The sequence below is a fragment of the Streptococcus parasanguinis genome (assembly GCF_016648855.1).
GTDB classification, from domain to species: domain Bacteria; phylum Bacillota; class Bacilli; order Lactobacillales; family Streptococcaceae; genus Streptococcus; species Streptococcus parasanguinis_L.
This window is the reverse complement of sequence record NZ_JACLQU010000019.1, coordinates 1-45072: the sequence shown is the minus strand read 5'-3', so window position 1 is coordinate 45072 and position 45072 is coordinate 1. Positions and strand designations below refer to the sequence as shown.

Below are 45072 nucleotides of genomic sequence, written 5' to 3'. Positions count from 1 at the left end.
CCTACTCAACTGTGCGGAGGTGGGACGACGAAATCGAATTCTAACGAATGACCGATTTCTGTCCCACTCTCTTTTTGTTTGCATTGAAAAAAGTGGCGAAATGGTATATGATAAACGTGTAAGGTTTCCCAAATAGGAGGTGTTCCAGATGGACTTTCGTTTAGATCAAAGTTTAGTAGCTCTTGGTATTGATACAGTTGTGGTCGGAATTGCTAGAAATGTGGATCCTCAAGCAGTTTTGCCCCCTTCTTTTCTTGAAAAGAAGAAAGAGCTTGAACAATGGGCGCTCCAGTGTCAGACAGAAGAAGTAGTGGCATCTCCTGTCATCAAAGGGTATACAGACCTCTTGCAAAAAGTAGGGCGTAGCATCAAGAAAAATCCCCCAACAGTCCTAGCTCTTATCCGAAACATCCAGCATCGAGGAGCTCTTCCTCAGATCAATAGCATCATCGATATCTATAATGTCGAATCTCTGAAGTCCTTTCTCGCAATTGGAGGACATGACCTAGATAAGATTGAGGGACCGATTGAATTTACAGTGAGTCAAAGAGACGATCTCTTCCTCCCTATCCTTTCTAGTGAAAAACATGTCGCACCGACAGATCCTGTCTACCGGGATCAAAAAGGAGTTCTGGCTTGGTTGGATGTACGCGATAGTGACCATTACAAATTTGAGGAGACTACGCAAAACGCCCTCTTTGTCATCCAAGGAAATACCGAGACGTCAGTCGAGATGCGTTTAGAAGCGCTAGAACGAATCCACAAGGACCTTGCTCTTTGCATGCCTCAGCTTCAATTTGAGAAATTTCTCGTCACACAAAATGGAGTGGAAAAGGTCGTGTAAACAGCGAAAATTATTTTCATGAAATTTTCAATTTGACAAAGTAGACCATTTGCGGTAAGATATTGTTCGGGCACCTCATTTTGAGGTCGGAGCTCCCTAAGGATTAGGGAGCTATTTTTGTTTTTTCTGCAAAGAGGAATGGCCTCTACAACATTAGAAGAAGAGGAAAGCACATGTCAACAAAATATATTTTTGTCACGGGTGGTGTCGTATCATCCATCGGGAAAGGGATTGTCGCAGCAAGTCTTGGTCGCTTGCTCAAAAATCGTGGATTGAAAGTGACCATCCAAAAATTTGACCCTTATATCAATATTGACCCAGGGACGATGAGTCCTTACCAACACGGGGAAGTATTTGTCACAGACGATGGAGCAGAGACAGACTTGGACCTTGGTCACTATGAACGCTTCATTGATATCAATCTGAATAAGTACTCAAATGTGACAACAGGGAAAATTTATAGCGAAGTCCTTCGCAAGGAACGTCGTGGAGAATACTTGGGTGCGACTGTACAGGTGATTCCTCATATTACAGATGCTTTGAAAGAAAAGATCAAACGAGCAGCGACAACGACGGATTCAGATGTCATCATCACAGAAGTCGGGGGAACAGTTGGAGACATTGAGTCCCTTCCATTCCTTGAAGCTCTTCGTCAAATGAAGGCAGATGTTGGTGCTGAAAACGTTATGTACATCCACACCACTCTTCTTCCTTACTTGAAAGCTGCGGGAGAAATGAAAACCAAGCCGACGCAACACTCTGTGAAAGAATTGCGTGGTCTTGGAATTCAACCAAATATGTTGGTCATCCGTACAGAAAAACCAGCTGGTCAAGGAATTAAGAACAAGTTGGCTCAATTCTGTGATGTGGCACCAGAAGCTGTCATCGAGTCACTTGATGTGGAACATTTGTACCAAATCCCATTGAACTTGCAAGCACAAAATATGGACCAAATCGTTTGTGACCATTTGAAATTGGATGTTCCTGCAGCAGATATGACAGAATGGTCTGCAATGGTCGACAAGGTCATGAACCTCAAGAAGCAGGTCAAGATTTCCTTGGTTGGAAAATACGTAGAATTGCAAGATGCCTACATTTCTGTCGTTGAGGCCTTGAAGCACTCAGGGTATGCCAATGATGCAGAGGTCAAGATTAATTGGGTCAATGCCAATGATGTGACAGCTGAAAATGTGGCAGAACTCCTTGGAGATGCGGATGGGATCATTGTCCCAGGTGGTTTTGGTCAACGGGGAACAGAAGGAAAAATTCAAGCCATCAAGTATGCGCGTGAACAAGACGTCCCAATGTTGGGTGTCTGCTTGGGTATGCAGTTAACCTGTATCGAATTTGCCCGTCACGTTTTAGGCTTGGAAGGGGCCAATTCATCCGAATTGGATCCAGAAACCAAGTATCCAATTATCGATATCATGCGGGACCAAATTGATGTGGAAGACATGGGAGGAACGCTCCGTCTCGGTCTTTACCCATCTAAACTCAAACGAGGATCAAAAGCAGCCGCTGCCTATGACAATCAAGAAGTGGTACAACGTCGCCACCGTCACCGTTATGAGTTTAACAATGCTTTCCGTGAACAGTTCGAAGAAGCAGGATTTGTCTTCTCAGGCGTTTCACCAGACAACCGTTTGGTCGAAATCGTTGAAATCCCAGAAAACAAATTCTTTGTTGCTTGCCAATACCACCCAGAATTGTCAAGCCGTCCAAACCGCCCAGAAGGACTTTACACAGCCTTTATCACAGCGGCAGTTGAAAACCACGATAGCAAATAAAAATCAAGGGATCAGGTCGAAAAACCTGATCCCTTTTTGTGAAAAAATGACAAACTCTGAAAAAACTTTGAAAAAATTCTTGACAAAAAAGTTGTTGATTGATATACTAGTAAAGTACTCAATCGCGGGGATGGCGGAATTGGCAGACGCGCAGGACTAAGGATCCTGTGACCGCTTTAGGTCGTGAGGGTTCAAGTCCCTCTCTCCGCATCGGATAATCAAGATAGCTTCGGCTATCTTTTTTTGTTTTCAAATATCTTTGTGGTAGAATAGGTGTGAGATGAGGTGAGAACATGAAGAAGAAGTATCTGGTTTTGGTCGATGGCCTCTTTGCACTATTGGGAAGTGCCATTAATTTTTTCGGTCCTATCCTGATTTTAGCGATGGGGATAGGCGCATACAAGGATACTTTTAGATATTTTATCGCCTTAAACATATGGAATGTTTTCATTTTTTTAGTGGCGATTGCTTCTAAGTATCTGCTCAGAGATGAAAAAAGAATCAAAAAATGGATTCTTTATCTTTTTCTGATAGCGGGCAGTATTCTCTTTCTTGCCTCAATCCTTGCTGTGTGTGAGAATATTCCCTTTCTTGAGGGATTGGTAAATGGACTTCTTGGGAAAATGTTTACCGACAGTCAGTTATTTGCTGCTTATTTCTATTCTCAATGGGTTGTAGCAGTACTCCTTGTGATTTGCGGGATCGCCTTTCTCCTTTCGCTAAAAAATTTTAAAGAAGAGAATTGAGAGTGGGACAGAAATCGGTAATTCGTTAGAATTCGATTTCGTCGTCCCACCTCCGCACAGTTGAGTAGGGCTGTAAAAGCTGATGAAATCAGCGTAGTAGAGCCCACTCAACCACTGCGTCTTGCTAGACAATCCAAAAATAATTAAGAGGCTAGGACTTTTGTCCCAGCCTCTTTTCCTTATTTGCTAGGGTGAAAGCCTTAGGAGATAGGAGATTCCGCCCTAATTATCATAAGAAAGTGCTTAAAGACACAGGAAAAGCTAGCAATTTCATCTAAAAAGTGATAAAATAAACAATGTAAGTGGGATCAATCCCACAAAAATTTATAGGAGGCCTATGACAAATGGCAATCGTTTCAGCAGAAAAATTTGTCCAAGCAGCTCGTGACAACGGTTATGCAGTTGGTGGATTTAACACAAACAACCTTGAGTGGACTCAAGCTATCTTGCGTGCAGCAGAAGCTAAGAAAGCTCCAGTACTTATCCAAACTTCTATGGGTGCTGCTAAATACATGGGTGGTTACAAAGTATGTAAAGCCCTTATTGAAAACCTTGTAGAATCAATGGGTATCACTGTACCAGTTGCTATTCACCTTGACCATGGTCACTACGACGATGCTCTTGAATGTATCGAAGCTGGTTACACTTCAATCATGTTTGACGGTTCACACCTTCCAGTTGAAGAAAACCTTAAATTGGCGAAAGATGTCGTTGAAAAAGCTCATGCTAAAGGTATCTCAGTAGAAGCTGAAGTTGGTACTATCGGTGGTGAAGAAGACGGTATCATCGGTGACGGTGAATTGGCACCAATCGAAGATGCTAAAGCAATGGTTGCTACAGGAATCGACTTCTTGGCTGCAGGTATCGGTAACATCCACGGTCCTTACCCAGCAAACTGGAAAGGTCTTCACCTTGACCACTTGCAAAAATTGACTGAAGCTGTTCCAGGATTCCCAATCGTATTGCACGGTGGATCAGGTATCCCTGACGATCAAATCCAAGCAGCTATCAAACTTGGTGTTGCAAAAGTTAACGTTAACACTGAATGCCAAATCGCATTTGCAAATGCTACTCGTCAATTCGTACGTGAATACGATGCAAACGAAGCAGAATACGACAAGAAGAAACTCTTCGACCCACGTAAATTCTTGAAACCAGGTTTCGAAGCAATTACTGCAGCTGTTGAAGAACGTATCGACGTATTCGGTTCAGAAGGCAAAGCTTAATTAAAAACAGGAAAGCAAGGTCCCATGTGGATCTTGTTTTTTTGTATGGGAAAGGTTGCTTCCAGAGGTTAATTTTTGTACAATATGGCTATGAAAAAATTCAAACTGTGGAGCTGGATCGTTTGTGGCTTTCTCCTGCTCTTTTTAGGTGCTACATTTGTTTTTCATCAATTCAGTTTACGAAATGAAAGTAAGCTTCTCACACCCATTGGTAAACAAGTTACAGTCAATGGACATCGAATGAATGTCTCTGTTAAAGGAGAAGGATCTGAAACAATCGTTTTTCTTTCCGGTGCAGGTATCGCCTCTCCTATTTTAGACTTTAAGAATCTATCAGATTCCCTATCCAAAAAATACAAAGTTGTTGTCGTGGAGCGAGCAGGATATGGTTTTAGTGAAGATAGTGATCGTTCAAGAGATGTGATGGAGGTCCTTTCTGAGACCCGTCAAGCTTTGGCGCAAGCTCATGTTTCAGGTCCTTATGTGATTATTTCGCATTCTATGGCTAGTTTAGAGAGTCTTGCTTGGCAAGAGAAATATCCAAATGAAGTGAAGGCTTTGATTGGTCTGGATTGGGCCTTGCCAGCGAGTTATGAAGATTTAAAGGATAATCAGGCCTTGCTTACTGTGGCCTATTGGAGCAGTAAGATTGGCTTATTACGCTATTTCCCTGAGTCCTTTTATATAAAAAATCCAACTCTGACTGAAACTGAACGACAACAATATAAATTACTAGCATATAAGCAGTTGATGTCACAAGCCATGCTTCATGAATCCCGTTTGGCAAAGGAAAATGCCAAGAAAGTTCCATCTAGCATTAATCCGAAAATTCCAGCCTTACTCCTGGTTTCTAACGGTGAAGGCACGACCTTTAGCCAATCAGAGTGGCAACGTTATGCAGAGAGATTTGCAAGCGACCAGTCTAATGTTCAAGTCGACTATATGGATGCGCCTCACGACCTCTATCATTATCAAAGCGATGCTATTGTTTCTCGTATTAAAGAATTTTTAGAGAATAATTGAGGGCTTAAAAATCCATTGAGACTGATGATAATAATTAAATGCTGAAGGATTAACAGTAGAATCGTTAATTTTCTCGATTAAAAAAATTCTTTTTCTTAACAATAAGCCTGCCCCTAAGGGCAGGTTTTTTGGTGTTTTAAGGAAACTATTAAACCAGAATTTCTGACTCAAAAGCATTATTTCAAGAGAGAAATTTCTAATTTCATAATCTATAAGCAAACGCTTGCATTCTTTTTTTTATTGGATTATAATAGGTTGGTATAAAGCCTTCTGTAATAATATTGAGTAAGTGTAGAAAGTAAGGATTTAGAATATTTGTAGTCAAAAATACAATGTTGCTTCTTACGATAGGGAGATAGATATGGCAATGATAGAAGTGCAACATCTTCGGAAAAATTTTGTGAAGACAGTTAAGGAGCCGGGGTTAAAGGGAGCCTTGCGCTCCTTTATTCATCCTGAAAAGCAGACCTTTGAAGCCGTCAAGGATTTAACTTTTGAAGTTCCAAAAGGGCAGATTCTAGGATTTATAGGGGCAAATGGTGCTGGGAAGTCAACCACCATCAAAATGCTGACAGGAATTTTGAAGCCCACATCTGGCTTTTGTCGGATTAACGGCAAGATTCCCCAGGATAATCGCCAAGATTATGTCAAGGATATTGGAGTCGTTTTCGGACAACGCACCCAGCTATGGTGGGATTTGGCTTTGCAAGAGACCTACACGGTTTTGAAAGAGATCTATGATGTACCGGACTTGCTTTTCCATAAGCGCATGGACTTTTTGAATGAAGTTTTGGATTTGAAGGAATTTATCAAGGATCCTGTGCGGACTCTTTCATTAGGTCAACGGATGCGGGCGGATATTGCGGCTTCCTTGCTTCACAATCCCAAAGTTCTCTTTTTAGATGAACCGACTATTGGTTTGGATGTGTCGGTCAAGGACAACATTCGTCGGGCCATTACCCAGATTAATCAGGAGGAAGAGACAACTATTCTCTTGACTACTCATGATTTGAGTGATATTGAGCAACTCTGTGATCGGATTTTTATGATTGATAAGGGGCAAGAGATTTTTGATGGAACGGTTAGCCAGCTCAAGGAGACCTTTGGAAAGATGAAGACTCTCTCCTTTGACCTGACGCCAGGTCAAAATCATCTCGTCTCTCATTATGAGGGCTTGCCTGATATGTCCATTGATAGACAAGGAAATACTCTCAATATTGAATTCGATAGTTCCCGCTACCAGTCGGCCGATATTATCAAGCAAACCTTATCTGATTTTGAGGTCCGTGATTTGAAGATGGTAGATACGGATATTGAAGATATTATCCGTCGCTTCTATCGAAAGGAGCTCTAAGATGGTCAAATTGTGGAGACGTTATAAACCCTTTATCAATGCAGGGATTCAGGAGTTGATTAGCTATCGAGTCAACTTTATTCTTTATCGGATTGGCGATGTCATGGGTGCTTTTGTGGCCTTTTATCTCTGGAAGGCTGTCTTTGATTCCTCCCAGGAGCCTTTGATTCAGGGCTTCAGTATGGCGGATATCACCCTCTACATCATCATGAGTTTTGTGACTAATCTTCTGACTAGGTCGGATTCTTCCTTTATGATTGGTGATGAGGTCAAGGATGGTTCCATTATCATGCGCTTGTTGCGACCAGTGCATTTTGCGGCTTCTTACCTCTTTACGGAGCTTGGTTCCAAGTGGTTGATTTTTATCTCTGTTGGACTGCCATTTTTAAGTGTCATTGTTTTGATGAAAATCTTATCTGGGCAAGGGATTGTAGAAGTGCTGGGACTAACTACCCTTTATCTTTTTAGCTTAACGCTGGCCTATCTGATTAACTTTTTCTTCAATATCTGCTTTGGATTTTCAGCCTTTGTATTTAAAAATCTTTGGGGTTCCAACCTACTTAAGACTTCCATAGTGGCCTTTATGTCTGGGAGTTTGATTCCCTTGGCTTTCTTTCCAAAGATCATTTCAGATATTCTGTCCTTCTTACCTTTCTCATCCTTAATTTACACTCCGGTCATGATTATTGTTGGGAAATACGATGCTAGTCAGATTCTTCAAGCACTTTTGCTTCAGCTTTTCTGGCTTATAGTGATGGTGGGCTTGTCTCAGTTGATTTGGAAACGAGTCCAGTCATTTATCACTATTCAGGGAGGTTAGTATGAAAAAATATCAACGCATGCATCTGATTTTTATCAGACAGTACATCAAGCAAATCATGGAATACAAGGTAGATTTTGTGGTTGGTGTGTTGGGAGTCTTTCTGACTCAAGGCCTGAACCTCTTGTTTCTCAATGTCATCTTTCAACACATTCCCTCCCTAGAAGGTTGGACTTTTCAAGAAATTGCCTTTATCTACGGATTTTCCTTAATTCCAAAGGGACTAGATCATCTCTTTTTTGACAATCTCTGGGCTTTAGGTCAACGACTAGTTCGAAAAGGGGAGTTTGACAAGTATCTGACTCGTCCTATCAATCCTCTCTTTCACATCCTCGTTGAGACCTTTCAGATTGATGCCTTGGGTGAACTTTTGGTCGGTGGAATTTTACTAGCGACAACGGCGACTAGCATTGCTTGGACTCTTCCAAAAATCCTGATTTTTCTAGTTTGTATTCCTTTTGCGACCTTGATTTATACTTCCTTGAAAATTGCTACAGCCAGCATCGCTTTTTGGACCAAGCAGTCAGGTGCCATGATTTACATTTTCTATATGTTTAATGATTTTGCCAAGTATCCTATTTCTATTTACAATTCGCTCCTTCGTTGGTTAATTAGCTTTATTGTACCTTTCGCCTTTACGGCCTACTATCCTGCCAGCTATTTCTTGCAGGACAAGGATGGACTCTTTAATATTGGTGGTTTGATTCTGATTTCCCTTGTTTTCTTTGTTATTTCCCTCAAACTTTGGGACAGGGGATTGGATGCCTACGAAAGTGCTGGTTCGTAAGAGGTCAAGTAAGACTAAAATCAAGAAAGGAACTTATGATGTTTGTAATTAAAGAAGTCAAGGGTGAAGATCAAAAAATGGCAGTTGTCGCTGAGATTTTAAGGGATTTGCCAGAATGGTTTGGAATACCAGAAAGCACGCAAGCCTACATTGAAGGAGCTAAGGATTTACGAGTTTGGGCTGCTTATCAAGAAAGTGATGTAGTAGGGTTTATAAGTTTATCATATTCGAGTGAAGATTGTGCTGAAATTGACTGTCTAGGCGTGAAAAAATCATTCCAAGGTCAAGGAATTGGAAGGGAATTAATTACGACTATAGAAAGAGAAGCAGTCAAACAAGTGGACTACCTACAGGTCAAAACAGTGGCAGAAGGTTCTAATAAGAACTACGATCGAACCAATGTCTTTTATCGTAGTGTTGGATTTAAAAAGTTAGAGATTTTTCCATCTTTATGGGATCCACAGAATCCATGTCAGATTCTGATTAAAAAGATCAACTAAAAGTGCTTGACATCCGCTATCAGAGTGCTATACTAAGAAGGTAATCGCCGATTTAGCTCAGTTGGTAGAGCAACGCACTCGTAACGCGTAGGTCACAGGTTCGATCCCTGCAATCGGCATAGGAAGAAACTGCTTTAAAGGAGCGAGACGACGAATGATGGTGATCACATATTCGTTCGGTCTCGCTCCTTTTTTGACCGCATAGGCGCCATTTTTGACCACTTAGTCAAAAGTCCTTGTCGCCGTTGGGGCTCTCTGCTATCATAGAATCATCAAAGGAAGAAACACTTCCGAATATTGAAAACGAGGTATATGATGATGAAAAAATTACTTGGACTTGGATTGATTCTTGCTGCTCTTGCGGTTGTCACAATGGGAATGGTTGGCTTTCCAAAGATCGATGTGAATATCTGGCCTATGTTCCCTGTTCTCTTATTTGCTTTCTTTACACTTGAAAATCTCTTGAAAAAAGATTACAAGGCAAGTGTTATCTGCGCCTTGATCGCATTTATGATCGCAAATGCGATTTACGATCTCCTGCCGGTTTCAAATGGTCTGGTCATCACAGCGGGTGTGCTCGCTTGCGTGGGTCTTAGTTTTCTTTTACCGGATAAAAATAGCGACAAATAAAGGAAGGCTGGTCACTTGATCAGCTTTTTACTTCTCAAAAATGACCTCTTGATGGGGAAAACGTGCCACTTACTGAAAAGCCCTTGTTTTGTTTTCAACAGCTGTTATAATGGTACTATCAAAACGTTGGGAAAGGAGTTTTATGAAAGTTAGAATCGAATTGGATCCATCTATGGACGAGCCTGAGATCTTGATTCGAGCTCCGCGCTTGACCCCGGAGTTGACCCAGCTGCAAGAGAGAATCCTCGAACAAAAGGTTGCTCCTTTGGCCTTTTACAAGGATCGAAGTGAGTATTTTCTGGATGTGGCATCGATCCTCTTTTTTGAGACGGACGGGGAGAAGATTTTTGGTCACACCAAGGACGAGGCCTATGAGGTTAAGCAGAAGCTCTATGAGTTGGAGGAGCTGCTTCCCATCGCCTTTTGTCGGATATCCAAATCCACCATTGTCAACGCAAAGCAGATCTATTCTCTAGAAAAGTCTTTTTCAGGAACCAGCACGGTCAATTTCTATCAGACCCATAAGCAGGTTCACGTATCCAGACGCTACTATCAACTCTTAAAAGAACGACTAAATGAAATGAGGTAATATCATGAGAAAAAAATTAATCGGAGTATTCTTAATCCTTTTAGCAGCCTTAATCCTCTTACAAGGCTATTTTGTAAAATGGGACATTAGCATCTGGACCTTAGCTTGGGTCACCTTGCTTGCAGTCCTATCCCTCTCAAGTTTCTTAAAACGCCATTTTGGTTGGGGCTTCATCTATGGACTTTTAGCCCTCTTTTGTCTCAATGGGCAATACCATTTCCTTCCGGTGTCCAATTCGGTTGTCATCCTTTCCTCAATTCTCGCTGTGATTGGGCTCAACATTTTGTTTAAACCCTCTAAGAAAACAAAAGCCCGCCTAGCTTCCTATTCTACTGGGTCCATGAGTAAGTCGGATGGCAATGACATTGATGTCACTTTTTCAACAGTGACAAAATATCTCAATGACCAACACTTTACCCGCGGAAGTGCAGATGTGAGTATGGGAGAAGCATCGGTTTATTTTGACAATTGCCGCATCGAGGGTCCATCTGCTCAGTTTGTTGTCGATGTTTCCCTTGGAAGTTTGAGTCTCTATGTACCAAGTGATTGGCGTGTCCATGTAAATGTGGATAATTCCCTCTCAGCGATCCAACATCAGGAAAATCCAAGTGCTCTGACAAGCAAGGATTTCTACATTACGGGCGATGTTTCCTTAGGAAATCTGGAAATTATCTATGTCGGAGCGAATTCGTTTTCTTAAGTCGGAAATGAAAAACTTTGGCCAAAAGCTTGCCAAGAGAGATTTTTTTTGGTAATATAGTACGGTATGTGGTGCTAGCACATCCGTTATATTAGATCTAATAGGAGGAAACACAGAAATGGCTAAAGTATGTTATTTCACAGGTCGTAAGACTGTATCAGGTAACAACCGTTCACACGCTATGAACCAAACAAAACGTGCCGTAAAACCAAACCTTCAAAAAGTAACTGTCCTTATCGATGGTAAACCTAAAAAAGTTTGGGCTTCAGCTCGTGCATTGAAATCTGGTAAAGTAGAACGCGTTTAATAAAGAATATAGAACCTCATAGAGGTTCTTTTCTTTTTCTCTAGAGACAGCTGTCACAGCGGGAGAAGAATAATCCCTACCCTTTTACAGCTGATCTCTTTTATGGTAAAATAGAATATAAAATACTTTTGAGGTAGAAATTATGACAGTAAAAATCAATACAAAGGACGGTCAAATTGAATTGACTGATGAGGTTATCGCAACTGTTGTAGGCGGTGCCGCTACTGAGATCTTCGGTGTGGTTGGAATGGCCAGCAAAAATGCGATCAAAGATAATTTCCAAGCCCTCCTAGGGAAAGAAAACTTCTCTAAAGGTGTTGTTGTCAAAACAACGGAAGCAGGAACTATCGCAGTTGATGTTTACACTGTTTTGAGCTATGGAACAAAGATTAGCGAAGTCTCAAAAAATATTCAAGAACGTGTGAAATTTAGTTTGGAAAATCAACTTGGAATCACTACGGATACTGTGAATGTCTATATTCAAAATATCAAGATTGTGGGAGAATAATCGTGGCTAATATTACTACAAGTTTATTTCAAGAAATGGTTCAAGCGGGGGCTACGCGCTTAAATAAACAAGCGGAATATGTAAACTCTTTGAACGTCTTTCCTGTACCAGACGGGGACACAGGAACCAATATGGGAATGACCATCGAAAATGGGGCCAAAGAAGTATCTGACCGTTCTGCATCAACTGTTGGAGAAGCGGCAGGGATCTTTGCTAAAGGCCTCTTGATGGGTGCGCGTGGGAACTCAGGAGTCATCACTTCTCAATTGTTCCGCGGATTTTCTCAAAGTGTCAAAGACAAAGAAGAATTGGATGGAGCAGCGCTTGCAGCAGCCTTCCAGTCTGGTGTAGAAGTTGCTTATAAAGCCGTTATGAAGCCGGTTGAAGGGACCATTTTGACGGTTTCTCGTGGAGCAGCTATCGGGGCCAAGAAAAAAGCAGAATCTACCAATGATGCAGTAGAAGTCATGCGTGCCGCTCTTGAAGGAGCTAAAACAGCTCTTGCGAAGACTCCAGATATGTTGCCAGTCTTGAAAGAAGTTGGCGTGGTAGACTCTGGTGGTCAAGGGTTGGTCTTCATCTATGAAGGATTCTTGTCAGCCTTGACAGGTGAATTCATCGCTTCTGAAGAGTTCCAAGCAACACCTGCAACCATGTCAGAAATGATCAATGCAGAACACCACAAGTCAGTTGCTGGCCATGTCGCAACTGAAGACATCAAGTTTGGTTACTGTACAGAAATCATGGTCGCTTTGAAACAAGGTCCAACCTATGTCAAAGACTTCGATTACGATGAATTCCGTAACTATTTGAACAACCTTGGGGATTCCCTATTGGTGGTGAATGACGATGAGATTGTCAAAGTTCACGTCCATACAGAAGATCCAGGTCTTGTCATGCAAGAAGGTCTTAAGTACGGAAGCTTGGTCAAGGTGAAAGTCGACAACATGCGCAACCAACACGAAGCGCAAGTTGAAAAAGAAGAGCGTCAAGCGAAGCCAGTTGAAGAAAAAGAATATGCCATCATCGCAGTAGTTGCTGGTGACGGATTGGCTGATATCTTTAAAGCGCAAGGAGTTGATTACATCATCTCTGGGGGTCAAACCATGAACCCATCAACAGAAGACTTTGTCAAAGCGGTTGAAGAGTTGAATGCGCGCAACATCATTATCTTGCCAAACAACAAAAATATCTTGATGGCGGCTCAATCTGCAGCAGAAGTGATTGATCAACCTGCAGCAGTTGTTGAGACCAAGACTATCCCTCAAGGATTGACTAGTCTTCTTGCCTTTGATGAAAGCAAATCGATCGAAGAAAACTACGAACGCATGAGCGCATCATTGGGTGATGTTGCGTCTGGTAGTGTAACGACAGCAGTTCGCGATACCACTATTGATGGGCTTGAAATCCATGAAAATGATAATCTTGGAATGGTCGATGGCAAAATCGTTGTTTCAAATCCAGATATGATGGAAACCTTGGAAGAAACATTCGCTCATATGTTGGATGAAGACAGTGAAATTGTGACCATCTATGTCGGTGAAGACGGCAGTGAGGAGTTGGCAAATGAATTGGCCCAAGCCCTTGCTGAGAAGTATGAGGATGTAGAAGTGGAAATCCACCAAGGTGGCCAACCCGTCTACCCATACTTGTTTAGTGTAGAATAATTGAACAGAAGGTTCCTTTCGGAACCTTTTTTTGTATATAGAAAAACGAGGAGATTCCTATGAAATCGGCGTGATTCAGAGGGATTGAGACTGAAGTGAACCGTCCACTGAGGCTTTATTCGTGAGAAAAAGGAGTTTCTGCAAAAAGTCTCAAATTCATCAGTTTTTTATTCAAATGGAAGAGCTTGAAAAGAGGGGGAAATGGTTTGAGCAGTGGAGTTTTTAGACAAGAAAGACGCGATATGTTATACTGGTATCAGTATGTGAAAGGAGAGTTATAAAAATGAAGAAATTTTTTGTAACCCTTGGGCTAGCCATTTTGGTATTGACTGGTTGTTCGCAATCCCAAACAAAGAAAACTACAACCGCTAGCTCATCTAGCAGTTCCACTGTTAAAAAAGAAGTAAAAAATGAAGAAAAAACCACAACCTTAGTAGGAGATATCAATGGAACAAAACACCGGGATATCATCAAGTCTAAGGGAGATAAGGTTGAAAACCTTCGCATCGAAGTGACGGCCGATCTGCCCCAACAACTTGGGACCATCGCAGCAGAAAAGTCACCTGAAGAGCTCACAGCAGCTATTCAAGCTTTGCTGGAGCAAAATGAAGACTATAAGAAACTAAAAACCGTTCCCGGTTTTAGTTTGGAATACACAGTCACACCAGAAAAGAAATTGCTCTCAACCAGTGTGATTGACCTCAACCAAATTGATGCCAAGTCTCTAGAAGAAATTTCTTACTTCAAAGATGCTGGTCTCAATGATTTGAAAAACATGAAGGCGGATGCCTTGGTGAAGGCCTTGAAATTGCATGGCATGAAAGAAGAAGGCCAGTAAGAAGAATAGAAAAAGTCGAGTGGAGTCACTTGGCTTTTTTTAGTGACTTTTGTCATGTGAGCCAGTGACAAAATCATCTAGTTGCCTCTTCTTCCTTTTCATATAATAAAGTCAGAAAGTAAGAGGTAAGGAAAAATGAAACAATGGTTCTATAAAGTGTTTACGTTAACAGTGGTGGGGATGGTCGTCTATTTGATCTTTTCAAAGGATGATAGTCTCTATTACCATTTTCCTTGGGAATTATTTGCTGGGATTGGCATCATGAGCTGGGCGGTTCAAGAAGGATTGAAAATGATCAAGGCTGTTAAAAAGGAGATGGAGCAATGAAAAAAACGGGAGTGATCTTAGTCGTTTTTGTCATCATTCCAGCTAGCCAAGCATGCTTGAAAGGAGAGTATCATGAGCGTCATTAGAGTAGAGAACTTGAACAAAAGTATCAAAGGAAAGGTGATCCTAGAAGATCTTTCTTTCACAGTGGAGAGAGGGGATTGTCTGGCCTTGATTGGACCAAACGGAGCTGGGAAAACAACCTTGATGAACTGTCTGCTGGGAGATATGAAGGCGACTTCTGGAACTATTGAAGTAGAGGGAAAAGCTCCTGGTCATCCTCAGTTAAAGGCTAGTGTCTCTTATCTCCCTCAAGAGAATGCCATCGTGCAAAAGCTAACCGTGCAGGAACTGATCAGTTTCTTTCGCTCCATTTATCCCAACCCTTTAACGGTCAATGACATCGATGATTTATTGCGTTTTACTCCAGAACAAAAGAAGCAATTAGCCAGTAAGCTGTCTGGTGGGCAAAAGCGTCTTTTATCCTTTGTGTTGACCTTGATTGGTCGTCCCAGTCTTCTGTTTCTGGATGAGCCAACGTCTGCCATGGATACGTCCACTCGCCAACGCTTTTGGGAGATCGTCGGGCATTTAAAGGAAGAGGGTGTGACCATTGTCTATTCTTCGCATTACATCGAGGAAGTAGAGCACACGGCTGATCGAATTTTGGTCTTGCACCAGGGCCATTTGCTTCGGGATACGACACCTCTCGCTATGAGAAGCGAAGAGGTAGAAAAACATTTTACCCTGCCTTTGCGCTACCAAGCTCTAGTGGCAGAGATGGAAGGCGTTGGTGAAGTGGTCATTAAACCCGATGCTCTTCAGGTTGTGACACGGGACGCCAATCGTTTGTGGATTCGATTGCAAGAAGAAGGATGTTCGATCCAAGAAATCGAAGTAACCAATCGAAGTTTATTGGATTCTATTTTTGAAAATACAAAGGAAGTAGGTAGAGAAGATGAAACGCATGAAAGCTCTCGGCGTGGTTGAGTGGCATTTGACCAGTCGCCAAGCCATTTATTACTTGTTATCAATTGGGATGCCTACGGCCTTTTATCTCTTCTTTTCAGGGATGTACCAGGACACGCCAGGGGCCCCCGCTCACTTTATGAGGGATTATCTCCTCTCCATGACGGCTTTTTCCATGATGTCTACGGCTATCTTTTCTTTTCCAACCGTTCTTGAAACCGATCGACTCAATAATTGGCAAAAAGTCTTGCGCCATACCCCCGTATCTATGGTAGAATATTATCTAATAAAGGTTGCGGGTCTCTTTGTCGATTTTCTCCTATCGATTGGAGTTGTCTTTACCGTGGGCCATGTGGTGCGGCATGTGAATATGTCCCTACAGGATTGGGTCTTGTCGGCCTTTATTCTCATCCTAGGAAGCCTAGCTTTTGTAGCGATCGGTCTGGTCTTGACCTTGCTTCCTTCTAGTCAATTGATGTCTGTTGTGGGGAATCTCCTTTACATGGGGCTCGCTGTCATGGGTGGACTATGGATGCCCATTAGCCTATTTCCAGAATGGATGCAAGCCATTGGCAAATGCTTACCAACCTATCAATTGATGGAACTGATCAAGATCTTTTTAAACAAGGGGCAGGTCAATGTTCTCGCTAGTGTCTATTTAACCTTGTTTACCCTGGTCTTGTTTGCCCTTGTTATCATCTATCGTCGTCATTCTGAGGTTCGTTCATGATTGAAAAACTCAAACATATTCACCATATGTTTTACGTAGGCTTAATCTTTATGGCCTTTCCCTTTGCTTCTATTTTCTTAGGGCAGATTCCCTGGTGGCATTTCTTTTTAGCCATCTTCTTTATGATAAGCTATCTAGGAATCCTCATTACTGAAAATAAGAAACTGACCTGGCTTTTTTGGATTTATCTTCTACTTTATATTGCAGGAAATACCTTTTTTGTTGGAACTAGCTTTTGTTGGTTTTACTATTATCTGAGCAATATTTTGCTCTATCGTTTAGGGATTCGCGATTTTCGCTCGCCCTTTCTTTGGACGGCTGTTGGATCACTACTGATCCTTTTTGGAGCCCTGTTATTTAATAGGGAGATGAGAGAAAATGATTGGCTTTTTGTACTGATCATCTGCTTGTTCATCGCGATTATGACCTATAGTATGGCCCGGGCTGAGATGATGGAAGAGTTGAAAGCTGACCATGCCAAGCAAAATGCCCAGATCAATCTTTTGCTGGCAGAAAACGAGCGCCATCGGATTGGCCGTGATCTGCATGACAGTCTAGGACACACCTTTGCCATGCTCAGTGTCAAGGCGGACCTAGCTGATCAATTCTTAGCATTGGGTCAGGTTGAGAAGGCGCAGGAGCAGGTGCAAGAGATTCAAGCCATCAGTCAAGAGTCCATGCACCAAGTCCGAGAGATTGTCGAGAACTTGAAGCAGCGAACCCTGGCAAGAGAGCTAGAAACCGTCAAGCAGATGCTGGAAGTAGCGCAAATCAAAGTGGAGATTCAAAACGAGCTCGATACTGCTAGCATCTCGCCAATCCTGGAATCTGCTCTGGCCATGGTATCTCTGGAATTAGCCACCAATATGATCAAACACGCCAAAGCGACGCAGGCCCTTCTCTCTTATCGCTCCACCGAGACAGGTGTGGAAATGGTCGCAGAAGATAATGGCATCGGCTTTGACAAAGTCTCTGACGAAGACCTGCACTCGATTCGCGAACGGATTGCCTTGTTGGGAGGAGAGCTGGAGATCAGTCATCAACACAAGCCGACCCGGATAGAAATACGGATCCCCTATCAAGAAAGGAAATAAGATGCGCTTATTAGTTGCTGAAGACCAAAGTATGTTGCGCGATGCGCTCTGCCAGCTCTTGCTCCTGCAAGAGGATGTGGAAGATGTCTTGCAGGCTGGCGATGGACAAGAGGCCATTCGTTTACTCGAAACACATCCAGTCGATATTGCGATTTTAGATATCGAAATGCCCATCAAAACAGGGTTAGAAGTGTTGGAATGGGCTAAAAGTCAACAACCCCAGATCAAGGTCGTCATCGTTACCACCTTTAAGCGGCCGGGCTATTTCGAGCGGGCCCTCAAGGCTGGAGTCGATGCCTATGTCTTAAAAGAACGCCGCATCACGGATTTGATGGCGACTCTTCATACAGTATTAGCAGGGCAAAAAGAATATTCGCCTGAATTAATGGAAGGGATCTTGACCCATCCCAATCCTCTAAGCCCTCAAGAAAAGGCAGTTTTAAAAGAAGTCGCAAAAGGGGCTTCTAACCAAGAAATTGCTGATCGCTTATTTCTCTCAAACGGAACCATCCGCAATTATATGTCAGCTATTTTGACCAAGTTGGATGCGGAAAACCGGACCGAGGCGGCAAAGATCGCACAAGAAAAGGGTTGGTTATAAGGAAGAAAAGTTTCTAGGATTTCCTAGAGACTTTTTTTCTGATAGACCTAGCATTTTTAGAAAAACTCTCATTCTTCGGATTTGGATAGAAAATTCAGAAAATTTACTATTTTTCCTTGAAATATTTTCTAAAAATGGTATGATAGTAGCATGCTAATTTGATATACAAAGTACTGGAAAGGAGAGACATGGAGAAAATTACCTTAGAAACTGCAAAAACCGGTTCAGAGCTCGTTCTTGAAACCCTGCGTGATTTGGGCATTGACACGATTTTTGGTTATCCTGGTGGAGCGGTTTTGCCTTTATACGATGCCATCTATAGCTTTGAGGGTATCCAGCATATCTTGGGTCGTCATGAACAAGGATGCTTGCATGAGGCTGAAGGCTACGCCAAATCAACTGGAAAGCTGGGTGTCGCAGTCGTCACTAGTGGACCGGGGGCTACAAATGCCATTACAGGGATTGCAGATGCCATGAGCGATAGCGTTCCCCTATTAGTCTTCACTGGTCAAGTCAATCGTGCTGGGATCGGGAAAGACGCCTTTCAAGAAGCGGATATCGTGGGAATTACCATGCCCATCACCAAGTACAACTATCAAGTACGTGAGACGGCAGATATTCCACGAATTATCACAGAAGCTGTCCATATTGCGACGACCGGCCGTCCTGGCCCTGTGGTAATTGACCTTCCAAAGGATGTGTCTGCTTTAGAGACAGATTTTATCTATGAACCAAGTGTGAAGCTTCCAAGCTACCAGCCTACCATTGAACCCAATGAATTGCAGATCAAAAAGATTTTGAAGCAATTGAGTAAGGCTAAAAAACCAGTTCTTCTTGCTGGTGGTGGGGTGAGTTACGCTGGAGCTGCAAAAGAGTTGATTGCTCTAGCAGAGCGCTATCAAATTCCGGTAGTGACCAGTCTGTTAGGCCAAGGAACGATTGCAACCAGTCATCCTCTTTTCCTAGGGATGGGAGGCATGCATGGATCCTTCGCGGCCAATATCGCTATGACAGAGACGGATTTCATGATCAGTGTTGGTTGTCGATTTGACGACCGTTTGACAGGGAATCCAAAGACTTTCGCTAAAAATGCTAAGGTTGCCCATATCGACATTGATCCTGCAGAGATTGGTAAGATCATTGCTGTCGACATTCCTGTGGTTGGCGATGCAAAGAAAGCCTTGCAACAGTTGCTAGCAGAGCCAACGGTTCATAATAACACTGAAAAGTGGATCGAAAAGGTGACCCAAGATAAGAACCGGGTTCGTTCTTACGATAAGAAGGAACGGGTTGTGCAACCACAAGCTGTGATTGAACGCATTGGAGAGTTGACCAAGGGAGACGCTATTGTCGTCACAGACGTTGGACAACACCAAATGTGGGCAGCTCAATACTATCCTTACCAAAATGAGCGCCAATTGGTAACATCTGGTGGTCTAGGAACGATGGGATTCGGTGTTCCTGCAGCTATCGGAGCGAAAATTGCCAATCCAGATAAAGAAGTTGTTCTCTTTGTCGGAGATGGTGGTTTCCAAATGACCAATCAAGAATTGGCAATCTTAAATATTTATAAGGTTCCGATCAAGGTCGTTATGCTCAACAACCACTCGCTTGGAATGGTCCGTCAATGGCAAGAAGCCTTCTATGATGGTCGGACGTCAGAGTCAGTCTTTGATAGCCTTCCAGATTTCCAATTGATGGCGCAAGCTTACGGGATCAAGAATTATAAATTTGATAATCCTGAAACTCTTGAGAAGGATTTGGAAGTCATCACAGAAGATGTACCAATGTTCATCGAAGTAGACATTTCTCGGAAAGAGCATGTCTTGCCGATGGTACCAGCTGGTAAGAGTAATCATGAGATGTTGGGGGTGAAGTTTAATGCGTAGAATGTTAACAGCCAAACTTCAAAACCGCTCAGGTGTTCTGAACCGCTTTACTGGAGTCTTGTCGAGACGTCAAGTCAATATCGAAAGCATCTCTGTTGGCGCAACAGAAAACCCTAATGTATCGCGGATTACCATTATCATTGATGTTGCTTCGCATGATGAAGTAGAGCAAATCATCAAACAGCTCAACCGCCAAGTGGATGTGATCCGTGTCCGGGATATCACTGATAAACCACACTTGGAGCGCGAAGTGATCCTGGTGAAAGTTTCTGCACCTGCTGAGAAGCGAGCAGAAATCTTGGCCATTATTCAACCTTTCCGTGCGACCGTGGTCGATGTAGCCCCAAGCTCTATCACCGTTCAAATGACGGGAAATGCAGAAAAGAGCGAAGCCCTCATTCGTGTTATTCGACCTTATGGGATTAAAAACATCGCCCGCACCGGTGCAACCGGATTTACTCGAGATTAATTCTCACCTTAACATTGTTAACCCCGCCTTAAAAAGGCAAATAATATAATAGAAAAGAGATTTTACTTATGGCAGTTCAAATGGAATACGAAAAAGACGTTAAAGTACCAGCACTTGATGGTAAAAAAATCGCCGTTATCGGTTATGGTTCACAAGGTCATGCACACGCACAAAACTTGCGTGATTCAGGTCATGATGTCATCATCGGTGTGCGTCCTGGTAAATCATTCGATAAAGCAAAAGAAGATGGATTTGAAGCTTACCCAGTTGCAGAAGCAACTAAATTGGCTGATATCATCATGATCTTGGCACCAGACGAAATCCAAAAAGATATCTACAAAGATGAAATCGCTCCAAACTTGAGCGCTGGTAAAGCTCTTGGTTTTGCCCATGGTTTCAATATCCACTTTGGTTACATCAAAGCTCCTGAAGACGTAGATGTCTTCATGGTTGCACCAAAAGGACCAGGTCACTTGGTACGTCGTACTTACACTGAAGGATTTGGTGTACCAGCACTTTACGCTGTCTACCAAGATGCTACTGGTAACGCGAAAGACATCGCAATGGACTGGGCAAAAGGTGTTGGTTCAGCACGTGTTGGTCTTCTTTCAACAACCTTCAAAGAAGAAACAGAAGAAGATTTGTTTGGTGAACAAGCCGTTCTTATGGGTGGTTTGACAAGCTTGATCGAAGCTGGATTTGAAGTTTTGACAGAAGCTGGTTATGCACCTGAATTGGCTTACTTCGAAGTCCTTCACGAAATGAAATTGATCGTTGACTTGATCTACGAAGGTGGCTTCAAGAAAATGCGTCAATCATGTTCAAATACTGCAGAATTTGGTGATTTCGTAACTGGTCCACGTGTTATCGGTCCAGAAGTAAAAGAAAACATGAAAGCTGCCCTTGCTGATATCCAATCAGGTAAATTTGCGCGTGAATTCGTTGAAGACCACGATGCTGGTTTCCCACGTTTGAAAGCCTTCCGCAAACAAGCTGAAGAACTTGAAATTGAAAAAGTTGGTGCTGAATTGCGTAAAGCAATGCCATTCGTTGGTCAAAACGACGATGACGCCTTCAAAATCTACAACTAATTGTCTGTAGAAGACTAAGCAAGTTGGGACACCCTAGCTTGCTTTTTTGATCAATACACAGCAACAGAGGTAAGAAATGATAACAGCAAAAGATGTGGCCAAGGCCCATAAAATATTAAGTGGAGTCGTTGTCAATACGCCCCTTGAATACGACCACTATTTATCTGAAAAATATGGGGCAAAGATTTATTTGAAAAAAGAAAACGCCCAACGTGTTCGTTCGTTCAAGATTCGTGGAGCGTATTTTGCAATTTCTCAACTCTCAAAAGAAGAGCGTGAGCGTGGGGTAGTGTGTGCTTCTGCGGGAAACCATGCGCAAGGAGTTGCTTATACTTGTAATGAAATGAAGATTCCAGCAACCATCTTCATGCCGATTACAACACCTCAACAAAAGATCGGCCAAGTCCGATTCTTTGGTGGGGACTATGTAACGATTAAGTTGGTCGGGGATACCTTTGACGCGTCAGCTAAGGCAGCTCAAGAATTTACTCTTGCAGAAAAACGGACCTTTATTGACCCGTTTGATGATCCACACGTACAGGCTGGCCAAGGAACAGTGGCCTATGAAATTCTTGAGGAAGCTCGAAAAGAATCGATTTCCTTTGATGCTGTCCTTGTTCCTGTAGGTGGAGGAGGCCTCATTTCAGGTGTTTCTACCTATATCAAAGAAACGGATCCTCGGATTGAAGTCATTGGGGTAGAGGCCGAAGGAGCGCGCTCCATGAAGGCTGCTTTTGAAGCAGGGGGCCCAGTCAAATTACCAGAAATTGATAAATTTGCAGATGGGATTGCCGTGCAAAAAGTGGGACAATTAACCTATGAAGTAACCCGTCAGCATGTGGAAACCCTGGTTGGGGTCGATGAAGGTTTGATTTCAGAGACTTTGATTGATCTTTATTCTAAGCAAGGAATTGTTGCTGAACCAGCGGGAGCTGCTAGTGTGGCATCTCTAGAGATCTTGCGCGAATACATCAAGGGTAAAACGATCTGTTGTATTATCTCAGGTGGGAATAATGATATTAACCGCATGCCTGAAATGGAAGAACGTGCCTTGATCTACGATGGAGTGAAACACTACTTTATCGTAAACTTCCCACAACGTCCAGGGGCCCTTCGCGAGTTTGTAAATGATATCTTAGGGCCAAATGATGATATCACACGTTTTGAATACATCAAGCGCGCTAGTAAGGGAACAGGCCCTGTCTTGATTGGGGTTACTTTAGCCAATAAACATGACTATGCAGGCTTGGTCAACCGTATCGAGCGTTTTGATCCGTCTTTCATTAACTTGAACGGCAATGAAACACTCTATAATATGCTCGTCTGAGTATCATACAGAAACAATCGACCATTTAAGCAATATATTTTTAAGGAATATATTGCTTTTTTATCAACACTTGTGATATGATATGCGTAAATTAAAAGGAGGAACTTTTTATGCCTGGATTTATTATCTTTGTTTTATTCTTGCTACTGGTTGCAGGATTCATTGTGATTAGCTCACTATATGTGGTCAAGCAACAATCCGTTGCCATCATCGAGCGCTTCGGACGATATCAAAAAATTAGCGATAGTGGTATTCATATGCGAGCGCCTTTTGGTATCGATAAAATTGCAGCACGAGTTCAATTGCGCGTCTTGCAGAGTGAGATCGTGGTTGAAACAAAAACTCAGGATAACGTATTCGTTACCATGAATGTGGCGACGCAATACCGAGTGAACGAAAGCAACGTAAAGGATGCCTACTACAAGTTGATGCGTCCAGAATCACAGATTAAATCATACATTGAAGATGCCTTGCGTTCTTCTGTCCCCAAGTTGACCTTGGATGAATTATTTGAGAAAAAAGATGAAATCGCCCTTGAAGTTCAAAAACAAGTGGCAGAAGAGATGTCAACCTATGGATATATCATTGTAAAAACCTTGATCACCAAAGTTGAGCCAGATGCCGAAGTGAAACAATCCATGAACGAGATTAATGCGGCGCAAAGAAAACGCGTGGCAGCACAGGAATTGGCAGAAGCAGACAAGATCAAGATCGTTACTGCTGCCGAAGCTGAGGCGGAAAAAGACCGCTTGCACGGGGTCGGTATTGCCGAGCAACGGAAGGCTATTGTCGATGGATTGGCAGACTCTATTAAAGAGTTAAAAGGAGCCAATGTAGACTTGACCGAAGAGCAAATCATGTCTATTCTGTTAACCAATCAGTACTTAGATACCTTAAATAATTTTGCAGATAAAGAAGGGAATAATACGATTTTCCTACCAGCCAACCCAGATGGGGTCGAAAACATTCGTACACAAATATTATCAGCCCTGAAAGCAAAGTAAACTATTTCTCATTTTTTAAAAAAGGTTCGTATTTTCAGCGATTTTAGTTGACAAAATGTGCAAAACAATTTATATTAGTATTGGAAATAATAATATAGGAGAAAGATCATGGCTAAATCGAACTTTGAAAAAGTAGAATCAGTTGTTGGATGGGTACGCGATAAGAAAATTACGGGATATCGTATCAGTAAAGAAACAAATGCCCGTGAAATGTCTATCATTGCCTTGGCTCAAGGACGTGCAAAAGTGAAGAACATCTCGTTTGAAACTGCACTCGGATTGATTGATTTTTATGACAAAAATCATCAAAAATTCGAAAATTAATTTGTTGTTCCAATTGAAAACCAGAGAGTTTGCTATCTGGTTTTTTTCGATGCCTCAAAAGCAGAAGCGGTACAAAAAAACAGCTTGCTTCCATACTGGTAAGCAAACTGTTTCAAGAGATTAATGTAAGAAGCGTTGAAGGAATTCCTTGGTCCGTTCTTCTTTTGGATTGCTAAAGATTTCTTTTGGATCTCCTTGCTCAGCGATGACACCCTTGTCCATGAAGATGACCCGGCTAGAGACATCGCGGGCAAATTCCATTTCGTGGGTGACGACAATCATGGTGAGTCCTTCTTTTGCCAGATCCTGCATGATTTTCAAGACTTCCCCAACCATTTCTGGGTCTAGGGCAGAAGTTGGTTCATCGAAGAGAATGGCATCAGGATCCATGGAAAGGGCCCGTGCGATGGCGACCCGTTGCTTTTGACCACCTGAAAGTTGTTTCGGACGGGCAGCCCAATATTGAGATCCCATACCGACTTTTTCAAGATTTTCTTTGGCAACTTTCTCTGCAGTCTCACGATCACGCTTGAGGACGGTCGTTTGTGCAACGATCGTATTTTCTAAGACGTTTAAATTTTCGAAGAGATTAAAGCTTTGGAAAACCATCCCCAATTTCTCGCGGTAGTGGGTAAGATCATACTCAGGATCAAGAACATTTTGCCCACGATAGAGAATCTCTCCAGCTGTAGGAGTCTCCAGAAGATTGATGGAGCGAAGGAAGGTTGATTTTCCGCTACCAGAGCTCCCGATGATGGAGATCACCTCTCCTTTTTCAACGGTGAGCGAAATATCTTTCAAGACTTCATTTTGACCGTAAGATTTTTTTAAATGTTGGATTTCAAGAATTTTTTCTGCCATTATTTCACCTCTTTGACTTGCATTTGATTTGCACCTGTAGTATAAGTATCAGAATCTAAGCGACGTTCGATGTAGCGAAGGATTCGTGTGATAGTAAAGGTGAGAACGAAGTAAATCACAGCGATGATCGTAAAGGTTGGGAAGTATTGGTAGTTTTGAGTTGCGACCGTATTTCCTGTAAAGTACAGTTCAACTACAGAGATAACATTCAAAACAGATGTATCCTTGATGTTAATAACAAATTCATTCCCTGTTGCTGGTAAGATATTGCGAACAACCTGTGGAAGGACGACCTTGCGCATGGTTTGTCCATGGGTCATTCCTAGAGCAGTCGCTGCTTCAAACTGACCTGGATCCACTGCTAAGATCCCACCACGAACAATCTCACTCATATATGCTCCGGTATTGATTGATACGATAAAGATGGCGGCCCAGGTACGATCCAAGGAAATGTTGAAGGCTTGGGCGGAACCGTAGAAAATGACCATTGATTGAACGATCATCGGAGTTCCACGGAAAATTTCAATATAGACATTGAGGAACCACCCAAAGGCAGTTTGGCATCCAGCAAGGAATTTATTTTTAGCCTTCGGAGCTGTCCGGAAGACACCGATTAACAAACCGATAATCAACCCAGCGATAGTTCCAGTCATAGAGATTAAGAGGGTCATTCCAGTTCCCCGTATGAACTGTGGGCCATTATCCTTTAAAATCTTCATCATTTGGCTAAAGAATGTCTGCTTATCATCACTAGCATCACTGGAAGCTGGTTGCTTCTTAATCATATCATCCATGAGTTTGACTTGGTCTTCAGACGAAATCTTAGCTAGTGCGGCATTGACTTGGTCAATTCTAGTGTCACCCTTCTTCATCCCGATAGCGATAGTTGCATCTTCTTCCCCAACTTCAAATCCTTTTTTGAATTGGATCATCTTAAATTTAGAATTAGCGGACTCGGCGGTTAAGGCTTCAGGACGTTCAGAAACATAGGCATCGATAACACCCGATTCTAAAGCTTGACGCATCTGGGCAAAATCACCCATTGCAGTTTCTTGCTTCACACCCTTGAGTTGGGAAATGAGAGAATAGAGGTAGACCCCTTGTTGAGAGGTGACTTTTGCATCTTTAAAGTCATCTAGACTAGTGGCGTTTGCATAGTTTCCATCATTACGAACGAGCATGACCGGTTCACTGGTATAGTAGCTCTTGGAGAAGGCGACCTCTTTTTTACGTTCAGCGGTTGGACTCATCCCAGCGATAATCATATCGATTTTACCAGAAGTGAGGGCTGGAATTAAACCGTTCCAAGATGTTTTTACGATCAGAGGTTTTTTACCTAACTCCTCAGCAACTTTTTTGGCGATTTGGACATCGTACCCATTGGCATATTGATTGGTACCGTCAATTTTAACAGCTCCATTTGCATCATCTTCTTGGGTCCAGTTGAAAGGAGCGTAGGCCGCTTCCATTCCGATTCGTAAATAGTCATCTGCATGAGCAACCTGTGTGATCCCCAGGCAAATGAAAAGCCCCGTTAAGAGAGCGAATAATGTTTTTTTCATGTTTTCTCCTCTTCCTTATTTTAACTTCTCCTATTGTACAGTAAAATAGGATACATTTCAAACATGGTCCTCTTTTTATTTAAAAAATGTTATAATAATACAAAGGAGCGTGATCAAATGAAAAAGTATTTGTATGTTTTTTTCGCCTTTTTGGCCTGCCTTTTTGTCAGTCAGAATGTCCATGCATCTAGTCCATCTTATGATGTACTTTACTATGGTGGAACCTTGACCTTGGACACCTGGGACGACGCCACCTATGAGGAAGAACTGGTTTATTATTTCAAAGATTCTTATAGAGGGCAGTATGTTAGCCTAGGAACTGCGGGGAACATGCCACAAGGCTTTGCAATTGAGATACCGCCAAAGGTTGAGGTGGAAGGTCGTGATCTTCAAAGAGAACCCGAGATTACGAATCTAGGTGATGGCTACCGAGTGAAAATTTATAACAGTGGTGTAGCGACAGATACTGTCAAAATTAAAGTTACATGGAAATTAAAAAATCTCCTCTATTCACACAAGGATATCTTGGAGTTGAACTGGAAACCGATCACAGATGGTGATCAGAAGGTGGATGAAGTTCAGTTTCGTGTCATCCCTAAGTTTGCACCAGCTAATGCCCAATCGGAACTGTATATCCATACAGCCTTTATGGGACCGGATGTGACTGTAAAGAAAGAAGATGGAATCTATTCTGCCACCTTCTATAACCTTGGCAAAGGAAAGGCTGTGGAGCTGTATGGATACTGGTTGAAGTCAGACCTAACTACCTTGTATGATTCTGGTCGAAATACAGGATTAACCAAATTGGATGAATTTCATAAGAACCAAGCTAAAATTGAACAGGAAAAATACTGGTCACGCATGTTTTGGAACTGGATCTTGCCAGCCTTCATTATTGCACTCTGGCTTCTTTCTCTCTTGGGTCGCAATCGGTTCAAAAAAATGATTTGGCCTGGTGTGACCTATCCGACCGATACTCGTCTTTATGAAATTCCACAGGATATTGCACCTCTTGTCATGAGCTCGGTTGTTTATTCAGCTGAATTAGACGAGGCCTCCCCGACTAATAAAGAGAAGGCGACTCCGCCGGTGTTTACATTTGAAAAAATGCTTCAAGCTACTTTGCTGGATCTGATGGACCGTGGAGTGATTGTCTACGAGCAACAAGGAAATGAAGTCGTTTTGACCAGGAAGTCTCATGGACATGTGGATGATTTTGAACGCTCCTTTATGAATATGGCTTTTGGGGATCAAGTTTCCTGTCCTGTTAACCGTCTCTTTGAAAATTATAAATTTAGTGATGATGTATACAAACATGCCAAAAAAGCAGATCAAGATGCCATTCGTTCACTAGGAAGTTGGGCTCAGGGTCGCTTTGATACGGCTGTCAACCAAGTGGCCAGAGATGTTCATCGCAAGGTGGAAGATCTCCATTTGCCAAGCTACTATCGCCCTTTAGAAGCAAAAGAAGAAGCGCAAGCTAGACGAAGTCTCTTCTTTGGTTGGGCTGCTTGGTTTATCGCCTTTGGAGCAGAAATCTTTGCTATCTTTGGGATGGGGTGGTTCTCTGTTCCTTGTTTGATAGGGATCCTCATACTTTGGTTTATGCCAGTGCGCTTCAATGGTGTCTTTAAAGCCTGCCTACGAGATGGTGTTGTCAATCTTGCGGGTGCTGAGCAACGCTATTACTGGGATAGTTTTGGTCGGATGTTGAAAGAAATTGCTCACCTTAATGATGCAGAGTTGCAGTCTCTGGTTCTGTGGAACCGCTTATTGGTCTATGCGGCCTTGTATGGTGTAGCTGATCAGGTCACTAAAGTCATGAAGCTTCGAAATATTCATCTAGAAAATCAAGCCTTAAACGCTTTCGTTTACACCCCATTCTATCATGATGTGACCCACTCAAGTCATGCCATGTCTACTTATGGATCGACAGCATCGACGGCTAGTCATTTCACGGTTTCTTCTGGTAGTGGAGGAGGCTTCTCTGGCGGAGGAGGCGGAGGAGGCTTTGGTGCCTTCTAAGTAGCACTAAGAATGGTCTTGGCCGCTCTTTCCTTTCTAGTACGGAGGGCCTGGTCCAGTCCATAGAATTATGATATAATAGAGCAAATATAAGTTTAGGAGAAAAAGATGTTTCTGATCGAATTAATCAAGGCGGTTCTTTTTGGGATTGTCGAGGGGATTACAGAATGGTTACCGATCTCAAGTACAGGTCACTTGATTCTGCTACAGGATTTTGTGCAGTTTAAAAATCAAGATCCAGCCTTTATGGAGATGTTCAATGTCGTGATCCAATTGGGTGCGATCCTAGCGGTTGTGGTGATTTATTTCGATAAATTATATCCCTTCAAACCTGGTAAATCTCCACTAGAAGTACGTCGGACTTGGCAATTATGGGCAAAAGTTGCGGTTGCAACCCTCCCACTTGTCTTTGTTTTTAAATTAGATGATTGGTTTGAGGCGCATTTCCACAATTCGATTTCCGTTGCGATTATGTTGATCACCTACGGGATTGCCTTTATCTATCTGGAAAGACGGGAACAAGTTGAGCCAGCAGTAACGGAATTGCATAAGCTACCTTATCGAACAGCTCTTTATATCGGACTCTTCCAAGTTTTATCGCTATTTCCAGGAACAAGCCGTTCAGGTGCTACGATTGTAGGTGGCTTGATCAATGGTGTTAGCCGCCCGGTGGTGACAGAATTTACCTTTTATTTGGGGATCCCAGCCATGTTTGGGGCTAGCCTCTTAAAGGTTGGGAAATTCGCTCTTGGCGGACATTCACTAGCATTGGGGCAACTCTTTATTCTACTGGTAGCGATGGGAGTGGCCTTTGTGGTCAGCATGTACGCCATCCGATTCTTGACAGATTATGTGAAAAATCATGATTTCACTGTCTTTGGGAAATACCGGATCGTTCTTGGTTCCATCTTGTTATTGTATGGACTCTTCCGTGTTATTTTCTAAGAGAACGGTTGAACTCGATCAAATTATTTTTCGAGGTTGGAGACTTTTGTCCCGACCTCTTTTCTATGCATCCTTTTTTTGAATTCTATCCAATTTTTTAGTATAATAGTAAGACTAGAAGTATGAGGTTATGCTATGAAGATGAAGCAAATTAGTGATTCAACAATTAAGATCACGATCCAACTAGAAGACTTAGAAGAACGTGGGATGGAAATTGCTGATTTCCTTGTCCCACAAGAAAAAACAGAAGAATTTTTCTACGCCATTTTGGATGAGCTCGAAATGCCTGAAAGCTTCCTGGATAGTGGGATGTTGAGTTTTCGTGTGACACCAAAACCAGATAAATTAGATGTTTTTGTTACCAAATCAAAAATTGACCAACAATTGGATTTTGAGGATTTATCAGATCTTCCTGATATGGAAGAGTTGTCGCGCATGACGCCAGATGAATTTATCAAAACCTTGGAAAAAACAATCTCTGATAAGACAAAAGGGGATGCAGAAGCTATCCACCATTTGGAACAAGAAGAGTTGCGGGACAATCAAGAACAAGATCCTACATCTGAAGCACCAGTAAGTCAGTATATTTATTACATTTTGCGTTTTTCAAATATCCAGCAAGCAGTTGCCTTTTCAAAAACGGTCAGCTTTCCAGTGGATACCTCTGAATTATACAAAATGGGATCTGATTATTATTTAACTGTCTTGATCGATACAGAGGATCAACCAAATCAATATCCAACCTGGTTACTTGCTATCATTCGGGAGTATGCGGATGATTCAGAAGTGACACGGGCCGTTCTGCAGGAACATGGTCATTTATTAATGGTGTCTGGTGCGATTGAGAATTTGAAGAAAGTTGCTAGCTTATGATGTCCTTTTCCTTGCAATTTGTTCTGGTGCTGATTGGAACTTTTATGATTGCCTTGGTATTGACGCCCTTGGTTCGCCTATTCTCCTTTAAGATTGATGCCGTAGATTATCCGAATGCGCGTCGGATCAATACCAAGCCCATGCCAAGCGCGGGTGGACTGTCTATTGTGATTGCTTTTTCAATTGCGACTCTTGTGTTTATTCCTATGCTGACATCCACTACCGCACCAATCAAAAGTTACTTGTCCTATACCTTGCCGGTCGTAGGAGCGGGATGGATTATCGCTCTTACAGGCTTGATCGATGATGTAAAAGAGTTGTCAGCCAAGAAAAAGATGATCGGTATCCTGCTGGCAGCGAGTCTAGTCTGGTTTTTGACAGATTTTCGGCTGAATGATTTCAAGATTCCATTTGGTGGTCCCTTACTTCATTTTGAACCATGGCTATCTTATCTTTTGACAGTGATTTGGATTGTTGCCATTACCAATGCGGTCAATCTGATTGATGGATTAGATGGCTTGGTGAGTGGGGTCTCTATTATTTCCCTAGTGACAATGGGGATTGTGTCCTATTTCTTTCTACCAGTACCCAATCTCTTTCTGACCATGACGATCTTTGTATTGGTTGCGTCCATCGCTGGTTTCTTTCCCTTTAACTACCATCCGGCCATTCTCTATTTGGGAGACACCGGAGCCTTGTTTATCGGATTTATGATTTCTGTCTTGTCCTTGCAAGGCTTGAAAAATGCAACGGCAGTTGCGGTAGTTACGCCCATGATTATCCTCGGAGTGCCGATTACAGATACCTTTTTAGCCATTATCCGTCGGACCCTGTCTGGTCAAAAATTTTATAAACCGGATCGCAATCACTTGCACCACCGACTTCTTTCTCTGGGCTTGACACATCGGGGAACTGTACTTGTGATCTATGGAATTTCGATGATTTTCTCCTTGATTTCTCTCTTGCTCAACATCTCGAGTCGCATTGGGGGCGTCCTACTAGTGATCGGGCTCTTGTTTGGAGTAGAGTTGTTAGCAGAATTGATTGGGGTATTGGGGCCACATCATAGTCCTTTGTTAAATGTTCTGCGCTATATAGGGAATTCTTCCTACCGGGAGGAAGTTCGTCAAAAACGAAAAGAAAAAACTAAATAAGAATAGTTCTAATCAAAAGAAAAGCCATTTAGGCTTTTTTTTGATATACTTGAAAGGTAAAAAAATACTTTGTGATGAAGGGATCTTTGCTTTGAGAACCTTCTAGACTTCAAAGTAAAAAGAAAGGGAATGCAATGTCGACATTAGAAATTAAAGACCTTCACGTTGAAATTGAAGGCAAAGAAATTTTAAAAGGTGTAAACCTGACCCTAAAAACTGGTGAGATCGCAGCCATCATGGGACCAAACGGAACAGGGAAATCTACTCTGTCAGCTGCCATTATGGGAAATCCGAATTATGAAGTAACCAAAGGGGAGATTCTGTTTGATGGTGTCAACATCTTGGAATTGGAAGTAGATGAACGTGCACGGATGGGCTTGTTCCTTGCCATGCAATACCCTTCAGAAATCCCAGGAATTACCAATGCAGAATTTTTACGTGCAGCCATGAATGCTGGTAAAGAAGAGGACGAGAAGATCTCTATTCGTGATTTCATCAAAAAATTGGATGAAAAGATGGAACTGCTCAACATGAAAGAAGAAATGGCAGAACGCTATTTGAACGAAGGGTTCTCAGGTGGTGAGAAAAAGCGCAATGAAATCCTTCAATTGTTGATGTTGGAGCCAACATTTGCCCTTTTGGACGAAATTGACTCTGGTTTGGATATCGATGCTCTTAAAGTCGTATCTAAAGGGGTTAATGCAATGCGAGGTGAAGGTTTTGGAGCTATGATCATCACCCACTACCAACGTCTGTTGAACTATATTACTCCTGACGTCGTTCATGTGATGATGGAAGGCCGTGTCGTGCTTTCAGGTGGACCGGAATTGGCTGCACGCTTGGAACGTGAAGGCTATGCTCAACTCGCAGAAGAACTCGGTTACGACTATAAAGAAGAACTATAACCTGATGACAAGTGATCTAATGTTGTCATAAAATCAAACAGATAGTATCTTTATTAGGAGAAAAAAATGAGTATTGAAAATATTACCCTCTTTTCGGAACTGCATGCTGAGCCAAGCTGGCTGCAAGATTTACGAAAAAAAGCTTTTGACAAGATCGATCAGTTGGAATTGCCAGCCATTGAACGCGTCAAATTCCACCGCTGGAATCTTGGGGATGGAACGATCACAGAAAGCGAGGCTTCTGCCAATGTTCCCGATTTTACAGCCCTCGATTCAAACTTAAAATTGGTCCAAGTTGGAACCCAAACTGTATTTGAACAGGTGCCACAAGCCTTGGCAGACCAAGGAGTCTTATTCACAGATTTCCATTCTGCCTTAGAAGAGATTCCACAGGTGGTGGAAGACTACTTCATGTCTTCAGTCAAATATGATGATGACAAGCTAGCAGCTTACCACACAGCTTATTTTAATAGTGGGGCTGTCCTTTATATTCCAGACAATGTCGAAATTTCAGAACCAATCGAAGGTATTTTCTACCAGGATAGTGATAGTGATGTACCTTTTAATAAACACATTTTGATTATTGCAGGCAAAAACAGCAAGTTTAGCTATTTGGAACGCCTAGAATCAAAAGGTGATGGCACAGCAAAAGCAACTGCTAATGTGACGGTTGAAGTGATCGCCCGCTCAGATGCTCAAGTGAAATTTGCCGCGATTGACCGCCTGGGTGAAAATGTCACAGCCTACATCAGTCGCCGTGGGAAACTAGGACAGGATGCCAGCATTGATTGGGCCATCGGTGTCATGAATGAAGGCAATGTTGTTGCAGACTTTGACAGTGACTTGGTTGGAAATGGAAGTCACGCTGATTTGAAGGTCGTTGCCTTATCAAGTGGTCGTCAGGTGCAAGGGATTGACACGCGCGTGACCAACTTTGGTTGTAACTCAATCGGAAATATCCTGCAACACGGTGTCATTCTTGAAAAAGGAACCTTGACCTTCAATGGAATCGGTCATATTATCAAGGGTGCTAAAGGAGCAGATGCCCAGCAAGAAAGTCGTGTCTTGATGTTATCGGATCAAGCGCGTTCAGATGCTAACCCAATCCTCTTGATTGATGAAAATGACGTTACAGCAGGTCATGCAGCATCGATCGGTCAAGTGGATCCAGAAGATATGTATTACCTCATGAGTCGTGGTCTGGATCAACACACGGCAGAACGCTTAGTGGTGCGTGGTTTCTTGGGATCTGTTATTGTTGAAATCCCAGTTAAAGAAGTACGTGATGAAATGATTGCCACCATCGAAGAAAAGTTATCTCAACGCTAAGGAGAAACAATGCTAGATAAAAATACGATTGCTCAAGATTTTCCCATTCTCGATCAATTCGTCCACGATGAGCCTTTGGTTTATCTAGATAATGCTGCGACGACGCAAAAACCTAAAAGTGTTCTCGAAGCAGTCAATCACTATTATTTGCAAGATAATGCCAATGTCCACCGTGGAGTTCATACCTTGGCTGAACGAGCGACAGCAGCTTATGAGGCAGCGCGTGAGAAAGTCAGAAAATTTATCAATGCTTCATCAACCAAGGAAGTGCTCTTTACAAGAGGGACAACGACGGGACTCAACTGGGTAGCACGCTATGCAGAAGAAGTCCTAAAAGAAGGGGACGAAGTCCTGATTTCCGTCATGGAACATCACTCCAACATCATCCCTTGGCAGCAAGCCTGCAAGAAAACAGGAGCAAAACTGGTCTATGTCTATTTAAAAGATGGCTTACTGGATATGCAGGACTTAAAGAGCAAGCTTAGTGAGAAGACAAAATTTGTCTCCATTACCCATGCTTCCAATGTCTTAGGGGTGGTCAATCCGATCAAGGAAATTGCTCAATTAGCTCATGAAGTTAGAGCGATGATGGTCGTAGATGGGGCTCAATCAACCCCTCATATGGCTATTGATGTACAAGACTTAGATGCGGATTTCTTTGCTTTTTCTGGCCATAAGATGGCTGCACCAACAGGGATTGGTGTCCTCTATGGGAAGGAAGAAATCTTAGAGCAAATGTCTCCGATCGAGTTTGGGGGCGAGATGATTGACTTTGTCTACGAGCAATCTGCCTCTTGGAAGGAATTGCCTTGGAAATTTGAAGCTGGAACACCTAATATGGCTGGTGCAATTGGTCTTGGTGCAGCGATCGATTACTTAGAGGGGTTGGGAATGGACCAAATAGAAGCGCATGAGCATGAATTGATTGCCTATGTGTTTCCAAAATTACAGGCTATCGAAGGTTTGACGATCTATGGTTCCCAAGACTTAGCCCAACGTTCTGGCGTCATTTCCTTTAATCTCGGAGATCTCCATCCGCATGATTTGGCAACAGCTCTAGATTACGAAGGGATTGCCGTTCGTGCAGGTCACCACTGTGCACAACCGCTCCTTCAATACCTGCAAGTCCCAGCGACAACGAGAGCAAGTTTTTATATTTACAACACTAAAGCGGACTGTGATAAATTAATTGAGGCATTGGTAAAAGCAAAGGAGTTTTTCAATGGCACTTTCTAAATTAGATTCGCTGTACATGGCGGTCGTAGCTGATCATTCAAAACACCCCCACCACCAAGGACAGATTGAAGATGTTGATCAGATCCAACTCAACAATCCAACTTGTGGAGATGTGATCCAGTTAAGTGTAAAATTTGATGAAAATGATAGGGTCCAAGATATTGCCTTTGTCAATTCAGGCTGTACCATTTCAACAGCTTCGGCTAGTATGATGACAGATGCTGTAATGGGAAAAACAAAAGAGAAAGTTGAAGAATTAGCACAGGTCTTTTCAGAAATGGTCCAAGGTCAATCAGATCCTCGTCAAGAGGAACTGGGTGACGCAGCCTTCTTATCAGGAGTCTCTAAATTCCCACAACGGATTAAATGTGCGACCCTCTCCTGGAATGCTCTTAAAAAAGCGATCGAACGTAGCAATTAATTAGAAGAAGAAACAGAGAAAGAAAGGAAATTATGGCTGAAGAAAGAGTCGAACCGAAACCAATTGATCTCGGTGAATATAAATTTGGATTTCACGATGACGTTCAACCTATTCTCTCTACCGGAAAAGGACTGAATGAAGCGGTTATTCGTGAATTGTCTGCAGCAAAAAATGAACCAGAATGGATGTTAGAATTCCGTTTGAAATCTTTTGAAACCTTCAAAAAGATGCCTATGCAAACCTGGGGTGCAGATCTATCAGAGATTGACTTTGATGATTTGATCTATTATCAAAAACCTTCAGATAAACCTGCCCGTTCATGGGATGAAGTTCCAGAGAAAATCAAGGAAACCTTTGAGAGAATCGGGATTCCAGAAGCCGAACGTGCCTACCTAGCGGGGGCTTCTGCCCAGTATGAATCAGAAGTGGTTTACCACAATATGAAAGAAGAGTTTGAAAAGTTGGGGATTATCTTCACCGATACGGATTCTGCCCTAAAAGAATATCCAGACCTTTTCAAACAGTATTTTGCGAAGTTAGTACCACCAACGGACAACAAATTGGCTGCCCTCAACTCAGCGGTCTGGTCTGGTGGGACCTTCATTTATGTACCAAAAGGCGTAAAAGTAGACGTCCCCCTTCAAACATACTTCCGTATCAACAACGAAAATACTGGTCAGTTTGAACGCACTTTGATTATCGTGGACGAGGGAGCAAGTGTTCACTATGTAGAAGGATGTACAGCACCGACTTACTCAAGCAATAGCCTCCATGCAGCGATTGTTGAGATCTTTGCCTTGGATGGTGCTTATATGCGCTACACGACTATCCAAAACTGGTCTGACAATGTCTATAACTTGGTCACCAAGCGGGCCAAAGCCCAAAAAGATGCTACAGTTGAGTGGATCGATGGAAACCTAGGTGCGAAGACAACCATGAAGTACCCATCTGTTTATCTAGATGGAGAAGGAGCGCGCGGGACCATGTTGTCCATTGCCTTTGCGAATGCAGGTCAACACCAAGATACAGGTGCCAAGATGATCCACAATGCACCTCACACTAGCTCGTCTATCGTATCTAAATCCATCGCGAAAGGTGGCGGAAAGGTAGACTACCGTGGACAAGTTACCTTTAACAAAAATTCCAAGAAATCAGTTTCTCACATCGAGTGTGACACCATTATCATGGATGATTTATCTGCATCAGATACGATTCCATTTAATGAAATCCACAACTCACAAGTTGCTTTGGAGCACGAAGCCAAGGTTTCAAAAATCTCAGAAGAACAACTGTATTATTTGATGAGTCGTGGTTTGTCTGAATCAGAAGCGACAGAAATGATTGTCATGGGATTTGTAGAGCCCTTTACAAAAGAACTTCCAATGGAATATGCCGTTGAGTTAAACCGACTCATTAGCTACGAAATGGAAGGATCTGTAGGATAATTCATTTTCATCAATCAAAAATCACAATGGATTTGACTCCATTGTGATTTTTTTGCTTATAATTTTTCGTTGACATAACGGACGAATTCATTCCACCAAACTTTTAAGAAGAAGCTTTTCTCAATGGTTCTTCCTGCTACCATATCGACCGTTGGCTCTTGATCTTCTAAGTAGCCACGTCCGATTTTATCTGGATCAGTGTAGTGTAATTTTCCAAGATTAGTGCCTGATTTGACAGGTGCTCGGAATGATTCTTGGTCACTCTTGAATTGAATTTTTGGTTCCGCTTGACTACCTTGTTTTTCGACGATATAGAAGTCTTTTTTTGCAACAGCTAAAACAGTATCTGACTTCCCATCCATGATAGTTGCCTTACTTTTTCCGTAGGGATCTCCTTCTTTGACGACAATGGAAGAAACAAAGGTCCGTACCACGTAGTTCATCAGAGAAGAAGTAGCCACAAAACGTGCATACGGATCACCGTCAACTGCCTCCACTCCTAGGACAACAGTGATCATATGGATGCCATTTTGCGTTGTTGATGCAGCAAAGGTGATGCCACCTTTGGTAGAGTTGCTGACCCGTAGGCCATCAACTCCAGAATGGTAATTCGGCATGCCTTCTAGCATCAGGTTGGGGTTTTCAATCTGCGTGTTTGAAAAAAGAGCAGTGGGTTTTGAAGTATATTTGGTCACTTCAGGAAAATCCTGGAGTAAGTGCTTGGCAATAACAGCAATATCATAAGCACTCAATTGATTTTCATCCTCTTTCCCTTCAGGATCTCCACTGATGGTTTGTGTATTTAAGCCTGTCGCGTTGATCAAGTGGGGAGATTTAATGCCCCAGGTAGACAATTTTTGCTTCATCATTTCAACGAAGCTTTTCTCAGAGCCACCCACTTTCTCAGCTAAGGCCAAGGCAGCAGTGCTAGAATTTCCAACTAAAAGAGCAGTCAATAACTGTTCAACTGTATATTGGTTTGCCTCCATAGGAAGAGTACCAGCACCTTCGATATCATTTAAGGCCAGAGCTTTCTCAGACAGTTTGATAGGATCTTTTAGAGAAAGTTTTTTTTCATGAATAGCTTCGAAAATCAGATAAGTGGTCAAGAGTGTAGATAGTCCCCCCACATCTCGCTTTTTCTCTGAATCCTTTTCATATAAAATTTTACCTGTATCAGCTTCAACAGCAATAGCACTTTGAGCAGGAAGTTCTAGCTCATCTGCCAGAACTACTTGATAAGGTAAACTGCATAACAGCAGGATGAAGGTTAAAAAAGAAAGAAAGAATTTTTTCACAGTTGTTTCCTCGTTGCTTAGTCCTCTCTATTGTATCATACAAATGATTAATGGAAAATCGTAAAATCATCAATTAGGCTAAAAAATCAGTCATAGCAAGGCTTTTGGATGGTGTTGAAGCGAATATTCAGAAAATTTAGTTTACTTTTTTTTTTAGTTGTGATATAATCTTAAACAAATCTAAAAAAACTATTGGAGAATTCCTATGAAAAAAGGTAAAGTATTCGCAGTTGCCGGAGTAACACTCCTTGCAGCTGGATTGTTGGCTGCATGTTCTGGTTCAAATACTAGTAAAGCAAGCTCAGGTGAAGACAAAAACTATGGTTATGTCTACACAGATGATCCTCAAACTTTGGACTACACTGTATCTTCTAAAGCTGCTACACATGATATCACTACAAATGTCGTAGATGGTTTGATGGCAAATGACAAGTATGGAAATCTTGTGCCATCACTTGCAGAAGATTGGTCTGTTTCAAAAGATGGTTTGACTTATACCTACAAGATTCGTAAGGGTGTTAAATGGTACGATGCAGATGGTGAAGAACATGGTGAAGTGACTGCCAAAGACTTCGTAACTGGTTTGAAACACGCTGCTGATAAAAAATCTGAAACCCTTTCACTTGTTCAAGGTTCTGTCAAAGGCTTGGATGATTATGTACAAGGAAAAACTACAGACTTTAGCCAAGTTGGTGTCAAAGCTGTTGATGATTACACACTTCAATATACATTGAACAAACCTGAAACCTTCTGGAACTCTAAAACAACAAACGGAATCTTGTTCCCAATTAGCACAGAGTTCTTGAAGAGTAAGGGAGATGATTTTGGTCAACCAAACGATGTGAAATCAATCCTTGCAAACGGACCTTTCCTTCTTAAATCAATCACTTCAAAATCATCTGTTGTATTTGAAAAGAATGACAACTACTGGGATAAGAAAAACGTTCACCTTAAAGAAGTGAAACTCACTTATTATGATGGATCAGACCAAGATTCATTGGCGCGTGGTTTCTCTGATGGTGCTTATACAGCTGCTCGTCTTTTCCCGGCAAGTTCAAACTTTGCAACTGTATCTAAAAAATACAAAGACAACATCTATAATACACCGGCTGGTTCAGGGGTAGCGGTTCTTGGTTTCAACATTGACCGTCAATCATACAAACACACTGCTAAGAAATCAGATGCTGAAAAGACTGCAACTAAGAAAGCAATCTTGAACAAAGATTTCCGTCAAGCTATCACTTTTGCCTTGAACCGTGAAAACTACTCAGCGCAAGTAAATAGTAAAGCATTTGCTAAACCAGCTATCCGTAATACCTACACAGCTCCAGCCTTTGTGCAAGTGAATGGAAAAGACTTTGGAGATGTGGTTGCAGATAAATTGAGTACATATGGTGATCAATGGAAAGGTGTCAACCTTGCAGATGGTCAAGACGGTCTTTACAACAAAGACAAAGCAAAAGCACAACTTGAAAAAGCAAAAGCTGAACTTCAAAAAGATGGCGTTCAATTCCCAATTCATATTGACGTACCAGTAGCACAAAACTCTACAAACTTTGTTTCACGGATGCAATCATTGAAACAAACAGTGGAAGATACTCTTGGTAAAGACAATGTTGTCCTTGACCTTCAAATGATGGACCAAGACGAGGTGTTGAACATCACATTGAATGTTCCATCAGCTGCAGATGCAGATTGGGATCTTCAAGGATTGGTCGGATGGAACCCAGACTACGATGATCCATCAACTTACCTTGATACTCTTCAACCATCATCAGAAGACCAAACAAAAGTCTACCTTGGTTTTGCAGGTGGTGTAGATAATGCTTCAGCCAAAGCAGTTGGCTTGGATGAGTATGCGAAACTTCTTGCAGATGCTAATAGCGAATCACTTGATGTAGCTAAACGTTACGAAAAATATGCTGCTGCTCAAGCTTGGTTGAGTGACAGTGCCTTGGTAATCCCAACAATGTCAAGCACAGGCGCAGCAACAGTTGTTTCTAAAGTGGTTCCATTCTCTGGCCCATCAGCTCAAACAGGTAACAAAGGATCAGCTTACTTCAAATATGTAGAAGTTCAGGATGAACCTGTTACTAAGAAACAATACGAACAAGCACGTGAAAAATGGCAAAAAGAAAAAGCTGAGTCAAACAAAAAAGCTCAACAAGATCTTGAAAAACACGTTAAATAATTAAATTATTGCTTTTCATTAGAACTTTCTCTTCTAGGGGAGAAAGTTCTTTTGGACATTAAAGGAATGAAATATGAAAAAATATGTTTTTATGCGTATTTTGCGTTCGTTAGTGTCGATCTTTCTCGTCACGACATTAACCTACATGATTATCTATACGCTAACACCGAGAAATCTCATCTTTAAAAATGACCCTAACTACAATAAAGTAGCGAAGACAAAAGATTCGAAGATCAACTACGAAAATACAGTCTATGATCGCATGGGTTATTTGGAATACATGGATTCAAAGAGCTTGCAACAAAAAGCAAGTAAAGAAGATTCTTCTGTAACAGTTGATGCGACTACTGCTAATGAAAAGATCTATAAAGAATACATTAACAAATTAGGTCATGGTTGGCAGTTGAAACGTTTCCCAGAAAGTAAGTCTTTCTATGCAGTGCGTGAAATTCCAGTTTTTGAACGTGTCGTCAGCTTCTATGCGAATTTGATTCAATTTGATCATCCAGGTTGGGTGAAAGATGCTTCAAATCCAAACCTCAAACGCTATATCCGCATTGAAAATGATCCGTCTATTGGATGGTCTGTAGTGGGTTCTGGAACGAAACATAAATATCTTTTGTACTTCAACGGTCAATTCCCATATGTACACCAAAACTTTGTGACCTTAAACCTAGGAAATTCATATCCAACATATTCAAATACCCCAGTTCTTCAAGTTATTACCCAAGGACAAGGAACGACTAAGAAGAGTGAAGTGAACTTCCCAACAGGTAAGAAAACATCATCAATTGATATCTACTCACGTACCTACAAATCACCAAGTAAGGCAGATTCACAAGATATCAGTCGATTTGGTAAAGGGGATGCGTATACAGCAACTTTGAGCAACTATGAGAATCCATCCATGATTGCATCTTCTTCAATCATTGGTTTGATTGGTATTGCAATTTCTTATTTGATTGCGATCCCATTAGGATCTTACATGGCTCTGTTCAAGAACTCATGGTTTGATAGCATCTCAACAGCTGCTTTGACATTTATGATGTCTCTCCCAACCATTGCTTCGGTCTACATTGTCCGTTTAGCAGGTTCATTCTTTGGGCTTCCAGACTCATTCCCAGTTCTTGGAGCACAGGATTGGCGTTCATATGTATTGCCGTCCCTGATTCTTGGTTTATTGAGTGCACCATTTAACGCCGTTTGGATTCGTCGTTACATGATTGATATCCATTCACAAGATTTCGTCCGTTTTGCTCGTTCAAAAGGATTATCAGAACGTGAGATTTCAAAAAAACACATCTTCAAAAATGCGATGGTTCCATTGGTATCTGGTATCCCGACATCTATTATTGGAGTTATCTCAGGTGCGACACTTACTGAAACAGTCTTCGCTTTCCCAGGTATGGGTAAAATGTTGATTGACTCTATTAAAGCATCAAACAACACCATGGTTATCGGACTTGTCTTCATCTTCACATCGCTTGGTATCTTTGCTGCCATGTTAGGTGATATCTTGATGACGGTACTTGACCCACGGATTAAATTAACGAATACGAAAGGAGGCAAATAATGGCTACAATCGATAAAAATAAATTTCAGTTTGTAAAACGCGATGACTTTGCCTCTGAAGTAATCGATGCTCCAGCATATTCATACTGGAAATCTGTATTCAGACAATTCTTTAAGAAAAGAACCACGATCATTATGCTTGCTGTTTTGATTGGGATTCTCTTGATGAGTTTTATCTACCCTATGTTTTCAAATTTTGATTACAATGATGTTAGTAAGGTCAATGACTTTACTGCTCGTTTGAATCCACCAAGTGGGAAAGCACTATTTGGTACAGATAACAACGGTAAATCCCTCTTTGATGGAGTTTGGTTTGGTGCTCGAAATTCTATTATCATTTCCTTTATCGCAACTGTTATTAACGTGGTGGTCGGAGTCATCGTTGGTGGAATTTGGGGAATCTCAAAATCCATCGACCGTATCATGATGGAAGTTTATAACGTTATTTCAAACATTCCATTTATGTTGATCGTTATCGTCTTGACTTACTCAATGGGATCTGGTTTCTGGAACTTGATTCTTGCCATGTCCTTAACAGGATGGATCGGAATTGCCTACATGATTCGTGTTCAAATCATGCGTTACCGTGATTTGGAGTACAACTTGGCCAGTCGAACATTAGGAACGCCAACTTTGAAAATTGTTACGAAAAATATTTTACCTCAATTGGTATCTGTAATCGTGACCCAAACATCACAAATGTTACCAAGTTTTATTTCTTACGAAGCTTTCCTTTCCTTCTTCGGACTTGGTCTTCCAATTACAGTTCCAAGTTTGGGACGGTTGATTTCTGACTATTCTCAAAACGTAACTACAAATGCCTACCTATTCTGGATTCCGCTTACCGTTTTGATTTTAGTATCCTTGTCATTCTTTATCGTCGGACAAAACTTGGCCGATGCCAGCGACCCACGTACACATAGATAGGAGGAGTAGATATGACATCAAATAACAATATTATTTTATCTGCTCAAGATATCGTAGTGGAATTTGACGTGCGCGATCGCGTATTGACAGCTATTCGTGGCGTATCGCTTGAGCTAGAAGAAGGTGAAGTTCTTGCCTTAGTTGGTGAGTCAGGTTCAGGGAAATCAGTTTTGACAAAAACGTTCACCGGAATGTTAGAAGATAACGGCCGTATTGCTCAAGGTTCGATTAAATACCGTGGTCAAGAATTGACAGATTTGAAATCGAATAAAGATTGGGAAAATATTCGTGGATCTAAGATCGCTACAATTTTCCAAGACCCAATGACAAGTTTGGACCCAATCAACACAATTGGTTCACAAATTACAGAAGTCATTATCAAACACCAAGGGAAAACAGCTAAAGAAGCCAAAGAAATGGCTTTGGACTATATGGAGAAAGTTGGAATTCCAGATGCTGAACGTCGTTTTGATGAGTATCCATTCCAATATTCAGGTGGGATGCGTCAACGGATCGTTATTGCCATCGCCTTGGCCTGCCGTCCAGATATTTTAATCTGTGACGAACCAACAACAGCCCTTGACGTAACCATTCAAGCGCAAATCATTGATTTGTTGAAATCCCTTCAAAAAGAATACCAATTTACAGTTATCTTTATCACCCACGACTTAGGTGTGGTTGCAAGTATTGCAGATAAAGTAGCCGTTATGTATGCTGGAGAAATTGTTGAGTTTGGTAAAGTAGAAGAAATTTTCTACGATCCAAAACATCCCTACACATGGAGCTTGCTTTCAAGCTTGCCTCAATTGTCAACCTCAGATGGTGATCTTTACTCTATTCCAGGAACTCCGCCTTCATTGTATGCTCCGATTAAAGGAGATGCTTTTGCACTTCGTTCAGACTATGCGATGCAGATTGATTTTGAAGAAGAGGCACCTGCTTTCAAAGTAACCGATACTCACTGGGCTAAGACATGGTTGCTCCATCCAGATGCACCAACAGTTCATAAACCAGAAGTAATCGAAAACCTTCACGAAAAGATTGGCTCAAAAATGGGCTTCACTCACATTACAGAATAGGAGGAAGGAAATGACTGAAAAATTAGTTGAAATTAAAGATTTAGAAATTTCCTTCGGTGAAGGAAGTAAAAAATTCGTTGCTGTAAAGAACGCCAACTTTTTCATTAATAAGGGAGAAACTTTCTCTCTTGTTGGTGAATCAGGAAGTGGGAAGACAACAATTGGACGTGCGATCATCGGTCTGAATGATACAAGTGCTGGAGAAATTATTTATGACGGTCGCAAGATCAACGGAAAAAACTCTCATAGTGAAAAATCAGAGTTGATCCGTAAAATTCAAATGATCTTCCAAGACCCAGCAGCAAGTTTGAATGAACGTGCTACAGTTGATTATATTATCTCCGAAGGTTTGATCAACCACCATTTGTTTAACAGCGAAGAAGAACGTCAGGAAAAAGTAAAAAATATTATGCATGAAGTTGGGCTTCTAGCAGAACATTTGACACGTTATCCTCACGAATTCTCAGGTGGTCAACGTCAACGGATCGGTATTGCCCGTGCTCTTGTCATGGAACCAGAATTTGTCATTGCGGATGAACCAATCTCAGCCCTTGACGTTTCAGTACGTGCACAGGTCTTGAACCTTTTGAAAAAATTCCAAAGAGAATTAGGCTTGACCTATCTCTTTATCGCCCATGACTTGTCAGTTGTGCGCTTCATTTCTGACCGTATTGCAGTTATCTATAAAGGGGTTATTGTAGAAGTAGCAGAAACTGAAGAGCTATTTAATCACCCAATCCATCCATACACCCAATCCCTACTTTCAGCAGTCCCAATTCCAGATCCAATTCTAGAACGTAAAAAAGTTCTAAAAATCTACGATCCAGAACAACATGATTACTCTGAAGATAAACCACAAATGGTTGAAATTAAACCAGGTCATTATGTATGGGCTAACAAAGCTGAAGAAAACAAATACAGACAAGAATATAAATAGAGAGGATTCCCTCTCTATTTTTTTATTTCAAAAAAACTTTCAAAAAAATAAATTTTTTTGAGAAAAAGTGTTGACAGTAAGGTAAGGTCATGATATACTAATATAGTTGTCGCGCGAGAGCGACAAAGACCTTTGAAAACTGAACAAGACGAACCAATGTG

The 45072-nt window shown here is 41.8% G+C and carries 44 protein-coding genes and 2 tRNA genes; 43 read left to right on the top strand and 3 right to left on the bottom strand.

Translation table 11 applies throughout. The features are described from left to right. The first annotated feature begins 148 nt into the window (after nucleotides 1-148). From H7T92_RS10135 to H7T92_RS09995, 29 genes are all read left to right on the top strand, one after another. Complete coding sequence (locus H7T92_RS10135) at nucleotides 149-844, top strand: B3/B4 domain-containing protein (RefSeq protein ID WP_195487438.1); 696 nt, start codon at nucleotides 149-151, stop codon at nucleotides 842-844. A gap of 173 nt (nucleotides 845-1017) precedes the next feature. Next, the gene (locus tag H7T92_RS10130) at nucleotides 1018-2631 is read left to right on the top strand and encodes a CTP synthase (protein ID WP_003004055.1); all 1614 of its coding nucleotides are present in this window, start codon (nucleotides 1018-1020) and stop codon (nucleotides 2629-2631) included. Nucleotides 2632-2755: 124 nt separating this feature from the next. After that, a tRNA-Leu gene (locus H7T92_RS10125) sits at nucleotides 2756-2841 on the top strand. A gap of 83 nt (nucleotides 2842-2924) precedes the next feature. Beyond that, a complete protein-coding gene (locus H7T92_RS10120; protein WP_201037699.1) occupies nucleotides 2925-3377 on the top strand; it encodes a hypothetical protein in 453 nt (150 codons plus the stop codon). Between the two features lie 344 nt (nucleotides 3378-3721). Next, entirely contained in the window at nucleotides 3722-4603 is an 882-nt protein-coding gene (locus H7T92_RS10115; protein WP_003004573.1) for a class II fructose-bisphosphate aldolase, read from the top strand. A gap of 84 nt (nucleotides 4604-4687) precedes the next feature. Continuing rightward, nucleotides 4688-5626, top strand: coding sequence for an alpha/beta fold hydrolase (locus tag H7T92_RS10110; RefSeq protein WP_201037698.1), 939 nt, complete (start codon nucleotides 4688-4690; stop codon nucleotides 5624-5626). A gap of 361 nt (nucleotides 5627-5987) precedes the next feature. Next, complete coding sequence (locus tag H7T92_RS10105; protein WP_070674897.1) at nucleotides 5988-6980, top strand: ABC transporter ATP-binding protein; 993 nt, start codon at nucleotides 5988-5990, stop codon at nucleotides 6978-6980. Between the two features lies 1 nt (nucleotide 6981). Beyond that, a complete protein-coding gene (locus H7T92_RS10100; RefSeq protein WP_201037697.1) occupies nucleotides 6982-7800 on the top strand; it encodes an ABC transporter permease in 819 nt (272 codons plus the stop codon). Between the two features lies 1 nt (nucleotide 7801). Beyond that, complete coding sequence (locus H7T92_RS10095) at nucleotides 7802-8587, top strand: ABC transporter permease (protein WP_201037696.1); 786 nt, start codon at nucleotides 7802-7804, stop codon at nucleotides 8585-8587. A 38-nt stretch (nucleotides 8588-8625) separates the two neighbouring features. Next, a complete protein-coding gene (locus H7T92_RS10090) occupies nucleotides 8626-9087 on the top strand; it encodes a GNAT family N-acetyltransferase (protein ID WP_049490445.1) in 462 nt (153 codons plus the stop codon). A gap of 46 nt (nucleotides 9088-9133) precedes the next feature. Further along, a tRNA-Thr gene (locus H7T92_RS10085) sits at nucleotides 9134-9206 on the top strand. Between the two features lie 199 nt (nucleotides 9207-9405). Continuing rightward, nucleotides 9406-9717, top strand: coding sequence for a LiaF transmembrane domain-containing protein (locus tag H7T92_RS10080; protein ID WP_049490487.1), 312 nt, complete (start codon nucleotides 9406-9408; stop codon nucleotides 9715-9717). 142 nt (nucleotides 9718-9859) lie between these two features. Then, complete coding sequence (locus tag H7T92_RS10075; protein WP_003004160.1) at nucleotides 9860-10306, top strand: LytTR family DNA-binding domain-containing protein; 447 nt, start codon at nucleotides 9860-9862, stop codon at nucleotides 10304-10306. Nucleotides 10307-10310: 4 nt separating this feature from the next. Beyond that, complete coding sequence (locus H7T92_RS10070; protein ID WP_201037695.1) at nucleotides 10311-11006, top strand: LiaF transmembrane domain-containing protein; 696 nt, start codon at nucleotides 10311-10313, stop codon at nucleotides 11004-11006. 118 nt (nucleotides 11007-11124) lie between these two features. Next, nucleotides 11125-11313, top strand: a complete 189-nt coding sequence (gene rpmB, locus H7T92_RS10065) for a 50S ribosomal protein L28 (RefSeq protein WP_001140948.1) — start codon at nucleotides 11125-11127, stop codon at nucleotides 11311-11313. Between the two features lie 142 nt (nucleotides 11314-11455). Further along, on the top strand, nucleotides 11456-11821 hold the full coding sequence (locus tag H7T92_RS10060; protein ID WP_003004393.1) for an Asp23/Gls24 family envelope stress response protein: 366 nt from the start codon (nucleotides 11456-11458) through the stop codon (nucleotides 11819-11821). A gap of 2 nt (nucleotides 11822-11823) precedes the next feature. Then, entirely contained in the window at nucleotides 11824-13488 is a 1665-nt protein-coding gene (locus tag H7T92_RS10055) for a DAK2 domain-containing protein (RefSeq protein ID WP_014712937.1), read from the top strand. A gap of 283 nt (nucleotides 13489-13771) precedes the next feature. Then, a complete protein-coding gene (locus H7T92_RS10050) occupies nucleotides 13772-14326 on the top strand; it encodes an SP0191 family lipoprotein (protein ID WP_201037694.1) in 555 nt (184 codons plus the stop codon). 135 nt (nucleotides 14327-14461) lie between these two features. Next, nucleotides 14462-14653: a hypothetical protein gene (locus H7T92_RS10045; RefSeq protein ID WP_014712940.1), complete on the top strand. Its 192-nt coding sequence runs from the start codon at nucleotides 14462-14464 to the stop codon at nucleotides 14651-14653. A gap of 72 nt (nucleotides 14654-14725) precedes the next feature. Beyond that, nucleotides 14726-15643, top strand: coding sequence for an ABC transporter ATP-binding protein (locus tag H7T92_RS10040; protein WP_155200287.1), 918 nt, complete (start codon nucleotides 14726-14728; stop codon nucleotides 15641-15643). After that, the gene (locus tag H7T92_RS10035) at nucleotides 15612-16352 is read left to right on the top strand and encodes an ABC transporter permease (RefSeq protein ID WP_201037693.1); all 741 of its coding nucleotides are present in this window, start codon (nucleotides 15612-15614) and stop codon (nucleotides 16350-16352) included. Before H7T92_RS10040 ends, H7T92_RS10035 begins: the two co-directional genes overlap by 32 nt. Continuing rightward, a complete protein-coding gene (locus H7T92_RS10030; protein WP_070590520.1) occupies nucleotides 16349-17446 on the top strand; it encodes a sensor histidine kinase in 1098 nt (365 codons plus the stop codon). Before H7T92_RS10035 ends, H7T92_RS10030 begins: the two co-directional genes overlap by 4 nt. A 1-nt stretch (nucleotide 17447) precedes the next feature. Next, nucleotides 17448-18047 carry a response regulator transcription factor gene (locus H7T92_RS10025; protein WP_070660835.1) on the top strand — a complete coding sequence of 200 codons (600 nt, stop codon included), beginning with the start codon at nucleotides 17448-17450 and terminating at the stop codon, nucleotides 18045-18047. Between the two features lie 188 nt (nucleotides 18048-18235). Next, a complete protein-coding gene (locus tag H7T92_RS10020) occupies nucleotides 18236-19936 on the top strand; it encodes an acetolactate synthase large subunit (protein ID WP_003004603.1) in 1701 nt (566 codons plus the stop codon). Then, nucleotides 19929-20405, top strand: a complete 477-nt coding sequence (gene ilvN / locus H7T92_RS10015; RefSeq protein WP_003010242.1) for an acetolactate synthase small subunit — start codon at nucleotides 19929-19931, stop codon at nucleotides 20403-20405. Before H7T92_RS10020 ends, ilvN begins: the two co-directional genes overlap by 8 nt. A 68-nt stretch (nucleotides 20406-20473) precedes the next feature. Then, nucleotides 20474-21496 carry a ketol-acid reductoisomerase gene (gene ilvC, locus H7T92_RS10010; RefSeq protein WP_003004157.1) on the top strand — a complete coding sequence of 341 codons (1023 nt, stop codon included), beginning with the start codon at nucleotides 20474-20476 and terminating at the stop codon, nucleotides 21494-21496. A gap of 76 nt (nucleotides 21497-21572) precedes the next feature. Beyond that, nucleotides 21573-22823, top strand: coding sequence for a threonine ammonia-lyase IlvA (gene ilvA, locus H7T92_RS10005; protein ID WP_125826528.1), 1251 nt, complete (start codon nucleotides 21573-21575; stop codon nucleotides 22821-22823). Between the two features lie 110 nt (nucleotides 22824-22933). Then, entirely contained in the window at nucleotides 22934-23827 is an 894-nt protein-coding gene (locus H7T92_RS10000; RefSeq protein ID WP_049475093.1) for an SPFH domain-containing protein, read from the top strand. A gap of 108 nt (nucleotides 23828-23935) precedes the next feature. Further along, complete coding sequence (locus H7T92_RS09995; protein WP_006594972.1) at nucleotides 23936-24151, top strand: capsule biosynthesis transcriptional regulator; 216 nt, start codon at nucleotides 23936-23938, stop codon at nucleotides 24149-24151. 120 nt (nucleotides 24152-24271) lie between these two features. Here H7T92_RS09995 and H7T92_RS09990 read toward each other — a convergent pair whose 3' ends face one another. Then, the gene (locus H7T92_RS09990) at nucleotides 24272-25012 is read right to left on the bottom strand and encodes an amino acid ABC transporter ATP-binding protein (protein WP_003010256.1); all 741 of its coding nucleotides are present in this window, start codon (nucleotides 25010-25012) and stop codon (nucleotides 24272-24274) included. After that, entirely contained in the window at nucleotides 25012-26574 is a 1563-nt protein-coding gene (locus H7T92_RS09985; protein WP_201037692.1) for an ABC transporter substrate-binding protein/permease, read from the bottom strand. The genes H7T92_RS09990 and H7T92_RS09985 overlap by 1 nt, the downstream gene beginning before the upstream one ends. A 117-nt stretch (nucleotides 26575-26691) precedes the next feature. Between H7T92_RS09985 and H7T92_RS09980 the strand changes: the two genes are divergently transcribed. The 9 genes from H7T92_RS09980 to sufB all read left to right on the top strand — a co-directional run bounded on the left by H7T92_RS09980 (nucleotide 26692) and on the right by sufB (nucleotide 36907). After that, nucleotides 26692-28599 (top strand): DUF2207 domain-containing protein, encoded by a 1908-nt coding sequence (locus H7T92_RS09980; protein WP_201037691.1) that lies wholly within the window; start codon nucleotides 26692-26694, stop codon nucleotides 28597-28599. 108 nt (nucleotides 28600-28707) lie between these two features. Continuing rightward, on the top strand, nucleotides 28708-29544 hold the full coding sequence (locus tag H7T92_RS09975) for an undecaprenyl-diphosphate phosphatase (RefSeq protein WP_013904699.1): 837 nt from the start codon (nucleotides 28708-28710) through the stop codon (nucleotides 29542-29544). A gap of 135 nt (nucleotides 29545-29679) precedes the next feature. Further along, nucleotides 29680-30417 (top strand): adaptor protein MecA, encoded by a 738-nt coding sequence (mecA, locus tag H7T92_RS09970; RefSeq protein ID WP_003004768.1) that lies wholly within the window; start codon nucleotides 29680-29682, stop codon nucleotides 30415-30417. Continuing rightward, a complete protein-coding gene (locus H7T92_RS09965; RefSeq protein ID WP_023919310.1) occupies nucleotides 30414-31571 on the top strand; it encodes a glycosyltransferase family 4 protein in 1158 nt (385 codons plus the stop codon). Before mecA ends, H7T92_RS09965 begins: the two co-directional genes overlap by 4 nt. Nucleotides 31572-31705: 134 nt before the next feature. Then, nucleotides 31706-32476 (top strand): Fe-S cluster assembly ATPase SufC, encoded by a 771-nt coding sequence (gene sufC, locus H7T92_RS09960; protein WP_003004238.1) that lies wholly within the window; start codon nucleotides 31706-31708, stop codon nucleotides 32474-32476. Nucleotides 32477-32542: 66 nt separating this feature from the next. Further along, nucleotides 32543-33805, top strand: coding sequence for a Fe-S cluster assembly protein SufD (gene sufD / locus H7T92_RS09955; protein ID WP_201037690.1), 1263 nt, complete (start codon nucleotides 32543-32545; stop codon nucleotides 33803-33805). A gap of 9 nt (nucleotides 33806-33814) precedes the next feature. Next, nucleotides 33815-35041, top strand: coding sequence for a cysteine desulfurase (locus H7T92_RS09950; RefSeq protein WP_201037689.1), 1227 nt, complete (start codon nucleotides 33815-33817; stop codon nucleotides 35039-35041). After that, nucleotides 35028-35462 carry a Fe-S cluster assembly sulfur transfer protein SufU gene (gene sufU / locus H7T92_RS09945; protein WP_201037688.1) on the top strand — a complete coding sequence of 145 codons (435 nt, stop codon included), beginning with the start codon at nucleotides 35028-35030 and terminating at the stop codon, nucleotides 35460-35462. Before H7T92_RS09950 ends, sufU begins: the two co-directional genes overlap by 14 nt. 32 nt (nucleotides 35463-35494) lie before the next feature. Next, the gene (gene sufB / locus H7T92_RS09940) at nucleotides 35495-36907 is read left to right on the top strand and encodes a Fe-S cluster assembly protein SufB (protein ID WP_003010279.1); all 1413 of its coding nucleotides are present in this window, start codon (nucleotides 35495-35497) and stop codon (nucleotides 36905-36907) included. Nucleotides 36908-36963: 56 nt separating this feature from the next. Here the strand turns inward: sufB and H7T92_RS09935 are convergent, their stop codons facing one another. After that, on the bottom strand, nucleotides 36964-38205 hold the full coding sequence (locus tag H7T92_RS09935) for a serine hydrolase (RefSeq protein ID WP_201037687.1): 1242 nt from the start codon (nucleotides 38203-38205) through the stop codon (nucleotides 36964-36966). A 205-nt stretch (nucleotides 38206-38410) separates the two neighbouring features. On the opposite strand from H7T92_RS09935, the gene H7T92_RS09930 reads away from it, so the two are divergent. From H7T92_RS09930 to H7T92_RS09910, 5 genes are all read left to right on the top strand, one after another. Next, nucleotides 38411-40396 (top strand): peptide ABC transporter substrate-binding protein, encoded by a 1986-nt coding sequence (locus H7T92_RS09930; RefSeq protein WP_201037686.1) that lies wholly within the window; start codon nucleotides 38411-38413, stop codon nucleotides 40394-40396. 73 nt (nucleotides 40397-40469) lie between these two features. Beyond that, entirely contained in the window at nucleotides 40470-41969 is a 1500-nt protein-coding gene (locus H7T92_RS09925) for an ABC transporter permease (protein WP_023919303.1), read from the top strand. Then, nucleotides 41969-42895: an oligopeptide ABC transporter permease OppC gene (gene oppC, locus H7T92_RS09920; RefSeq protein WP_201037685.1), complete on the top strand. Its 927-nt coding sequence runs from the start codon at nucleotides 41969-41971 to the stop codon at nucleotides 42893-42895. Before H7T92_RS09925 ends, oppC begins: the two co-directional genes overlap by 1 nt. Before the next feature lie 11 nt (nucleotides 42896-42906). Beyond that, nucleotides 42907-43974 carry an ABC transporter ATP-binding protein gene (locus H7T92_RS09915; RefSeq protein ID WP_003010293.1) on the top strand — a complete coding sequence of 356 codons (1068 nt, stop codon included), beginning with the start codon at nucleotides 42907-42909 and terminating at the stop codon, nucleotides 43972-43974. Between the two features lie 10 nt (nucleotides 43975-43984). Next, on the top strand, nucleotides 43985-44911 hold the full coding sequence (locus tag H7T92_RS09910; protein WP_003010296.1) for an ATP-binding cassette domain-containing protein: 927 nt from the start codon (nucleotides 43985-43987) through the stop codon (nucleotides 44909-44911). Nucleotides 44912-45072: the final 161 nt, after the last annotated feature.

Bases quoted from the DNA above. Each gene is read 5' to 3' on its own strand.
- H7T92_RS10070 (WP_201037695.1), top strand. From the start codon at position 10,311: ATGAGAAAAAAATTAATCGGAGTATTCTTAATCCTTTTAGCAGCCTTA.
- oppC (WP_201037685.1), top strand. From the start codon at position 41,969: ATGGCTACAATCGATAAAAATAAATTTCAGTTTGTAAAACGCGATGAC.
- H7T92_RS10045 (WP_014712940.1), top strand. From the start codon at position 14,462: ATGAAACAATGGTTCTATAAAGTGTTTACGTTAACAGTGGTGGGGATG.
- H7T92_RS10115 (WP_003004573.1), top strand. From the start codon at position 3,722: ATGGCAATCGTTTCAGCAGAAAAATTTGTCCAAGCAGCTCGTGACAAC.
- H7T92_RS09910 (WP_003010296.1), top strand. From the start codon at position 43,985: ATGACTGAAAAATTAGTTGAAATTAAAGATTTAGAAATTTCCTTCGGT.
- H7T92_RS10040 (WP_155200287.1), top strand. From the start codon at position 14,726: ATGAGCGTCATTAGAGTAGAGAACTTGAACAAAAGTATCAAAGGAAAG.
- H7T92_RS10110 (WP_201037698.1), top strand. From the start codon at position 4,688: ATGGCTATGAAAAAATTCAAACTGTGGAGCTGGATCGTTTGTGGCTTT.
- H7T92_RS09950 (WP_201037689.1), top strand. From the start codon at position 33,815: ATGCTAGATAAAAATACGATTGCTCAAGATTTTCCCATTCTCGATCAA.
- H7T92_RS10090 (WP_049490445.1), top strand. From the start codon at position 8,626: ATGTTTGTAATTAAAGAAGTCAAGGGTGAAGATCAAAAAATGGCAGTT.
- H7T92_RS09915 (WP_003010293.1), top strand. From the start codon at position 42,907: ATGACATCAAATAACAATATTATTTTATCTGCTCAAGATATCGTAGTG.
- H7T92_RS09990 (WP_003010256.1), bottom strand. From the start codon at position 25,012: ATGGCAGAAAAAATTCTTGAAATCCAACATTTAAAAAAATCTTACGGT.
- H7T92_RS10025 (WP_070660835.1), top strand. From the start codon at position 17,448: ATGCGCTTATTAGTTGCTGAAGACCAAAGTATGTTGCGCGATGCGCTC.
- sufC (WP_003004238.1), top strand. From the start codon at position 31,706: ATGTCGACATTAGAAATTAAAGACCTTCACGTTGAAATTGAAGGCAAA.
- ilvN (WP_003010242.1), top strand. From the start codon at position 19,929: ATGCGTAGAATGTTAACAGCCAAACTTCAAAACCGCTCAGGTGTTCTG.
- H7T92_RS10035 (WP_201037693.1), top strand. From the start codon at position 15,612: ATGAAACGCATGAAAGCTCTCGGCGTGGTTGAGTGGCATTTGACCAGT.
- mecA (WP_003004768.1), top strand. From the start codon at position 29,680: ATGAAGATGAAGCAAATTAGTGATTCAACAATTAAGATCACGATCCAA.
- H7T92_RS10105 (WP_070674897.1), top strand. From the start codon at position 5,988: ATGGCAATGATAGAAGTGCAACATCTTCGGAAAAATTTTGTGAAGACA.
- sufB (WP_003010279.1), top strand. From the start codon at position 35,495: ATGGCTGAAGAAAGAGTCGAACCGAAACCAATTGATCTCGGTGAATAT.
- H7T92_RS09995 (WP_006594972.1), top strand. From the start codon at position 23,936: ATGGCTAAATCGAACTTTGAAAAAGTAGAATCAGTTGTTGGATGGGTA.
- H7T92_RS10135 (WP_195487438.1), top strand. From the start codon at position 149: ATGGACTTTCGTTTAGATCAAAGTTTAGTAGCTCTTGGTATTGATACA.
- H7T92_RS10030 (WP_070590520.1), top strand. From the start codon at position 16,349: ATGATTGAAAAACTCAAACATATTCACCATATGTTTTACGTAGGCTTA.
- H7T92_RS10060 (WP_003004393.1), top strand. From the start codon at position 11,456: ATGACAGTAAAAATCAATACAAAGGACGGTCAAATTGAATTGACTGAT.
- H7T92_RS10000 (WP_049475093.1), top strand. From the start codon at position 22,934: ATGCCTGGATTTATTATCTTTGTTTTATTCTTGCTACTGGTTGCAGGA.
- ilvA (WP_125826528.1), top strand. From the start codon at position 21,573: ATGATAACAGCAAAAGATGTGGCCAAGGCCCATAAAATATTAAGTGGA.
- H7T92_RS09925 (WP_023919303.1), top strand. From the start codon at position 40,470: ATGAAAAAATATGTTTTTATGCGTATTTTGCGTTCGTTAGTGTCGATC.
- sufU (WP_201037688.1), top strand. From the start codon at position 35,028: ATGGCACTTTCTAAATTAGATTCGCTGTACATGGCGGTCGTAGCTGAT.
- rpmB (WP_001140948.1), top strand. From the start codon at position 11,125: ATGGCTAAAGTATGTTATTTCACAGGTCGTAAGACTGTATCAGGTAAC.
- H7T92_RS09975 (WP_013904699.1), top strand. From the start codon at position 28,708: ATGTTTCTGATCGAATTAATCAAGGCGGTTCTTTTTGGGATTGTCGAG.
- ilvC (WP_003004157.1), top strand. From the start codon at position 20,474: ATGGCAGTTCAAATGGAATACGAAAAAGACGTTAAAGTACCAGCACTT.
- H7T92_RS10080 (WP_049490487.1), top strand. From the start codon at position 9,406: ATGAAAAAATTACTTGGACTTGGATTGATTCTTGCTGCTCTTGCGGTT.
- H7T92_RS10120 (WP_201037699.1), top strand. From the start codon at position 2,925: ATGAAGAAGAAGTATCTGGTTTTGGTCGATGGCCTCTTTGCACTATTG.
- H7T92_RS09980 (WP_201037691.1), top strand. From the start codon at position 26,692: ATGAAAAAGTATTTGTATGTTTTTTTCGCCTTTTTGGCCTGCCTTTTT.
- H7T92_RS10100 (WP_201037697.1), top strand. From the start codon at position 6,982: ATGGTCAAATTGTGGAGACGTTATAAACCCTTTATCAATGCAGGGATT.
- H7T92_RS10095 (WP_201037696.1), top strand. From the start codon at position 7,802: ATGAAAAAATATCAACGCATGCATCTGATTTTTATCAGACAGTACATC.
- H7T92_RS09965 (WP_023919310.1), top strand. From the start codon at position 30,414: ATGATGTCCTTTTCCTTGCAATTTGTTCTGGTGCTGATTGGAACTTTT.
- H7T92_RS10020 (WP_003004603.1), top strand. From the start codon at position 18,236: ATGGAGAAAATTACCTTAGAAACTGCAAAAACCGGTTCAGAGCTCGTT.
- H7T92_RS09985 (WP_201037692.1), bottom strand. From the start codon at position 26,574: ATGAAAAAAACATTATTCGCTCTCTTAACGGGGCTTTTCATTTGCCTG.
- H7T92_RS10050 (WP_201037694.1), top strand. From the start codon at position 13,772: ATGAAGAAATTTTTTGTAACCCTTGGGCTAGCCATTTTGGTATTGACT.
- H7T92_RS09930 (WP_201037686.1), top strand. From the start codon at position 38,411: ATGAAAAAAGGTAAAGTATTCGCAGTTGCCGGAGTAACACTCCTTGCA.
- sufD (WP_201037690.1), top strand. From the start codon at position 32,543: ATGAGTATTGAAAATATTACCCTCTTTTCGGAACTGCATGCTGAGCCA.
- H7T92_RS10075 (WP_003004160.1), top strand. From the start codon at position 9,860: ATGAAAGTTAGAATCGAATTGGATCCATCTATGGACGAGCCTGAGATC.
- H7T92_RS10130 (WP_003004055.1), top strand. From the start codon at position 1,018: ATGTCAACAAAATATATTTTTGTCACGGGTGGTGTCGTATCATCCATC.